The sequence below is a fragment of the Erwinia mallotivora genome (genome assembly GCF_000590885.1).
Taxonomy (GTDB): domain Bacteria; phylum Pseudomonadota; class Gammaproteobacteria; order Enterobacterales; family Enterobacteriaceae; genus Erwinia; species Erwinia mallotivora.
In genome coordinates this window covers 346,029-403,699 of sequence record NZ_JFHN01000045.1, presented here as the reverse complement: position 1 = coordinate 403,699, position 57,671 = coordinate 346,029, and the positions used below count along the sequence as shown (strand labels likewise).

Annotated in this window: 48 protein-coding genes and 2 pseudogenes (2 of these 50 cut by a window edge); 18 read left to right on the top strand and 32 right to left on the bottom strand. The window is 53.3% G+C overall.

The window, feature by feature from the left end; all coding sequences use genetic code 11:
• The 13 genes from lpxA to rpsB form a co-directional block, all read right to left on the bottom strand.
• Positions 1–572, bottom strand: partial view of an acyl-ACP--UDP-N-acetylglucosamine O-acyltransferase gene (gene lpxA / locus BG55_RS10630; RefSeq protein WP_034937312.1) — the 5' portion only. The gene continues 217 nt to the left of window position 1, outside the view; only the first 572 of its 789 coding nucleotides appear in the window; its start codon is at positions 570–572; its stop codon lies off the left edge, out of view.
• A gap of 3 nt (positions 573–575) precedes the next feature.
• Positions 576–1,031: a 3-hydroxyacyl-ACP dehydratase FabZ gene (fabZ, locus tag BG55_RS10625; protein ID WP_034937310.1), complete on the bottom strand. Its 456-nt coding sequence runs from the start codon at positions 1,029–1,031 to the stop codon at positions 576–578.
• A 218-nt stretch (positions 1,032–1,249) separates the two neighbouring features.
• The gene (lpxD, locus tag BG55_RS10620; RefSeq protein ID WP_034937307.1) at positions 1,250–2,272 is read right to left on the bottom strand and encodes a UDP-3-O-(3-hydroxymyristoyl)glucosamine N-acyltransferase; all 1,023 of its coding nucleotides are present in this window, start codon (positions 2,270–2,272) and stop codon (positions 1,250–1,252) included.
• 3 nt (positions 2,273–2,275) lie between these two features.
• On the bottom strand, positions 2,276–2,773 hold the full coding sequence (gene skp / locus BG55_RS10615) for a molecular chaperone Skp (RefSeq protein ID WP_034937304.1): 498 nt from the start codon (positions 2,771–2,773) through the stop codon (positions 2,276–2,278).
• A 161-nt stretch (positions 2,774–2,934) separates the two neighbouring features.
• Complete coding sequence (bamA, locus tag BG55_RS10610) at positions 2,935–5,337, bottom strand: outer membrane protein assembly factor BamA (protein ID WP_034937301.1); 2,403 nt, start codon at positions 5,335–5,337, stop codon at positions 2,935–2,937.
• 55 nt (positions 5,338–5,392) lie between these two features.
• Complete coding sequence (rseP, locus tag BG55_RS10605; protein WP_034937298.1) at positions 5,393–6,742, bottom strand: sigma E protease regulator RseP; 1,350 nt, start codon at positions 6,740–6,742, stop codon at positions 5,393–5,395.
• Between the two features lie 9 nt (positions 6,743–6,751).
• A complete protein-coding gene (gene cdsA, locus BG55_RS10600) occupies positions 6,752–7,609 on the bottom strand; it encodes a phosphatidate cytidylyltransferase (protein WP_034937295.1) in 858 nt (285 codons plus the stop codon).
• 18 nt (positions 7,610–7,627) lie between these two features.
• Complete coding sequence (gene ispU, locus BG55_RS10595) at positions 7,628–8,383, bottom strand: (2E,6E)-farnesyl-diphosphate-specific ditrans,polycis-undecaprenyl-diphosphate synthase (protein ID WP_034937293.1); 756 nt, start codon at positions 8,381–8,383, stop codon at positions 7,628–7,630.
• 178 nt (positions 8,384–8,561) lie between these two features.
• Entirely contained in the window at positions 8,562–9,764 is a 1,203-nt protein-coding gene (gene ispC / locus BG55_RS10590) for a 1-deoxy-D-xylulose-5-phosphate reductoisomerase (protein ID WP_034937291.1), read from the bottom strand.
• A gap of 134 nt (positions 9,765–9,898) precedes the next feature.
• Positions 9,899–10,456, bottom strand: coding sequence for a ribosome recycling factor (gene frr / locus BG55_RS10585; protein WP_034937424.1), 558 nt, complete (start codon positions 10,454–10,456; stop codon positions 9,899–9,901).
• A gap of 135 nt (positions 10,457–10,591) precedes the next feature.
• Complete coding sequence (gene pyrH / locus BG55_RS10580; protein ID WP_034937288.1) at positions 10,592–11,317, bottom strand: UMP kinase; 726 nt, start codon at positions 11,315–11,317, stop codon at positions 10,592–10,594.
• Positions 11,318–11,468: 151 nt separating this feature from the next.
• Positions 11,469–12,320 (bottom strand): translation elongation factor Ts, encoded by an 852-nt coding sequence (tsf, locus tag BG55_RS10575; RefSeq protein ID WP_034937286.1) that lies wholly within the window; start codon positions 12,318–12,320, stop codon positions 11,469–11,471.
• Between the two features lie 316 nt (positions 12,321–12,636).
• Positions 12,637–13,362, bottom strand: coding sequence for a 30S ribosomal protein S2 (rpsB, locus tag BG55_RS10570; protein WP_034937284.1), 726 nt, complete (start codon positions 13,360–13,362; stop codon positions 12,637–12,639).
• Positions 13,363–13,681: 319 nt separating this feature from the next.
• Between rpsB and map the strand changes: the two genes are divergently transcribed.
• The 4 genes from map to BG55_RS10550 all read left to right on the top strand — a co-directional run bounded on the left by map (position 13,682) and on the right by BG55_RS10550 (position 18,979).
• Positions 13,682–14,476 (top strand): type I methionyl aminopeptidase, encoded by a 795-nt coding sequence (gene map, locus BG55_RS10565; RefSeq protein WP_034937282.1) that lies wholly within the window; start codon positions 13,682–13,684, stop codon positions 14,474–14,476.
• 209 nt (positions 14,477–14,685) lie between these two features.
• Complete coding sequence (gene glnD, locus BG55_RS10560) at positions 14,686–17,331, top strand: bifunctional uridylyltransferase/uridylyl-removing protein GlnD (RefSeq protein WP_034937280.1); 2,646 nt, start codon at positions 14,686–14,688, stop codon at positions 17,329–17,331.
• Positions 17,332–17,444: 113 nt separating this feature from the next.
• Positions 17,445–18,269 (top strand): 2,3,4,5-tetrahydropyridine-2,6-dicarboxylate N-succinyltransferase, encoded by an 825-nt coding sequence (gene dapD, locus BG55_RS10555; RefSeq protein WP_034937278.1) that lies wholly within the window; start codon positions 17,445–17,447, stop codon positions 18,267–18,269.
• A gap of 317 nt (positions 18,270–18,586) precedes the next feature.
• Positions 18,587–18,979, top strand: a complete 393-nt coding sequence (locus BG55_RS10550; RefSeq protein ID WP_034937276.1) for a DUF3461 family protein — start codon at positions 18,587–18,589, stop codon at positions 18,977–18,979.
• Between the two features lie 345 nt (positions 18,980–19,324).
• Here the strand turns inward: BG55_RS10550 and BG55_RS10545 are convergent, their stop codons facing one another.
• The 3 genes from BG55_RS10545 to dgt all read right to left on the bottom strand — a co-directional run bounded on the left by BG55_RS10545 (position 19,325) and on the right by dgt (position 23,815).
• Positions 19,325–20,482 carry a CdaR family transcriptional regulator gene (locus BG55_RS10545; protein WP_034937274.1) on the bottom strand — a complete coding sequence of 386 codons (1,158 nt, stop codon included), beginning with the start codon at positions 20,480–20,482 and terminating at the stop codon, positions 19,325–19,327.
• Positions 20,483–20,720: 238 nt separating this feature from the next.
• Positions 20,721–22,154, bottom strand: coding sequence for a serine endoprotease DegP (gene degP / locus BG55_RS10540; RefSeq protein WP_034937272.1), 1,434 nt, complete (start codon positions 22,152–22,154; stop codon positions 20,721–20,723).
• Between the two features lie 146 nt (positions 22,155–22,300).
• Positions 22,301–23,815, bottom strand: coding sequence for a dGTPase (gene dgt / locus BG55_RS10535; RefSeq protein WP_034937271.1), 1,515 nt, complete (start codon positions 23,813–23,815; stop codon positions 22,301–22,303).
• A gap of 176 nt (positions 23,816–23,991) precedes the next feature.
• Between dgt and mtnN the strand changes: the two genes are divergently transcribed.
• Both mtnN and btuF read left to right on the top strand, forming a co-directional pair.
• Positions 23,992–24,690, top strand: a complete 699-nt coding sequence (mtnN, locus tag BG55_RS10530; protein ID WP_034937269.1) for a 5'-methylthioadenosine/S-adenosylhomocysteine nucleosidase — start codon at positions 23,992–23,994, stop codon at positions 24,688–24,690.
• Positions 24,674–25,477 (top strand): vitamin B12 ABC transporter substrate-binding protein BtuF, encoded by an 804-nt coding sequence (gene btuF, locus BG55_RS10525; protein ID WP_034937422.1) that lies wholly within the window; start codon positions 24,674–24,676, stop codon positions 25,475–25,477. The genes mtnN and btuF overlap by 17 nt, the downstream gene beginning before the upstream one ends.
• 130 nt (positions 25,478–25,607) lie before the next feature.
• Here btuF and erpA read toward each other — a convergent pair whose 3' ends face one another.
• From erpA to BG55_RS10510, 3 genes are all read right to left on the bottom strand, one after another.
• A complete protein-coding gene (erpA, locus tag BG55_RS10520) occupies positions 25,608–25,952 on the bottom strand; it encodes an iron-sulfur cluster insertion protein ErpA (protein WP_034937268.1) in 345 nt (114 codons plus the stop codon).
• 88 nt (positions 25,953–26,040) lie between these two features.
• Positions 26,041–27,474 (bottom strand): H(+)/Cl(-) exchange transporter ClcA, encoded by a 1,434-nt coding sequence (gene clcA / locus BG55_RS10515; protein WP_034937265.1) that lies wholly within the window; start codon positions 27,472–27,474, stop codon positions 26,041–26,043.
• 201 nt (positions 27,475–27,675) lie between these two features.
• Complete coding sequence (locus tag BG55_RS10510; protein ID WP_034937263.1) at positions 27,676–28,125, bottom strand: cupin domain-containing protein; 450 nt, start codon at positions 28,123–28,125, stop codon at positions 27,676–27,678.
• Positions 28,126–28,544: 419 nt separating this feature from the next.
• Between BG55_RS10510 and hemL the strand changes: the two genes are divergently transcribed.
• Positions 28,545–29,828, top strand: a complete 1,284-nt coding sequence (gene hemL, locus BG55_RS10505) for a glutamate-1-semialdehyde 2,1-aminomutase (protein ID WP_034937261.1) — start codon at positions 28,545–28,547, stop codon at positions 29,826–29,828.
• Between the two features lie 69 nt (positions 29,829–29,897).
• Here hemL and fhuB read toward each other — a convergent pair whose 3' ends face one another.
• From fhuB to hrpB, 5 genes are all read right to left on the bottom strand, one after another.
• The gene (fhuB, locus tag BG55_RS10500) at positions 29,898–31,877 is read right to left on the bottom strand and encodes a Fe(3+)-hydroxamate ABC transporter permease FhuB (RefSeq protein WP_034937258.1); all 1,980 of its coding nucleotides are present in this window, start codon (positions 31,875–31,877) and stop codon (positions 29,898–29,900) included.
• Positions 31,874–32,755 (bottom strand): Fe(3+)-hydroxamate ABC transporter substrate-binding protein FhuD, encoded by an 882-nt coding sequence (gene fhuD, locus BG55_RS10495; RefSeq protein WP_034937255.1) that lies wholly within the window; start codon positions 32,753–32,755, stop codon positions 31,874–31,876. Before fhuD ends, fhuB begins: the two co-directional genes overlap by 4 nt.
• Positions 32,756–32,770: 15 nt before the next feature.
• The gene (fhuC, locus tag BG55_RS10490) at positions 32,771–33,565 is read right to left on the bottom strand and encodes a Fe3+-hydroxamate ABC transporter ATP-binding protein FhuC (RefSeq protein WP_034937253.1); all 795 of its coding nucleotides are present in this window, start codon (positions 33,563–33,565) and stop codon (positions 32,771–32,773) included.
• Between the two features lie 329 nt (positions 33,566–33,894).
• Positions 33,895–36,408 (bottom strand): bifunctional glycosyl transferase/transpeptidase, encoded by a 2,514-nt coding sequence (gene mrcB / locus BG55_RS10485; protein WP_034937251.1) that lies wholly within the window; start codon positions 36,406–36,408, stop codon positions 33,895–33,897.
• Positions 36,409–36,507: 99 nt separating this feature from the next.
• On the bottom strand, positions 36,508–38,949 hold the full coding sequence (gene hrpB / locus BG55_RS10480) for an ATP-dependent helicase HrpB (RefSeq protein ID WP_034937420.1): 2,442 nt from the start codon (positions 38,947–38,949) through the stop codon (positions 36,508–36,510).
• Between the two features lie 76 nt (positions 38,950–39,025).
• Between hrpB and thpR the strand changes: the two genes are divergently transcribed.
• From thpR to panD, 9 genes are all read left to right on the top strand, one after another.
• A complete protein-coding gene (thpR, locus tag BG55_RS10475; RefSeq protein ID WP_034937248.1) occupies positions 39,026–39,562 on the top strand; it encodes an RNA 2',3'-cyclic phosphodiesterase in 537 nt (178 codons plus the stop codon).
• Positions 39,562–40,260, top strand: coding sequence for a DNA/RNA nuclease SfsA (gene sfsA / locus BG55_RS10470; RefSeq protein WP_034937245.1), 699 nt, complete (start codon positions 39,562–39,564; stop codon positions 40,258–40,260). Before thpR ends, sfsA begins: the two co-directional genes overlap by 1 nt.
• 180 nt (positions 40,261–40,440) lie before the next feature.
• Positions 40,441–40,896: an RNA polymerase-binding protein DksA gene (gene dksA / locus BG55_RS10465; RefSeq protein WP_034937242.1), complete on the top strand. Its 456-nt coding sequence runs from the start codon at positions 40,441–40,443 to the stop codon at positions 40,894–40,896.
• Between the two features lie 183 nt (positions 40,897–41,079).
• Positions 41,080–42,009, top strand: a complete 930-nt coding sequence (gene gluQRS, locus BG55_RS10460; RefSeq protein ID WP_052018783.1) for a tRNA glutamyl-Q(34) synthetase GluQRS — start codon at positions 41,080–41,082, stop codon at positions 42,007–42,009.
• Between the two features lie 82 nt (positions 42,010–42,091).
• Entirely contained in the window at positions 42,092–43,507 is a 1,416-nt protein-coding gene (pcnB, locus tag BG55_RS10455; protein ID WP_235192747.1) for a polynucleotide adenylyltransferase PcnB, read from the top strand.
• On the top strand, positions 43,504–43,983 hold the full coding sequence (folK, locus tag BG55_RS10450; RefSeq protein ID WP_034937237.1) for a 2-amino-4-hydroxy-6-hydroxymethyldihydropteridine diphosphokinase: 480 nt from the start codon (positions 43,504–43,506) through the stop codon (positions 43,981–43,983). The genes pcnB and folK overlap by 4 nt, the downstream gene beginning before the upstream one ends.
• A gap of 60 nt (positions 43,984–44,043) precedes the next feature.
• Positions 44,044–44,838: a 3-methyl-2-oxobutanoate hydroxymethyltransferase gene (gene panB, locus BG55_RS10445; protein WP_034937235.1), complete on the top strand. Its 795-nt coding sequence runs from the start codon at positions 44,044–44,046 to the stop codon at positions 44,836–44,838.
• A 15-nt stretch (positions 44,839–44,853) separates the two neighbouring features.
• Entirely contained in the window at positions 44,854–45,708 is an 855-nt protein-coding gene (gene panC, locus BG55_RS10440; protein ID WP_034937233.1) for a pantoate--beta-alanine ligase, read from the top strand.
• A 78-nt stretch (positions 45,709–45,786) separates the two neighbouring features.
• Positions 45,787–46,167 carry an aspartate 1-decarboxylase gene (panD, locus tag BG55_RS10435; RefSeq protein ID WP_034937231.1) on the top strand — a complete coding sequence of 127 codons (381 nt, stop codon included), beginning with the start codon at positions 45,787–45,789 and terminating at the stop codon, positions 46,165–46,167.
• A gap of 65 nt (positions 46,168–46,232) precedes the next feature.
• Here the strand turns inward: panD and BG55_RS10430 are convergent.
• Positions 46,233–47,003: pseudogene (locus tag BG55_RS10430) on the bottom strand (ABC transporter permease).
• Complete coding sequence (locus BG55_RS10425; protein ID WP_034937229.1) at positions 47,000–47,926, bottom strand: ABC transporter ATP-binding protein; 927 nt, start codon at positions 47,924–47,926, stop codon at positions 47,000–47,002. Before BG55_RS10425 ends, BG55_RS10430 begins: the two are co-directional and overlap by 4 nt.
• A 106-nt stretch (positions 47,927–48,032) precedes the next feature.
• On the opposite strand from BG55_RS10425, the gene can reads away from it, so the two are divergent.
• Entirely contained in the window at positions 48,033–48,683 is a 651-nt protein-coding gene (gene can / locus BG55_RS10420) for a carbonate dehydratase (protein WP_034937226.1), read from the top strand.
• A 95-nt stretch (positions 48,684–48,778) separates the two neighbouring features.
• Here the strand turns inward: can and hpt are convergent, their stop codons facing one another.
• A complete protein-coding gene (hpt, locus tag BG55_RS10415; protein WP_034937223.1) occupies positions 48,779–49,315 on the bottom strand; it encodes a hypoxanthine phosphoribosyltransferase in 537 nt (178 codons plus the stop codon).
• A gap of 801 nt (positions 49,316–50,116) precedes the next feature.
• Here hpt and BG55_RS10410 point away from each other — a divergent pair.
• Positions 50,117–53,923: a S6 family peptidase gene (locus tag BG55_RS10410; protein WP_235192744.1), complete on the top strand. Its 3,807-nt coding sequence runs from the start codon at positions 50,117–50,119 to the stop codon at positions 53,921–53,923.
• A gap of 458 nt (positions 53,924–54,381) precedes the next feature.
• On the opposite strand, the gene BG55_RS10405 is transcribed toward BG55_RS10410, so the two are convergent.
• The 5 genes and pseudogenes from BG55_RS10405 to cueO form a co-directional block, all read right to left on the bottom strand.
• On the bottom strand, positions 54,382–54,564 hold the full coding sequence (locus BG55_RS10405) for a hypothetical protein (protein WP_034937218.1): 183 nt from the start codon (positions 54,562–54,564) through the stop codon (positions 54,382–54,384).
• Positions 54,561–55,139: a hypothetical protein gene (locus tag BG55_RS10400; protein ID WP_235192743.1), complete on the bottom strand. Its 579-nt coding sequence runs from the start codon at positions 55,137–55,139 to the stop codon at positions 54,561–54,563. The genes BG55_RS10405 and BG55_RS10400 overlap by 4 nt, the downstream gene beginning before the upstream one ends.
• Before the next feature lie 460 nt (positions 55,140–55,599).
• Positions 55,600–55,680 (bottom strand): annotated as a pseudogene (locus BG55_RS23235) (IS6 family transposase); the annotation flags it as partial.
• Positions 55,681–55,824: 144 nt separating this feature from the next.
• Positions 55,825–56,241, bottom strand: a complete 417-nt coding sequence (locus BG55_RS23230) for a hypothetical protein (RefSeq protein WP_235192742.1) — start codon at positions 56,239–56,241, stop codon at positions 55,825–55,827.
• A gap of 1,227 nt (positions 56,242–57,468) precedes the next feature.
• Positions 57,469–57,671, bottom strand: the end of a protein-coding gene (cueO, locus tag BG55_RS10390) for a multicopper oxidase CueO (RefSeq protein WP_034937214.1). Its footprint extends 1,453 nt past the window's final position; 203 of the gene's 1,656 nt are visible here — the last part of the coding sequence; its start codon lies beyond the right edge, outside the window; the stop codon is at positions 57,469–57,471.

Here is a 57,671-nt window from a genome sequence, read left to right as displayed (position 1 = left end):
TGGTTGCCCTGAGCAATAACATAAGGCGGCACATCCTGAGCGACGCCGGAACAACCGCCCACCATGACGTGCGCACCAATGGTGCAGAACTGATGAATGGCTGTCATGCCACCAATGATGGCGAAATCATCCACGGTTACGTGTCCGGCCAGCGTCGCGTTGTTGGCAAGAATGCAGTGATCGCCAATCACACAGTCGTGGGCAACGTGTGCATTCACCATCAGCAGGTTATCACTGCCGACTCTGGTGATCCCGTCCGCCTGTGCCGTACCACGGTGAATGGTAACACTCTCACGAATGCTGTTGCGATCGCCAACTTCAACCCGCGTCGGTTCACCGGCATATTTCAAGTCCTGGTTCGCTTCGCCAATGGTGGCAAACTGGTAAATGGTATTTTCTTTACCAATCCGCGTATGCCCATTGATGACCACGTGAGATTTCAGCACAGTGCCTTCACCAATCTCAACGTTTGCGCCAATGAAACAAAAAGGACCAATCTGAACGTGGGCGCCAATGATGGCACCCTCTTCAATCACGGAACTTGCGTGAATAACAGCAGATTCATCAATCACAGATTATGTCTCCCGGCTGCGGGCACACATCATTGTTGCTTCGCAGACAATTTTACCGTCAACGGTTGCCACACCTTTAAAGCGGGTCAGGCCACGCCGTGTTTTCTCAAAGGTTACTTCCATGATCATCTGGTCGCCAGGCACCACCGGGCGTTTAAAGCGAGCCTCATCAATTCCGGCAAAGTAGTACAGCTCTCCCGGCTCCAGTTTGCCAACGCTTTTAAACGCCAGAATACCGGTTGCCTGCGCCATAGCTTCTAAGATCAACACGCCTGGAAAAATCGGTTTGCCGGGGAAGTGCCCCTGGAAAAACGGTTCATTTACCGATACGTTTTTCACTGCGCGCAGAAATTTATGCTCTTCAAACTCCAGCACACGATCAACCAGCAGAAACGGATAGCGGTGCGGCAATAATTCAATAATCTCTTCAATTTTCAGAGTATGAGTTTCAGTAGTCAAAATACTCTTCCTGTCCTAAAAATTCTGATGGCATCAATAACACGGCCTGCAAAGGTCCCAGGACTCTTCGCAGGCCGCAAATCAGTTTCCGTGCGCAAACTTCCATGCAGTTTGTCCCCACCGATACAGGGAACGCTGTTAACAATAATTGTTATATTGTCACATGCTTAACATTGTAATTATGAAAGCGGGTTTTCAGGCTGGTAACTGACGCAAGATCAGTCTTTGCCGACTTTGCGCTCGATGTTCTTTAAGCGCTTGCTCATTTCATCAATGTTCATTACCAGCGCGGCCGTTTTGCGCCAGGTTTTGTTGGCTTGCAGCGGAATCCCGGAAGAGTATACCCCAGGTTCGGTAATTGGTCGCATCACCATTCCCATTCCGGTGACGGTAACTTTGTCACAAATCTCCATGTGACCGTTAATTACGCTTGCACCGCCAATCATACAGTACCGCCCGATTTTCAGGCTGCCTGCCATGATGACACCGCCAGCAACCGCCGTATTGTCACCAATCACCACGTTGTGCGCAATCTGGCACTGGTTATCGATGATAACACCATTGCCAATGTGAGTGTTATCCAGCGCACCGCGATCGATTGTGGTACAGGCACCGATTTCCACACCGTCGCCAATCACTACCGTGCCCAACTGTGGAATTTTCACCCAGTTACCACGGTCATTAGCATAGCCAAATCCATCGGCACCGATTACCGTGCCGGACTGGATCAGACAACGCTCACCAATCCGCACTTCATGATAAACGGTAACATTAGCCCAAAGGCGACTACCGCTGCCGATGCAGGCCTTTTTACCGACAAAGCAGCCTGCGCCAATCACGACGTTGTCACCCAGTGTCACATCAGACTCGATGACAGCATTGGCCCCTACAGAGACATTTTTTCCAAGCGTGGCGCTGGGATCAATGACTGCGCTGGGCGCGATATCGCTGGCCGGTTGCGGAGTACTGTCGAGGATCTGAGCCATGCGGGCATAGGTCAGATAAGGATTATTCACCACCAGTACGGCACCCTGGAAACAGTCGCGGTCCGCTTCCGTCAGCACAACGGCTGACGCCTTGCAATCTGCAAGCTGTTCACGATGGCGGCTGTTAGAGAGAAAGGTGATTTGTCCTGCCTGGGCGGATTGCACAGAAGCAATGCCGGAGATGACCAGATCGCCATCTCCGTGCAATTCTGCATCCAACTGCTGGGCTAAATCAGCCAGTCGAATTGAAGGCATCAATTATTTAACCTGTTTCAGTACATCAGCAGTGATGTCTTTGGATTTACCTGCGTAAGCTACGGCGTTAGCATCGATAACCACGTCATAACCTTCATCATCAGCCACTTTCTGAACGGCATCCTGAATACGGCTCAGGATTTTGTTACGCTCTTCAGCCTGACGACGGCGATTATCCTGCTCAAAAGCCTGCGCTTTAGTCTGGAAGGTTTCACGCTGAGCCATCAGATCTTTTTCCATACGGCTGCGCTCGCTGGCCTTCATGGTCGAGCCGTCACGCTGTAATTTCTGCATTTTGGTTTGCAGATCGCGCTCCATTCCCTGCAATTCAGTTGCACGGCCTTTAAACTCATTTTCAAGCTGTTTCGCAACGGTCGCACGCGCTGGTAACTGTTGGAAAATGCTGGAAACGTTCACCACTGCAATTTTATCAGCAGCCTGAGCACCGGCGGAAACTGCCAGAGCAAGAGAAAGGCCTGCGGCACACAACAACTTTTTCACTATAAAACTCCTTACCATCAACGTTTGTGTCTTTAACACAGGTGTTGCGCGTTAAGGCAGCCTGAAGCTGCCAGTGAACGGCGCGAGACTTACGGATTAAGGCCGTAAGTGATGAGAAAGAAGATCACGCTTCTTTCTCTCAGCTTCCTTGCTGAACCGGCTTACCAGGTTTTACCAATGTTAAACTGGAACTGCTCGGCTTTATCTCCATCATACTTTTTAAACGGCTGGGCGTATGAGAACACTAACGGTCCCAGTGGAGACATCCACTGTAACGCCAGACCTGCCGACATACGGATATTACCTGGATCGCTGTAATCCGGAATACCCGCAGCACGGGTTTCGGCAGTGTTTTCCCAGTTGGTATCCCACACTGTACCCGCATCAACAAACAGCGAGGTGCGCACTGAGTTGGCGTATTTCTCACTCAGGAATGGCGTTGGGGTAATCAACTCAGCGCTGGCTGTTGCCATGGCATTGCCGCCCACTGCATCACTGGAATCGCAATAGGTACCCGTTGAACAGGTGCTGGAACCATTATTGTAGTAAGCCGCTTTCGGACCGATGGTATTCGAGCGGAATCCACGTACGGTACTGGAACCACCGGCATAAAAGTTCTCATAGAACGGCAATTCTTTACCACTTAAACCTGCACCGTAACCCACTTTACCCCGGCCCAACAGCACCCAGGTCCGGTCCTGGTTTAACGGCATATATTGTTGCGTATCCAGCGTCGCCTTGTAGAAGGCGTTATCTGAGCCTGGAATCGTCACTTTTCCGTTCAGATTGGTGCGGTTACCTGAGGTTGGGAAGAAGCCCCGGTCAAGATTGTTGTAGGTCCAGCCATAGTTAAACGTGAAGTCATCGGCAGAATATTCCGCACGACCGGAGAGGTCCGGATTCTGACCTACGGAGCGCAGATAGCGGAACATCGCAATCTGTGGCTGCATGTTGGAGAGGTCGTTATGAACGTAACCCAGCCCCACGCGCAGGGTGTTATTCTCATTAACCGGGAAGCCAAGCGTGCCATCCAGACCATAACTTTTATTGGTATAGTCAGACAGGTCAGCGTCGTCAGCTTTAAAGTCGTTATAGAAAACACGACCGCCCAGACTGACGCCATCCACCGTAAAGTACGGATCGGTCAGTGAGAATTCAGCATAGGTCTGGTAGTCATTCTTGGTACCACTGATTCCTACGGTATTTCCGGTACCCAGCCAGTTATCCTGGGTAACGCCGACCTGGAAACTGACGCCGCTTTCTGTACCGTAACCGACGCCGAAGTTAAAGGTGCCGGTGTTGCGCTCCTTCACCTTATAGACCACATCGACCTGATCCGGTGAACCCGGCACACGCTGGGTGTCCGTTTCGACCGTTTCAAAGTAGCCGGTACGGTTCAGGCGCTCTTTACCCTGTTCGACCAGATCGCTACCCAACCACGCGCCTTCCATCTGGCGCATTTCGCGACGCAGTACGGAATCTTTTGAGGTGTCATTACCTTCGAAACGCACCTTGCGCACGTAATAGCGATTTCCGGCATCCACATTAACGTGCAGCTTAACGGTTTTATCCGCATCGTTGATTTCTGGCTGCGTCATCACACGCGGGTAGGCATAGCCATAGCGACCAAACATCTTCTTGATGTCATCTTCCATTTTGGTGACTTTAGCACCATTGTAGAGTTCGCCTGGCTTCACTTTGGTCAGGCTTTCCACTTCCGCAGAGTGCCCTGCCATGCTGCCATTCACCACCACGCCAGAAAGCTTGTATTGATCGCCTTCAGTAATGTTGATGGTGATATAAATCCCCTTCTTGTCCGGCGTCAGGCTGACCTGAGTAGAATCGATGTTAAAGCGGGCATAACCACGATCAAGATAGAAGCTGCGCAGGGTTTCAAGATCGCCCGCCAGTTTTTGCTTCTGATATTTGCGATCGCCCACCACATTCCACCAGGGCACTTCATCTCGCAGCTGGAAACGGGAGATCAGTTCGTCAGAGCTGAAGGCTTTGTTACCCACCACGTTGATCTGCTGAATTTTGGCAGAGACGCCTTCGGTAAATACCAGCTTCAGGTCAACACGGTTACGCGGCAGCGGCGTAACCACCGCCTTAACGCTGGCACTGTATTTACCCACGCTGTAGTAAAAGTCTTCCAGCCCCTTTTCGATTGAGGTGATGGTAGTCCGGTCAAGGGCTTCACCCACGCGAACGCCTGATGCCTCAAGGTTCTGCTTAAGCATGTCATCTTTCACCGCTTTATTACCGGAGAAAGTAATGCTGGCAATAGTTGGACGCTCCTTAACCTGAACGATCAGCGTGTTGCCATCGCGCAACACCTGAACATCTTCGAAGTTCCCGGTCGCAAACAGCGCACGGATGGTGTTACTGATATCGTCATCAGAAACGGTATCTCCCACGCGGACAGGCATGCTGAGCAATGCCGCCCCGACGGCGACCCGTTGCAGGCCTTCAAAATGAATATCCTTCACCACGAAGCCGTCTGCCGCGTATACGGTAGCGCTGCTAAACAGCAGCGATGCTATGAGCAACTTTTTCATCGCCATCGTTGTTATGCATTCTTCCTAACTGGTTCCCACGCCGTTGCTGCTATTAAGCAGACTAAAGACGCGAGAAATCATTGAATAGTGCAAGCCCCATTAACAACACCAGCAATATTGAGCCAATGCGATAACTGAAGTCCTGAACTCGCTCAGACACCGGCCCACCCTTGATCTTTTCGATCGCAAGGAACAGCAAATGCCCACCATCTAATACCGGCAAGGGGAACAGATTGATAATACCGAGGTTCACGCTAATCAGAGCCAGGAACATCAGGTAGTAAATCAAGCCATATTCCGCCGACATCCCAGCACCCTGGGCGATAGAAATCGGCCCACTGAGATTGTTTAACTTCACTTCACCGGTAATCAGTTTGCCCAGCATGTTTACCGTTAACTTCATCAGTTGCCAGGTTTTGGCGCCCGCCTCGCCCACTGCCGCAAACGGTCCATACTGACGTACCGTTTTATATTCATCCGGCAAAGGAATAATACGCGGGACGACGCCGGCAAACCCTTCTGGCTTACTGCCAGGTTTCACGTCAGGCGTGAGCGTCAGCGCAACCGGGTTGCCCTGTCGTTCCACCTCTATCGCCAGCGCTTTACCGGGATTATCCCGGACAAGGGTAACGAAACGCGCCCAACTTTCTAAAGGCTGACCATCGACTTTAACGATCCTGTCACCTGCTTGCAAACCCGCCTTGCTGGCCGCTGATTTGGCCTGCACTTCCGCGAGCACAGTTTCAATCTGTGGCCCCCGGGGACGGATGCCAAGCGAAGTAACCGGGTCCTGCTTACCGGGGTCAAATTGCCAGTGACGCAAATCGACCCGTTTTTCACTGAGCTGGCTGGACCCAAAAGGCACCACGCTGAGGACAGTTTGCTGGTCGCCAATCTTCGACACCAGAGCCATACGCACAGCATCCCAGTCAGGCGTTTCGATACCATCAATCGCCTTAAGTTCCATACCAGGAGTAATTTGCGCCACGGCTGCGGGCGAGTCGCTCACTATTTCGCCAACAACCGGACGAATACCAGGGACACCAATGATAAAAACCAGCCACCAGGCGAAAACGGCGAAAATGAAATTAGCAAGAGGGCCGGCAGCAATGATTGCCGCGCGCTGTGATACGGTTTTGTTATTGAAAGCCTGATGTCGCAGTTCCGGCGCAACGGTTTCCACCCGCTCATCCAGCATTTTGACATAGCCGCCAAGCGGGATCAGCGCGATGACATATTCTGTTCCATGCTGGTCACGGCGCCGCCACAAGGCTTTACCGAATCCAACTGAGAAGCGCTCAACTTTAACGCCACACCTGCGGGCCACCCAGAAGTGGCCGAATTCGTGAACGGTGATCAGTACGCCCAGCGCGACGATAAATGCGCCAAAGCTCCAGAGTATGCTCAGCATAGCAGTCCCTTATCGCATCCCGAAAACCAGCAGTAACAGGCAGGAGAATACCGGTACAGCGGCGGTCAGGCTGTCGATACGATCCATGATACCGCCGTGACCAGGAATAAGATTGCCGCTGTCTTTGATTCCGGCCTCACGCTTGAACATACTTTCACTCAGGTCGCCGAGTACCGAAGCCAGTGCCGCGCCCACTGAACAGACTAATAATGTACTGGTCGGCACCATCAACGGTGCCCACAGGCTGAACAGCCAGGCGATAAGTGCAGAGGCCGCCAGTCCGCCAAAGAATCCCTCCCACGTCTTACCTGGAGAGACTTTAGGCGCCAGCTTGTGCCTGCCAAACAAACGACCAAAGAGATAAGCGCCTGAATCAGCGCCCCAGACCAGAAACATGACGTATAACAGCCACCAGGCACCGGCAAAATGGTCCGCTTCATAGTTGTACTGGCGCAGCGTCAGCATGCTCCAGAAAAATGGCACAATGGTCAGAATGCCAAAGACCAGCCGTAGTATCCGGGAAGCTCGCCACCACCGGGCGGAAGAAGGGTAAAACAGCACCAGTAACAGCGCAATTATCCACCAGCACAAAGCGGCCCAGAGTGAGCCGGCAACCTGCGGTTGATGAACAGAATGATGGTAAGCAGGAAGGGTAAACATCATGAAGGCCAGTAGTAATCCGCAGAGCACTGCCAGCCAGATGCGTTGTGAACGTGAAGCCAGACCAGCAAACTGCCCCCATTCCCAGGCAGCAAGCATACAGACGGCCATAACAACGATTGCAAAACCCGGAGGCGGCAGCAAAAACAGTGCTGCAATCACAACAGGAATGAGTATAAATGCGGTAATCAGGCGAGACTTCAGCAAAGATTACCCCCAGTGCGTTCAGACGCTACCGGGTGCTGCACCGCCAAAGCGGCGCTCTCGTTGTGCAAACGCATTCAGTGCACCTTCAAAAACTTGTTCATCAAAATCAGGCCAGAGGATATCGGTGAAAAAGAACTCCGCGTAGGCAACCTGCCATAACAAGAAATTACTGATTCGATGTTCCCCGCCCGTCCTTATTACCAGATCCACCGGCACCAGTTCATTAAGACACAGCTGCTGATTAAGGGTTTCCTCCTCAATCTGCTCCGGACGAATCAGGCCTTCCTGTACTTGCTCAGCTATTTTTCTGACGCCATGAATGATATCCCAACGTCCGCCATAATTCGCGGCAATGTTCAGGGTAAGTCCATTATTTTGTTGAGTCAGTTCCTCTGAACGACGAATGCGTTCCTGCAAACGGGCATTGAAGCGACTGATATCGCCAATAATTCGCAACCGGACATTATGCTTGTGCAGACTTTTAACTTCATTGTCGAGTGCCCAGGCAAAAAGCTCCATCAGCGCCATGACTTCCTGTGGCGGACGATTCCAGTTTTCACTACTGAACGCATAGAGAGTCAGCGCTTCCAGTTTATTGCTGACAGCAAAACTGATTGCACGACGAACCGATTTTACGCCAGCTTTGTGGCCAGTAATGCGCAGTTTTCCCTGGTTTTTAGCCCAACGACCATTGCCATCCATAATGATGGCCACATGGCGGGGATAATCCTCCCCAGGGAGGTCATCGGCTTTTAATTGATTTTCGGACGACATAACGCGTAATTATTTCCTTTAATCAGAAATACGACGGTTTCTGAAATATCTACCCGCTCTACGCAAAAAAGCCGTGATTCACACGGCCAGCGATACCGCTTAATACAACAGCATTCTCATTCAGCGGGCGGTGACTATACCATCTCCGCCACGAGGTCACAAATGGCGGCAGGCTGCATCAGCACTTCAGGCTGGAAAGAGAAAGACGCATCATTGCAGCTTCACGCGCCTGACGATCAATCTCCAGCACGGCTTCAACGCTTTCTGGCTCTGCACAGTTCAACCCTTCCATAACGGCGGCATTAACAGCAGCAATGTCTGTAAAGCGTATCCGGTTAGCCAGAAATGCCGCAACAGCCACTTCATTAGCTGCATTTAACGCGGTGGTCGCCGCCTGCCCGGCCTTGCAGGCATCGATTGCCAGTTTCAGACAGGGATAGCGCGCATAATCTGGCTCGGCAAAGGTCATCGCGCCCATCCGGGCAAAATCCAGCGGTTTTGCACCGGAATCCACACGCTGCGGCCAGGCCATCACATGCGCAATGGGTGTACGCATATCAGGTGAACCGAGCTGTGCCAGCACACTGCCATCACGATAACGGACCATTGAATGGATGACCGACTGAGGATGCAAAATGACTTCCATTTGCGCATCTGTTGCATTAAACAGCCAGCGGGCTTCAATGTATTCCAGCCCTTTATTCATCATGGTGGCCGAGTCGACAGAAATTTTACGACCCATTGACCAGTTCGGATGGGCACAAGCCTGATCCGGTGTCATATGCACCAGATCGCTCAGTTGTGCGTCACGAAAAGGCCCACCTGACCCTGTAAGGATAATGCTGTCTATGCCGTTATCCTCAAGAGAAGCGTATCCTAACTGCTGCTGGAGGGAAGCAGGCAAACTCTGAAAAATAGCGTTGTGTTCACTGTCAACCGGCAGCAGTTGGGCTTTTGAGCTGCTTACCGCCTGCATAAAAAGCCGTCCGCAGGTGACCAGCGACTCTTTGTTGGCCAGAAGGACCTGTTTTCCGGCACGGATGGCCGCAAGCGTAGGCATTAACCCCGCCGCGCCGACAATTGCCGCCATCACCTGATCCACGTCATCCAGCGCAGCCAGGTCACAGGCTGCCTGTTCACCACTCAGGACTTCTGTTGCCACATTCAGGCTCTTCAGCCGCGTTCGCAGGGCGCTGGCAGCACGCTCATCCGCCATAGCAGCCCAGGCTGGCCTGAAAGCTAAACATTGCTCTGCCATCAGCTCAACGTTGTGGCCTGCCACCAGTGCCTTAACGGCAAACAGATGCGGATTTGCCCCAATTACCGACAGCGTACTGGTGCCAATTGATCCGGTAGAGCCGAGGATGGTTAATTGCTTCATGAAATTGCTCTGTGTGGTGACGCATAAAACGATCTGACCAGTTGGACAGCCAGGCAAACAAATGCAAAACGCCGTAAGACTGGCCCGCGCAAGAACGGCAATCTGTACGGCGTTTCAACACAGCTGACAGAAAATCAGAATTCCATCAGTTCTGCTTCTTTTTCAGCCAGTGCCGCATCCACCTTTTTAATGCAGATATCGGTCATCTTCTGAATATCGTCCTGAGAACGGCGCTCTTCATCTTCGCTAATTTCTTTGTCTTTCAGCAGTGCCTTAACTTTATCGTTGGCGTCACGACGCACGTTACGCACCGATACACGGCCCTGCTCTGCTTCACCACGCACGATTTTGATCAAATCCTTACGACGCTCTTCCGTCAGTGCAGGCAATGGGACGCGAATATCGCTACCGGCAGAGCTGGGATTCAGACCCAGATCGGAGGTCATGATCGCCTTTTCAACAGCAGCACTGATGGAGCGATCAAAAACGTTTACCTTCAGCGTGCGCGAGTCTTCTACCGTTACGCTGGCCAGCTGGCGCAGCGGGGTGGCTGCACCGTAGTACTCGACCATGATACCGTCAAGAATACTTGGTGACGCACGACCGGTGCGAATTTTGCTGATGTTGTTTTTGAATGCTTCCACGCATTTATCCATGCGCGTTTCTGCATCTTTTTTGATTTCGTTAATCACGTTGAAACCCTTGAATTCTGGTTGACCTGCCAGGCTTTCAACGAAAGCCTGCTGCAACATAGTGATCGTTATGATTCTGTAGTGCGCAAGGCACCCCGAAAGCAGAATATACCTTATTTTATCCGCTGACTGATATTATTGCGTAATCAGGGTACCTTCTTTTTCACCCATTACCACCCGACGCAGAGCGCCTGGCTTGTTCATATTGAATACGCGAATTGGCAGCTTGTGGTCACGGGCAAGCGTAAAGGCAGCCAGGTCCATCACTTTCAGTTCTTTTTCCAGCACGTCAGCATAGCTGATACGCTCAAACAGCGTTGCCTCAGGATTTTTAACCGGATCGGCAGAATAAACACCATCTACTTTGGTGGCTTTCAGCACCACATCCGCTTCAATCTCAATGCCGCGCAGGCAGGCCGCTGAATCGGTGGTGAAAAAGGGGTTACCCGTTCCGGCTGAGAAGATCACTACGCGGTTATTGCGCAGCAGGCTGATAGCCTCCGCCCAACTGTAGTTGTCGCATACGCCATTCAGCGGAATAGCAGACATCAGACGGGCATTAACATAGGCACGATGCAGCGCATCACGCATCGCCAGACCATTCATCACCGTTGCCAGCATCCCCATATGGTCGCCGACTACGCGATTCATACCGGCCTGCGCCAGCCCCGCGCCACGGAACAGATTTCCGCCGCCAATGACCACACCTACCTGAATACCCAGTTCCACCAGCTCTTTCACTTCCTGAGCCATACGATCCAGCACGCTGGCATCAATACCAAAGCCTTCAGCACCTTGCAGGGCTTCGCCACTCAGTTTCAGCAGGATACGTTGATAAACAGGTTTTGCATTGGTCGCCATGGTCTTTTTCCTGGAAGATATTTATCGGAGTGAGGAGTTAATTCTTGTCAATCATCCCAATAACATCAAAGAAATGCTATTGGGATGAGACTGAAAAGCGCCGCGAAAACGGGCAAAAAAGAACCGCCGGTTGGCGGTTCTTTTCAGGCAATTAAGACTGTTTAGACATCGCTGCGACTTCAGCAGCGAAATCGGTTTCAGCTTTTTCGATACCTTCGCCAACTTCGAAACGGATGAAGTTAACAACGTCAGCACTCTTCTCTTTCAGAACCTGACCAACTGTTTTAGATGGGTCGATAACGAAAGGCTGGCCCGTCAGGGAAACTTCGCCGGTGAATTTCTTCATGCGGCCTTCAACCATTTTCTCTGCGATCTCTTTTGGCTTACCAGACTGCATAGCGATGTCCAGCTGAACCTGGTACTCTTTCTCAACCACATCAGCAGAAACATCTTCTGGCTTAACGAATTCTGGTTTGCTGGCCGCAACGTGCATGGCGATCTGCTTAACCAGCTCTTCATCCGCGTTTTTCGCAGAAATCAGCACACCGATGCGCGCGCCGTGCAGGTAGCTGCCCAGCACATCGCCTTCCAGAGAAGAAACGCGACGGATATTGATGTTCTCACCAATTTTGGCCACCAGCGCCACACGCTCTTCTTCGAACTGCGCTTTCAGTACTTCAACATCGGTAATCTTGCCAGCAACCGCAGCGTTCAGCACTTTGTCAGCGAAAGCCTGGAAACCACCATCTTTAGCAACGAAGTCAGTCTGGCAGTTTACTTCCAGAATCACACCGTAGTTGCCTTCGATTTTAGTTTTGATCACGCCATCAGCAGCCACGTTGCCCGCTTTCTTGGCAGCTTTGATTGCGCCGGACTTACGCATGTTTTCAATTGCCAGCTCGATGTCGCCGTTCGCTTCAGTCAGCGCTTTTTTACAATCCATCATGCCAGCGCCGGTACGCTCGCGCAGCTCTTTTACCAGAGCAGCAGTAATATCAGCCATTCTCTAATCCTCGGTTAGCTCGCATCTGCCCACGGCCTCTTCAGACGGCGCGACAGATGCCTGGTCTCGGGAGAAACATTCTGCCTCGCCGATGATCGTTAACGGCAAAGCAAAGTCGAAAAAATAAAGGGGCCATGCCGGCCCCTTACAGATTTTAAATCTGTTCTTACCCTGAATCATTGACGCTGTAGTAAGGCGGCAAGTGCATAAACCCCCGGGAGCTTATTGAATAAGTGACCGGGGTAAGTGCACGCAGACAACGCAGCTACAGCTTCAAGGATGACGGGTATAAGGGCTCTCTGGGGAGCAGTCCTTATTACTCAGCTTCAGCGAAGCTTTCTTCTGCCTGCTGAGCCAGGTCCTGAGAGCGACCTTCACGCACGGTGGTCGCTACTGCGGCCAGGTACAGGGTTACTGCACGGATTGCATCGTCATTACCAGGGATAATGAAATCAACACCGTCTGGATCAGAGTTAGTATCGACAACGGCGAAAACCGGGATACCCAGGTTGTTAGCTTCTTTGATCGCGATATGTTCGTGATCGGCATCGATAACAAACAGTGCGTCAGGCAGGCCGCCCATGTCTTTGATACCACCCAGGCTGTTTTCCAGCTTGGCCAGCTCACGATCACGCATCAGCGCTTCTTTTTTAGTCAGCTTATCGAAGGTGCCGTCCTGAGACTGAGTTTCCAGATCTTTCAGACGCTTGATGGACTGACGAACGGTTTTCCAGTTGGTCAGCATACCGCCCAACCAGCGATGGTTAACGAAGAACTGATCGCAGCTCAGAGCATGCTCTTTTACCGCTTCGCTTGCAGCGCGCTTAGTACCAACGAACAGAATTTTACCTTTACGGGATGCGATTTTGTTCAGTTCAGCCAGAGCGTCGTTGAACATTGGTACAGTTTGCTCAAGGTTGATGATGTGAACTTTGTTACGTGCGCCGAAGATGAATGGCTTCATTTTCGGGTTCCAGTAACGGGTCTGGTGACCGAAGTGTACACCGGCCTTGAGCATGTCGCGCATGGAAACAGTTGCCATGATTACCTCTATAGAATGATTTGGGGTTAAGCCTCCATGTATCCCATACAACCGACCTCTCACTACGTTCAAGGCACCCCGGCGTATGTGTCGATACATGTGTGTTATATACACGGGAGAATTATGCGCTCCCCTGTGAAACTATCTGCACAGAGAATCGTCGGCGCGCTTTATATCACAAAGCGCCATACGACGCCAATTTTTGTTCACCACGCGACCAGCGCAATAAAGGATAATTGGCAGCGGCAAAGTGGGCTGCTAACATTGCAGCACTTCCTTTATTATTGCTGAAAATATCAGCAGCTGCGGACTAAGTTGAATGGCAATTACAATCAAAACTCCTGAAGAAATACAGAAAATGCGCGTCGCGGGCCGTCTGGCTGCCGAAGTGCTGGAAATGATCGAAGATCACGTGAAACCCGGCGTCAGCACGGGTGAACTGGATCGCCTGTGTCATGATTACATCGTGAATACTCAGAAGGCGATTTCGGCAAGCCTGGGTTACCACGGCTTCCCGAAATCAGTCTGTATTTCGGTTAACGAGGTGGTGTGCCACGGCATTCCCAGCGACGACAAAATCCTGAAAGATGGCGATATTGTCAATATTGATGTGACCGTCATCAAAGATGAATACCACGGTGATACGTCTAAAATGTATCTGGTCGGTAAAGCCACTATCCAGGGCGAACGTCTGTGTCGTGTTACCCAGGAGAGCCTCTATCTGGCACTGCGAATGGTCAGACCAGGCATTCGCTTGCGCAGCCTTGGTCGTGAGATCCAAAAATTTGTTGAGGCTCAGGATTTCTCTGTCGTACGTGAATACTGCGGGCATGGCATTGGCAAAGGATTCCATGAAGAGCCTCAGGTACTGCATTACGATGCAGACGATGGCGGTGTGGTATTGCAGGCCGGGATGGCTTTTACCATTGAGCCGATGGTCAATGCCGGAGATTATCGTATTCGCAGTATGAAAGATGGTTGGACGGTGAAAACCAAAGACCGCAGCCTGTCGGCACAGTATGAACACACCATTGTGGTGACGGAAAATGGATGTGAAATCATGACATTACGTAAAGATGATACCATTCCGGCTATCCTGACACATTCAATGTAATATTCGTGCTCCCTACAGGAACGTGCTGCGCAGGTGCCCGTTCCTGTATTCATTTCAGTTCTCCACTCGCTACCGCCCCTGATTTCACAACACCCTCCCTTTCTTACTGTCCCCTGTCCGCCCAATTTTTTTGATCTCGACCGCATTCTGGCGCTATTGTCCTGTGCACCATCCGATATTCCCTGGCTAAGCAACACTGGAGCACTGGCGTGACTGAGAGACTAAAAAAATACGGGCTGGCGGACTCTGCGGCAAAGTGGGATGACAGCGAACTGACGCGTGAGGCGCTCAGGCAACATCTGGAGCATTTCCAACTGCAACTGGCAAAGGCTTTTGACCAGGGCGTGGAAGTGGAAAAACTGATCGGTGCCCGCACCCTGTTTATCGATCGCCTGCTACGTCGTCTCTGGCGCTTTTTTGGTTTTCCGAAGCAGGATGATATTGCTCTGGTTGCCGTCGGAGGCTACGGCCGGGGGGAGCTGCATCCCCTGTCCGATATTGATGTACTCATCCTCAGCCGCCCCCCTCTCTCTGCGGAAGACGCCCGACGTGCCAGCGAACTGCTGACGTTGATGTGGGATTTAAAACTGGAAGTAGGCCACAGCGTCAGGACGCTGGAAGAGTGCCTGCTGGAGGGGCTGTCAGACCTGACCGTCGCCACCAATCTGATTGAATCCCGTATGCTTACCGGGGATGTCGCGCTGTTCCTGGAATTGCAGAAAAACGTTTTCAGCGACGGCTTCTGGCCTTCCGATCGTTTCTTTGCCGCCAAAATTACCGAGCAGCAGGAGCGTCATCTGCGCTATCACGGTACCAGTTATAACCTGGAACCCGACATCAAAAGCAGCCCGGGTGGGCTGCGTGATATTCACACGCTGATGTGGGTCGCACGCCGTCATTTTGGTGCCACCTCGCTGGAGGAGATGGTGGGTTTTGGTTTTCTGACTCAGGCCGAACGTAATGAGCTTAATGAGTGCCAGATGTTTCTCTGGCGCATCCGTTTTGCCCTGCACCTTTCGTTACCACGCTACGATAACCGCCTGCTGTTCGATCGCCAGTTGAACGTGGCCCAGCGCCTGAATTATCAGGGTGAAGGCAACCAGTCTGTCGAACGGATGATGAAAGATTTCTACCGCGTGACCGGCCGCGTCAGCGAACTGAATCAGATGCTGCTGCAACTTTTTGACGAAGCCATCCTCGCACTGGGCGAAGATGAAAAGCCGCGCGCTATTGATGAAGAATTCCAGTTGCGCGGTCCGCTAATCGACCTGATTGATGAGACGCTGTTTGCCCGCCAGCCAGAAGCGATTATGCGCATGTTCTACACCATGGTGCGCACGCCAAATATTAAAGGCATTTACTCCACCACCCTGCGCCAGCTGCGCCACGCCCGCCGCCATCTGCAACAGCCGCTCTGCCATATCCCCGAAGCTCGCCAGCTGTTCCTGGCCATTTTGCGTCATCCCGGTGCGGTCAGTCGGGCGCTGGTGCCAATGCATCGCCACAGCGTGTTATGGGCCTATATGCCGCAGTGGGGCAACATTGTCGGACAGATGCAGTTCGATCTGTTTCATGCTTACACCGTTGATGAACATACTATCCGCGTACTGCAAAAACTGGAGAGTTTTGCCGACGAGGCAACCCGCCCACGCCATCCGCTCTGCGTGGAAATCTGGCCAAGATTACCGCAACCTGAACTCCTGCTGATGGCGGCGTTGTTCCACGACATCGCCAAAGGTCGGGGCGGGGATCACTCCATTCTCGGCGCAGAGGATGCACTGGAATTTGCCGGGCTACACGGTCTGAACTCCCGCGAGACGCAGCTGGTCGCCTGGCTGGTGCGCCATCATTTACTGATGTCAGTAACGGCACAACGACGCGATATTCAGGACCCGACGGAGATCCAGCAATTTGCTGAAGTCATGCAAAACGAGAACCGTCTGCGTTATCTGGTCTGCCTGACGGTGGCCGACATCTGTGCCACCAATGAAACGTTGTGGAACAGCTGGAAGCAGAGTCTGCTGCGTGAACTGTTCTTTGCCACCGAAAAACAGCTCCGCCGCGGCATGGAAAACAGCCCGGACCTGCGTGAACGTGTTCGCCATCATCGCCTTCAGGCACTGGCACTGCTGCGTATGGACAATATTGACGAACGGGCGCTACACAACATCTGGCGACGCTGCCGGGCAGACTATTTCCTGCGTCACACGCCAAATCAGCTGGCCTGGCACGCCCGCCATCTGATGAACCATAACCTGAGCGCCCCCCTGGTGCTGGTCAGCCCGCAGGCGACACGCGGCGGTACAGAGATTTTTATCTGGAGCCGTGACCGGCCTTATCTCTTTGCCACCGTGGCCGGTGAGCTGGACAGGCGTAATCTGAGCGTGCATGACGCCCAGATTTTTACCAGCCGGGATGGCATGGCGATGGATACCTTTATTGTACTGGAGCCGGATGGCAGCCCGCTGGCACCCGATCGTCACAAAATGATCAGTGAAGCGCTGAAGCAGGCTATCGGCCAGACTGACTGGCAGCCCCCCAGAACCCGACGTCAGTCGGCCAGGTTAAAACATTTTAATGTGGAAACTGAAACCAAGTTTTTGCCCACACACACGGATAACCGGACCTACATGGAACTGATCGCACTGGATCAACCCGGTCTGCTGGCACGAGTCGGCGAAGTTTTCGCTGATTTGGGCGTGTCATTGCATGGTGCGCGTATCAGCACCATTGGTGAACGGGTAGAAGATCTCTTTATTCTTGCCGACAGCGAGCGTCATGCGCTCAGTGCGGAATTATGTGACCTGATACGAGAACGGTTGACAGCGGCCCTTAATCCAAACGATAAAGTGTGACCCGGATTTATTTTTTACCCCGCCTTCCAGGGCTGGCATGGCAGATAGCGTGGTGATATGCCCCTGAATCAGGCCAGTCCGGGAATGATGTTTTGATACAGGAAATCAGATTAATGCAACAATTACAGAATGTTATTGAAAGCGCCTTTGAACGTCGCGCCGAGCTGACGCCAACTAACGCTGACACGGTCACCCGTGAAGCGGTCAGCCAGGTTATCAGCCTGCTGGACAGTGGTGCCCTGCGCGTGGCCGAAAAAATTGATGGTCAGTGGGTCACCCATCAGTGGCTGAAAAAAGCCGTGCTGCTGTCGTTCCGCCTCAATGACAATCAGGTGATTGACGGCGCAGAAAGCCGCTTTTACGACAAAGTGCCAATGAAATTCGCAGACTACGACGATGCCCGTTTCAAAAAAGAGGGTTTCCGCGTGGTTCCACCTGCCGCCGTTCGTCAGGGGGCCTACATTGCACGTAATACGGTGTTGATGCCTTCCTACGTTAATATCGGCGCGTGGGTGGATGAAGGCTCAATGGTGGATACCTGGGCAACCGTTGGTTCCTGCGCCCAGATTGGTAAAAACGTTCACCTGTCCGGCGGCGTAGGCATTGGTGGCGTTCTGGAACCGTTGCAGGCCAATCCGACCATTATTGAAGACAACTGCTTTATCGGTGCGCGTTCAGAAATTGTTGAGGGCGTTATTGTTGAAGAAGGCGCGGTCATTTCAATGGGCGTTTACATCGGTCAGAGCACCAAAATCTACGATCGTGAAACCGGCGAAGTACATTATGGCCGCGTGCCGGCAGGCTCGGTGGTGGTGTCTGGCAATCTGCCATCTAAAGACGGTAGCTACAGCCTCTACTGTGCGGTTATCGTGAAAAAAGTGGATGCGAAAACCCGCGGTAAAGTGGGTATCAACGAACTGCTGCGTACCATTGATTAACTGATTCTGCGGGCCACCTTCGTGGCCCGTAATCTTAACTTTACACTTCTGACCGTAAAAAACCGGGTTCGCGTAGCAAAACAACTGATGCTATTGGGTAATAACCAGGCGATAATCCGCGCCGTCAGGCGCACAGACGCTCCCCGATCGCTTTTCAGATTTTTATTCAGAGTCACAAGTACGGGATGAGCGGACTAAGCAAACTCGAGGTATCTCTCAGCCGTCGGTGCGGCAGATTTCATCTTCAGCACCATAACGAGCACAGGGTTTGCCAGGCGCATCCAAAACAACACTCTCCCGTTAAGGAATAAAAAACTATGTACGACAATCTGAAAGGCCTCGGCATCTCTAATCCCGATGATATTGACCGTTACAGTCTGCGTCAGGAAGCCAACAACGATATTCTGAAAATCTACTTCCGCAAAGATAAAGGCGAATTTTTTGCCAAAAGCGTTAAGTTCAAATATCCACGTCAACGCAAAACCGTGGTGGCAGATAATGTCAGCCAGGGTTATAAAGAAATTCAGGAAATCAGCCCGAACCTGCGTTACGTTATTGATGAGCTGGACCAGATTTGCCAACGCGATCAGGCCGAAGTGGACTTAAAACGTAAGATCCTTGACGATCTGCGTCACCTCGAAAGCGTGGTGACCAACAAGATCAAAGAAATTGAGTCTGACCTGGAAAAACTCACCAACGGCAGTCGTTAACCACTTCTTTGATGGCTCCATTAGCAGATAATTAACCTGCAAGCTTATGGAGCCTTTCTTCTGTTGTTGTGATAACTCTTCCCTCTCCTTTAAAGCACACCCGATGCCTGGTTATATATCCTTCACCGTCAGACTCCCTGTCAAAAAAGATTTCATTCGGATGAAAAAGCCAAAGAAAATTGAAAGCCAAAATTATTTTCTTAATTAAAATTTGATACGTGCTTTATCACTTTGATAATAAGCAAAACGATGCTGACTCAGTGCTGCCTGCCACCTCTGCATCTTGAGGTGTTGCCGTCGCAGTCATAATCTTTTATCTGCACATATTTATCGGGATGCCAGGCCTCAGGCTTCTTCGTCAAGCTGCAAAGCGACATAGAGCAACAGCCGATCGTCAAAATTGCTCAGATTAAGGCCCGTCAGTTCTGAAATGCGATTAAGGCGGTATTCAAGGGTATTACGGTGGATGTACAGCGCCTTTGCCGTTGCAGAAGGCTGCACATTATGACTAAACCATGCGATCAGGGTGCGTTTGAGCAGGCCGTTGTTGTCCATCGATTTCAGTCTGGCCAGCGGGCGAGATAACTCACCGGCCTGCCAGCCACCGCGCAAACTGTCCAGCAGTACCGCCAACACTAAATCCTGGTAAAAATAGCTGCGTAATTCCGGCATTCTCTGCTTGCCAACCAGCATGGTGGTTCGGGCTGTTCGGTAAGAACGGGCAATACTGCCCGGCCCGGTGAAAAAATTGCCCAGCGCGATGCGCATACGTAAATGGCCGCTCTCTTTCATCCGCGCCTGTAAAAGCTCAACCCGCTTGCGATGATCTTCCGCATCAAAGCGACCATAAGCGTTGAAGGCCGGTTTCAGCACCACCATTTCAGTGAGCGAGACGATAGCAATCAGGTTATCCCGTTGCGGTGTGGTCAACAGGGTTTGCAACTGTTGTAACTCGGACATGGCGCTGTCCACTCCCAACTGACCACTGTCAACCTCCACCACCGCTACCACACGCGGCTGATTCAGATCGATCCGCAGTCGCTGTGCCCACTCCGTCAACGCCGGAGACAGCGTATCGCTACGGATCAGGTTCAGCACCAGCTCTTCCCTCAGGCGACTGTCCTGCGCCAGCAAATGCAACAGTCGCGCCTGCTCCAGCATCATTTCGGCAGTCATACACACCAGCTCGCCATAATGCCGCAGTGCAACAGGTTCCCCGGTCAGGCCGATTACGCCAACAATTTCTCCGTCGATGCGCAGCGGCAGATTGATACCCGGCCTTACCCCATGCAGGTGCCTCGCCACAGCGTCGTCAATATCCACCACCCGCGCCTGAGACAGTGCCAGTAACGCTCCTTCGTGCATTTCACCAATTCGCTCTGGATCGCCACTGCCGATGATGCGACCTCGCGCGTCCATCACATTGACATTACTGTCAATAATTTTCATGGTCCGGGCAACAATGTCCTGGGCAAGGCGGGCATCGAGATGATAAGTCGCCATCCATTAACTCCTGAAAAGCATCATTCCGCCAGCATACCCGCTGGAAGATAGCGAAACATTGTGCATATGCATCAAGCGTGATCCAGACCGAAAAATTATGGCCAACAGCAGAAAAGATAGTCAGGGGAAATGTCAGCAGGCGGAAAGCAATAGCGGGAAATTTAATACGGAGTAACAGGGGCACGAGGGCCAGTGCGCTGAGCGGTAAGATTACAGCGCCCTGGCCATCGACGAACGGTTATTGCATCAACAGATAAATAGTGCTGTCGCCACGTTGAATATTCAGCGCCAGTACCGATGGTTTGGTATCAAGGATCTTACGCAGTTCACCCAGGTTGGCGATGGCCTGTTGGTTAACCCCCAGAATCACATCATCCTTCTTCAGCCCGATACGTTCAGCAGCAGAACCCGGCTTGACGCTGTCAACTTTGACGCCCTTGATGCCTTTGGCATCATAGTTGCTGAAGTCCGCCCCTTCGATGCCGGTATAAATCGTGCCGGAATCGACTTTGGTCTGGGTGCTTTGCTGCAACTCTACGTTAACCGTAACGGGTTTACCGTCGCGGATCAGACCCAGCGCCAGTTTACTCCCCACAGGCAACGTCCCTACCTGAGCACGTAAGGCAGCAAAGCTGGCAATCGCCTTGCCGTTGATGGAAACCACCACGTCCCCGGCTTTAATTCCCGCTTTCGCGGCGGAGGAGTTTGGCAGAACCTGGCTGACAAAAGCACCGCGTTGCGCATCGACTTTCATCGCTTTCGCCAGTTCAGAGTTCAGTTCAGTGCCCATGATACCCAGCTCACCGCGTTTGACCTGGCCATACTCAACCATCTGTGCGGTAAGGTTTTTAACCATATTACTGGGGATGGCGAAACCAATACCGATGTTGCCACCGTCAGGTGCAAGGATCGCCGTATTAATACCGATCAGCTCACCATTAAGGTCGACCAGCGCACCACCAGAGTTGCCCCGGTTAATTGCCGCATCGGTCTGAATAAAGTTTTCGTAATTTTCAACGTTCAGGCCACTGCGTCCCAGCGCCGAGACAATACCGGAGGTAACCGTTTCACCTAAACCGTAAGGGTTACCGATAGCCACGGTGTAATCCCCCACCCGCAGGTTGTCGGAATCCGCAATCTTAATCGCTGTCAGGTTTTTCGCCTCTTCCAGCTGGATCAGAGCGATATCCGAACGAGGATCTTTACCAATGACTTTCGCATCGTATTTCCGCCCGTCACTCAGTTGAACCTGAATTTTGGTGGCGTTATTGACCACATGGTTATTGGTGACGACATAGCCTTTTGCGGCATCAATCACCACACCGGAACCCAGAGCACGAAATTTCTCCTGCTGAGTATTGCCCTCACCCTGTCCCTGATCGCTTCCCCCCTGGCACATTGGCGACCTCTGGAAAGGCGAACCGTCCTGGCAGAATGGCGAGTTGCCACCAAAGAACTGCTGGAACTGCTGGGGTAAACGAGGTGTGCGTACTGTTGTGCTCCCTTCAACATTAATACTCACTACTGAAGGCATCACTTTTTCTAACATAGGTGCCAGGCTTGGCAGTTGCTGGCTGGAGGAAGAAGCGGTTTCTGCGGCCAAAACAGTGATTGGGTTCATGGCCATTCCCAGGCTCAGAACCAATGCGCTAGCTAAAAGTGTTTTTTTCATGCGTCTGTTTCTCAAAGTGTCCAATTATTCAACCATGCAGTGGTTGTCCGGATAAGATTCAATTTTTAGCGCTAAGTTCATGAGTAAGTCTCAGCTAAAGGTAAAAAAATATTCTGCATCTTTACAAAATTCTGGTCAGGTGAAAATTACTCGACCGCCATCAGACGACGATATTCATCCCACGCATACAAATCGGTCATGCCACTGACATAATCCTGTAACAGGCGTGCCCGATAATACTTTTCCCACAGAAATCGCTCGAAAGGATAACTCACTTTCAAACTACGCATATGTACGGAGTAGGCTTTTCTGTGTTTTCCTGAGAGTTTATGAAATAAACGTGTTTCAATAGGGTAATCTTTATGAAAGTCTTCATTAATCAGAATGTTAAAATCAGAATATGACATCGCCCACAACGGCTGATAAATATTCAGAAGGCCTCTTATAACCTGATAACCCTGTAATTCAAGCTGTTCAACTTCAGCATGATTAAATACATGTTTCCTTGCCACCACTTTAAATAAGGCCAGTAGCTGGCTTTCATTACTTTCATCTTCCAGCAGCGAATGGTTGAAATCTCCCTGATATATTGCGGCAATATTATCAATAAAACGTCTGACCGCATGTTCAACCAATACGGATTGTACGCCCACCCTGAGCTTCATAAAAAAGGTGTCACTACGGCTACGGTAACGCTCTTTGCTTTGCGCTTCACTGTAAGCAAAGTCGATTATCTTTACAAACAGCGCATCCGAATTGACTTTTTTCTTCGTTTTCAGCAATTGCCACTCAGCCTGGAGATAGCCATAAAGCTGATCAACGCTAAAAATAGCTTTTTCGACAGCATCATCAAGATCGGCAATACAATAGGAAATATCATCTGCGGCTTCCATAATATAGGTCAGAGGGAAACGATGATATTGTTCTGTCGACGTGGCCCGAAGCAATTCTGAGACAAACTTCTCTTCCGAAAGATAATAACCCGGCTTTTTCATCAGGGTAGCAAAGCGTTCGGGTTTTTCGCCGCTGTACCAGGCTGGCGCAGTATATTTCAGAATACAGGCGACCTGCACATAAGAGAGATTGAGCTGTAAAAGCGTGTGAACCAACCGGATAGCCTGAGCATTGCCTTCAAAATGGCAGAGATCCTGGCGTAGCTTTGCATTCATCGCCAGAAATGCTTCATTTTGTTCACTGTTTTTCACCCCCGCGTCTGACGGTTCAATCAGTAATCCGGGCAGATTCAATTTAAACCAGTCATTAATAGCCGCTTCGCCAAAATGACCAAAGGGGGGATTACCCACGTCATGCAGCAGGCACGACATTTCAACCAGACTTTCAAATGCGCCGGCAAAATCGGCAAGACCAAATTGCTCCAGACCGCCAGGCTGGGCTTTTAACTGCTGAATAATTTCTTTGGCAATGTAGCGACCGGTCTGCTGAACTTCCAGCGAATGTGTCAGGCGGGAGCGGACGGCAGCATTTCTTTCCAGCGGAAAAACCTGGGTTTTCTGTTGCAGGCGGCGGATGGCCGCAGAGTTAATGATCCTGCCGCGATCGCTTTCAAAATGCCGGGTGATGCGATATTCACCCTGGGGCTGCTCGCGGTTATTAAACGGTCTTTCAAAACTGAATTTCTTCCTGAAATCGACAACGGGCATAGTCGTCCCCCCGAACAGGCTGCCTGGGTGAGTTGAGTAACGTCTTAACCGCAGATAATCAGGCCAACTCTGCTACTGACTGGCTCACACCGCCAGTGAGGAGTCAGCCCTGGTTAATCATGGTAAACTATGCACCATATCTGACGAGTTGTTCCACAACATTAGCGAGTATCCCTATGAAAGCAGGCATTATTGGTGCGATGGAGCAGGAAGTTGTGCTGCTGCGTGACAAAATAGAAAATCGCCAGACCATTACGCGGGCAGGCTGCGAAATTTATACAGGCACACTTAATGGCGTGGAGGTGGCGCTGTTAAAGTCGGGTATCGGTAAAGTGTCCGCTGCGCTGGGAACCACACTGCTGCTGGAAATGTGCAAACCAGATGTGATTATCAATACCGGCTCTGCCGGCGGTCTTGCCGCAACCCTGAAAGTGGGTGATATCGTGGTTTCTGACGAAGTACGTTATCACGATGCCGATGTTACCGCCTTTGGTTATCAGCCGGGCCAGATGGCAGGTTGTCCGGCGGCTTTTGCAGCGGATGCGGAACTCATCGCTGCCACTGAGCGCTGCATTCAGCAGCTTGGCCTGCATGCCGTGCGTGGCCTGGTGGTCAGTGGCGATGCTTTTATCAATGGCGCAGAACCTCTGGCCCGCATTCGTGCCACCTTCCCACAGGCAGTTGGGGTAGAGATGGAAGCGACGGCGATTGCCCACGTCTGTCACCAGTTTGGTACACCTTTTGTTGTGGTCCGTGCGATCTCTGATGTCGCCGACCAGTCCTCCCATCTGAGCTTCGAAGAGTTCCTTACCGTCGCGGCTGCTCAGTCCTCACTGCTGGTTGAAACGCTGCTGGCACATCTCAAAGGTGATTAACGCCCTCTGGCTGCTGCTGCTCTGTTGCACGGCGGCAGCCAACTCCGCTCCACGGGTAATAACACTCTCCCCGGCCCTGACCGAGCTGGCCTTTGCAGCCGGGATCACCCCGGTCGGGGTTAGCAGCTATTCAGACTACCCGCCGGAGGCTGGCGGCATTCAGCAGGTTGCCAGCTGGCAGGGGATCAACACGGAACGGATTATCGGGCTTAAACCTGATGTGGTTCTGGCATGGCGAGGGGGTAATCCGCAGCGCCAGGTGGATCAACTGAAAGCTTTTGGCATCCGGGTGGAATGGATCGATGCAACAACGTTCAGCGAGATGATCGCCAGCTTGCTCAGTTTAAAAAAGTGGAGCCTGCAACCTGAAAAAGCGGAACAGGAAGCCCACAGACTGCAACAATACCGTGATCTTTTACAGCAACGTTACGCCGGACTGGCAAAAAAAACCGTGTTTCTGCAATTCAGTCAGCAGCCTTTATTCACCGCTTCGCGTCACACCCTGCAAAATGAAATCCTGCAACTTTGTGGAGGCGAGAACATTTTTGCCAACAGTCGCATCCCCTGGCCACAGGTCAGCCGCGAACAGGTACTGATACGCCATCCGCAGGTGATCGTATTCGTCGGTGAGCCACAACACGTTTCATCGGTGGAAGCCTTCTGGCAACCGCAGCTTAACGTCACGGCGATAGCACTAAAAGATGACTGGTTCAGTCGGCCCGGCCCGCGCATCCTGCTTGCCGCGCAACAGTTATGTCATGCACTGCATCCTGAGACAGCAAAGTAATTTGTGGCTGGACAAACCAGACAATGCGACCGGATGAGGTGCGGTATCGATATCTGAACAGAGTTTACGAAGAGGGATATTACGGCGGAAACAACAAAACCCCGCAGCGAATGCTTTGGGGCGAGGTTATTCAGATACTGAAGGACGATCCACAACCGCAGGTGGTTTTGGCGTTAGGGTTGGTCACCACAAAACGCGAACCTTCAAGACCTTCGGTGTAATCGACCGAACCACCCACAAGATATTGCAGGCTCATCGGATCAACCACCAGCGCAACACCGGCTTTCTCGATAGTCATATCGCCGTCGTTGACCTTATCATCAAAGGTAAAGCCATACTGGAAACCGCTACAGCCACCACCGGTAATATAAACGCGCAGTTTCAAATCGGGATTGTCTTCGTCTGAAATCAGATTTTTGACTTTACTGGCCGCGGCTTCGGTAAATTGCAGAGGCAGAGCTGGATTGTCACTCATGTATTACTCCGGTTACATACGGGCCTTCGCCCGGCAGGTCATATTTCGACCATTAATGGCGTTATTATCTTACAGCGTAGTGCAGCAATCAAGTATCAGCCTGCACAGGGTGAGGATGCACAGCTTTCTGTGCGGCGGCATCATCTGCCCGTTGCTGTTTTGCCAGCAGGCGGGCAAGGAGGGAAGAGTAAAGCGGCTTGCCACCGAGAAACTGAGCCAGCAGGGTGGCACCCAGACAGGTAATAATCATCGGCAAAATCAGCTGATAATTGTCGGTCATCTCCAGCACCAGCACGATACCCGTCAGCGGAGCCCTGACGGATGCGGCAAACAACGCCCCCATCCCGGCAATGGCAAAGGTTCCTGCCTCAAGGTGATAAGCCGGGAACAGCGACGCGCTGGCCATGCCAAACGCCGTCCCCAGCAGGGTTCCCAGCGCCAGCATGGGGGCAAAAATCCCACCAGGTGCGCCCGACCCGAAGCACAGCAAGGTGGTTATGACCCTGGCAATAAAAATAAACAGCAGCATCCCCACGGTATAATGGCCCGCAACGGCAATCGGAATCAGATTGAAGCCGCCCCCGGCCGCTTCAGGCTCGATCATCCCCAGCACGCCACATATTCCGCCGAGCAACCCGCCCATAATCAGTATCTTACGCAGGTTGCCACCATGCAGATGCTGAAACATATCCTGAGCCTTAAAAATCAGTGCATTAAACGCCACGCCTACCACACCAAAAATCATGCCCAGCAACAGATACAGCCACAGCGTGTTGACCGGCGAGTCAGCCAGTTTGCCCACGGCGATCACCGCATGTTCGCCATTGAAATAGCGAAACACAATGCTGGACATGATGACGCCAATAAATACTGCCTTAATTGAGATCAGGCTGTAGCGAAATTGCAGGCGCATCTCTTCAATAATGAACAGGATGCCGGCCAGCGGCGCATTGAACGCAGCGGAAAGGCCAGCAGCAGCCCCGGTCGCCAGCAGGGAATGGCGAGCCTCAGCCCCTTTCATGCGGAAAATATCCAGCACCATACGCCCGACGTTTCCGCCCAGTTGAACCGTCGGCCCTTCACGCCCCAGCACCATCCCTGCGCCCAGCGTTCCCATCCCACCAATAAATTTTACCGGAATGACACGCCACCAGCGCACTGGCCGCAGCTCTTCCAGCGCCCCTTCAATCTCAGGAATTCCTGAACCGGATGCCTCAGGCGCAAAACGACGCACCAGGTAATAGCCGATAAGCGCCAGTGCGGCAGAGAGAATGAACGCCAGAGGAAAAGCCAGCAGCCAGTGATTTTGCACATGGGAGAGAATTGCCAGTCGCCAGGTGCTCACCGCGGTAACGGCTTTTTCAAAGGCAACACCTGTCAGCCCCGCCAGGATACCCACGATACCTGCCATCACCAGCACCATTGCCGGGGTTTTATCACGTCGCAGTAGCAGACGGAGAAAATCACTGCGTCTTGCCGGGACGACATTTAACGTATCAGTCGAAGAGGTTGGCTCAGTCATATGCCGGAATTATTCTTTTGGGAAAGGTGGGTATCTTACGCCACTGAGCGCAGAAGTCCCGCAGGAAAATAACCTCTTTTCCTGACACGGGTATCAGCGCACCTGCATGCGTACCAGCCATTTCTGTAAAACAGCCTGATAACTTAGCGTGGAATGCCCCCGGCTCTGATGACCGGGGTTTTGATATGCGAAAACGTCTGTTTATCTGTCGGCAATAAAATGGTCGTTATCCCCGACCGGAATATAAACACGCATCCATTCCTCACCATCAAGAATATCCCAACTGTGCCCTTCTCCCTGCGTATCCGCCGCCAGCAGCACCGTGCCCGGCTGGATAATAAAGGTCGAGCCATCGCTGACCCTGAATCTGAGTTTCCCTTTAAGGGTGACCACATACTGCTTTTTCGGCGCGGGATGTACCCCTTTTTGCCATTGTTCAAAAGTATTGCTGAAGTAGAGCCCGTCTGAAGATAACTTCGCCAGAGAAGGAATTGAGCCCTTAATAAAAGCGGAGTGATTGCCCGCCGTGTTGATCAGCTTTATTGCGGGAATACGATGCTGGTCGGCTGTGGTTTTAAGGGTTTGTGCATCTGCGGTCACAGAAACATACAAACTCGCTGTAGCCAGAAATAAATGTATCAATTTTTTCAAGATGTTATCCGAAGTTGATTATAAAGTGTCTTTTTTGATTAAAAATCAGGCAATACACTAAATCACTTCAACGGAAACCTTCAGAAAAAAATAGTTACATAATTATTGTCCACGGCATTGGCGTGGAGATCCCCTTGTTCGTACCACCCTTCACGGCATCCCGGCGCGAAAGTAATCTCTTCCCTTTTTTTCGTTTCGGGGTGAAGTCGAGTTTTCGGGCTTTCTTCTCTGAGAAAAGAGGTCATCGGAGATGAAAAAGACGCGCTATATCGAAGAGCAGCTTGCTTTTGCCCTTAAGCAGGCCGAAACCGGCACCCGGGAGAGGGAGGATTTCAGTTTACTGGACACGAACATTTAACCTGCCACCATGTTCCCTTAGAATGGCACGTTTTTCTTTATGCATCCTCAGGAGCCAAACCATGAGTAAGTCTGAAAATCTGTATGCTCAGGCGCAACAAGTTATTCCCGGCGGCGTTAACTCGCCGGTACGCGCCTTCACCGGCGTAGGCGGTGTGCCACTGTTTATTGAACGTGCTGACGGAGCCTGTCTGTACGACGCAGATGGCAAGGCTTATATCGACTACGTGGGTTCCTGGGGACCGATGGTGCTGGGCCATAATCACCCCGCTATCCGTAATGCGGTGATTGACGCGGCGCAACGGGGATTAAGCTTTGGCGCGCCCACCGAGATGGAAGTCAAAATGGCGGAGCTGGTCACCACGCTGGTGCCCACCATGGATATGGTGCGGATGGTCAACTCGGGCACCGAAGCCACCATGAGCGCCATACGTCTGGCACGCGGTTTCACCCACCGTGACAAAATCATCAAATTTGAGGGCTGCTATCACGGACATGCCGACTGCCTGCTGGTGAAAGCCGGTTCCGGCGCGCTGACGCTCGGTCAGCCAAACTCACCAGGGGTCCCGGCAGATTTTGCGAAGCATACCCTGACCTGCACTTATAACGATCTCAATTCTGTACGAGCCGCTTTTGAGCAGTATCCGCAGGACGTCGCCTGCATTATCGTCGAACCGGTGGCGGGCAATATGAATTGCATCCCACCTCAGCCGGATTTCCTGCCCGGTCTGCGAGCGCTCTGTGATGAATTCGGCGCGCTGTTGATTATCGACGAAGTGATGACCGGCTTTCGCGTTGCTCTGGCGGGCGCGCAGGACTACTACAACGTGGTGCCAGACCTGACCTGTCTTGGCAAAATTATTGGTGGCGGGATGCCGGTTGGTGCATTTGGTGGCCGTCGTGACGTGATGGAAGCGCTGGCCCCTGGCGGTCCGGTTTACCAGGCAGGCACCCTGTCCGGTAATCCGGTGGCGATGGCTGCCGGGTTCGCCTGCCTGAACGAAATAGCCAAACCGGGCGTACACAGCACGCTGGCCGCGCTGACCACCCGGCTGGCTGAGGGCCTGCTGGCCGCAGCACAGGCAGAAAATATTCCGCTGGTGGTGAATCACGTTGGCGGCATGTTTGGCCTGTTCTTTACCGATGCCCCTGCGGTGACCTGTTACGCTGACGTGACCCGCTGTGACACGGAACGCTTTAAACAGTTCTTTCATCTGATGCTTAAAGAGGGCGTGTATCTGGCACCTTCCGCATTCGAAGCAGGCTTTATGTCGCTGGCACACGGTCAGGAAGAGATTCAACGCACCATTGATGCTGCCCGCCGCTGTTTTGCTCAGCTGAACTGATTACCGCTGATGCCGGGCGGCGCCTGCAAGGGGCAGCCCGGCAGACAATCCCCCTGAGGCGGCCAGGCGCTACGCTCTGCGCAACAGCCAGACAAAGTAAGGCGCGCCGATAAAGGTCGCCAGCAGTCCGGCCGGCACCTGGGCCGGAAAAGCAACCATTCGGCCACACCAGTCAGCCACCGCCATCAGACCACCGCCCAGCAACGTGGCAATCATCAACTGTGGCAGCGCCCGGCGGAAACCCAGCATCCGGGCGATATGCGGTGCCATCAGGCCAATAAAACTCAGGGGGCCAATGGTCAGCGTGGCGGCGGCGGTCAGTGCTGCCGCCAGCAGCAGCAAGGTCATGCGCGCGGGTTTCAACGCCAGCCCGACAGAACGGGCCGTTTCACCCCCCAGCGGCAGCAGAGTCAGGGCGCGATGACAAAGCGGTGCCAGCGCCAGCAGCACGGCGGCCACCACCACCGTCCGCCAGGCCTGGGCGGCGTCAACGTGATAGGTGGAACCGGCAATCCACGTCATCAGCTCTGCCATCCGGGGATCGCCACTGGCCATCAGCAACAGCAACAGCGTGGCAAACGCGGTGCTGAGCGCCATCCCCGCCAGCAGCATTCTTTCCGGCGAAAACCCACCCCGGCCACCGACAAAAGTGATAATCATCAGCGTCAGCGTAGCGCCGATACAACCGGCAGGCAGCAGCCAGCCAAAGGCATCACCGGGTACGATAAATAACATCACCACCACGCCAAAGGCCGCCCCGGAGCTGATCCCCAACACCTCCGGACTGGCCATCGGGTTACCGGTAAGACGCTGTACAATGCAGCCCGCCACGCCCAGCATCATCCCGGTCGCAACGGCGGCGGCCAGACGTGGTAAACGCCACGGCAGCAGCTGCTGCCAGAGTTCGCCCGTCGCCCACTGCCAGCCGTGCGCATCACGACCGAAACTCAGGGCGACAACACTCAGTATCAGCAGCAGCAACAGGGCCAGACTTCCCCACATCAGCAGTTGATGGCGCTCGGTCGGTACGTTATCTCCCTGATCCATTGGTGGCATCACCGCAGTGGTTTTCAGTCGCGGTAACAGCCACAGCAACAGAGGTGCGCCAATAATCGCCGTCGCCGTCCCGGTTGACACTTCACGCCAGTTAGCCGTCAGCCAGATCACGCACTGGTCGGCCAGCCACAGCAACAGCATTCCGATAAGCGGAGCCAGCAGCAGCCGACTGAGCAATCGTCTGGCCCCAAGCATCTTCGCCAGCAGCGGGGCAAACAGACCGATGAAACTGATGATCCCGGCGGCGTTTACCAGCTGTGCGCTGAGCACGATAGCCAGTAACAGCACCGCCAGTCGCGTCAGCGACAGCGCCAGACCGAGGTTTTTTGCCACGCCGTCATCCAGCCCCATTAAGGTCATCGGACGCAGCAAAAACAGAGACAAGACCAGCCCTGTCAACAGTTTCGGCCAGAGAAAGCTGACGTTACTCCAGTCCATCTGGTTCAGCGTGCCGGTGCTCCAGAGAAAGATGTTTTGCAGACGGTCGTGGTTAAACAGGCCAATCAGTTGATTGACCGCCCCGCAGTAGAGCGACATCACCAGCCCCGCGAGGATCAGGGTCACCGGTGACAAACGTTTACCCCAGGCAATGCCAAAGACAATCAGCCCGACCAGTATCGCCCCCGTCATCGCCGCCATCTGCTGGGTTACCAGCCCGCCAGGCAGGCTCCACAGCGTGGCAACGGTCAGCCCCAGCTGTGCCCCTGTCGCCACCCCCAGCGTGGTCGGTTCGGCCAGCGGATTACGCAGCACCTGCTGAAACAGCACTCCCACCAGTCCCAGCCCTGCCCCCACCAGTAAGGAGAGCGCCAGCCGGGGCAGCAGACTGTAATGAAATACCATCTGATCCACCTGCTCCGGGCTGGCAGTATGCAGCACCGCGAGCCATTGCGACGGCGGCAACGCCTGGCTGAAGTTGTAGCCTGTCAGGCTGACCGCCGCTGCCAGCAGCAGCGTCAGCAGGGCAAGCGGAAAACGCAGGGCTGTTTTCATGCTGCCCCCAACGCGCCGTCAAGTTCACGGCAAAAACGCATCGCAGAGAGCGTCGCGCCATAGAACCAGACCTGTGGCACGCGCCTGAAGCGGTTCTGACGGACGAAAGGCAATGAGCGCCAGAGCGGTGTGGCGGTAACCTGGGCCACCAGCGCGTCATCACCGTGGTCGAAACAGACCGCATCCACATCCTGCATTGCGGCCAGCCGCTCCAGCCCAACAATCGCACTTCCCCAGAAGTTGGTTTCCCCCTGCCAGGCATTTTCAATACCCAACAAGGTCATGACTTCGAGGAACAGACTGCCTTTACCAAACACCAGTGCGTGGCGCGGATCGAGAATCGACATCAGCAACAGGGGCCGCTGCACCCTGGCGGCAATACGTGCTCTGGATGCAGCGATAAAGGCGTCAAAAGAGGCAAGGTGGTGTTGCGCCTGCGGGACGCGATCCAGACGTTCAGCCAGCTGCATCAGCGATTTACGCGCCATCGTCAGCGGTTTGCCACTGGCATCGCTGAAGGGAAAGCCTATGCCCGGTGCAATCTGTGCGATTTTTTCCGCAGACGGGCCATAGCCGGAAGAGTAAAGAATCAGAGACGGTTTCATCTGGATCAGCAGCTCCAGATTGGGCTCCGTACGCAGTCCCACATCCACCGTGGAGGCGGGCAATGCCGGTTCTCCCACCCACAGTTTGTACTGGTACATCTCCGCCGCGCCCATCGGCGTCACCCCAAGCGCCATCAGCAGCTCAACAGGGAGCCACTCCAGCGCAATAATGCGTTGTGTATCAATCGGGGAAGCCGCGCGCGCAGCCAGCCCCGGTAGCAGCGGAGAAAGCGCCAGCGCCATCAGCAGGCGGCGACGGTAATAATCAGGCATCAATACCCCACTCCATCAGTAAACAAAACTCACCGGCGTTCCGCCGTCAGGGTGAGGCAGGGTCCCCATCGGGATCCCGTAAATATGCTGGAGCACATCGGGCTGCATAATCGCTGCGGCATCGCCCTGGGCAATCATCCCGCCATCACGCAGTGCCACCAGGGTATCGCAGTAACGGGCAGCCATGTTGATATCATGCAGGACCGCAATAACCGTCAGGCCACGCTGACGGCTCAGACGCTGGATTAACGCCAGCACCTCAACCTGATGGGCAATATCCAGCGCCGAGGTAGGTTCATCCAGCAGCAGGCAGCGGCTGTTTTGCGCCACCAGCATCGCTATCCACGCCCGCTGACGCTCCCCCCCAGAGAGACTGTCCACCAGGCGCAGGGCAAACGGCTCCAGGCCCACCAGCGCTATCGCTTCTTCTACGCGCTGGCGGTCTTCAGCGGCAAAACGTCCCAGCGCACCGTGCCACGGATAGCGCCCCATTGACACCAGCTCGCGCACCGTCATCCCTTCCGCAGGCGGTAACTGCTGAGGAAGATAAGCCACTTCACGGGCGAAGAGCCTGCCGGACCACTCTGCGACCGCTTTGCCATTGAGTCGCACCTCACCTGCCGTCGCAGCGTGGTGCCTGCCCAGTATTTTCAACAGCGTAGATTTACCGGAGCCGTTATGGCCGATCAGGCCACAGACCTTACCGGCAGGAAAAGTCAGCGACAGCGGTTGCAGCAGGGTCCTGCCGGGCACGGCAAAGGTCGCCTGCTGAAGAGAAAAGGTGCTTTCGGTTACCTGCAAAGAGTGCATAACGTTCTTCTGATTGGGGGCATGATTGCAACGTGCCCGATACAGGAAGTAGCAGAGCGCGAATGTAAATATAAACGAGAATTATTATCACAATTAAATGATATGCGAATCGTCGAAGGGTCTGCAAGCAGAAATCAGGCCTCAGCGACGCTGACTGCGCCGGATTAACCTGATAAAAAGTATGGGGAAATAGTGTATTGCAGTGGGGGAGAAGTAACGGAGAGGGCTTCACGCTTAATGCCCCCTCCTGCTCTCAACGGGCTATTCCTTTGGCTACAGGCCTGAAGCCCGATAGCGCCACGGGCCACGGTTAACAGTGGCCCGCCCGGTTATTTACTGCCAAACATATCCCTTATCCAACCGGCCACGCCGTTACTGTCTTTCTGTTCGCCAGCGGGCTGTTGCGACTGCTGCTGTTGCTGTTGCAGTAACTGCTGCTGTTGCTGCACCTGCTGTTGCTGTTGTTGACACAGGGCATTCGCATCGGTGGTCCACACCGGCAACGTCCGCCAGCTGCTGCTGCTGCCACCGCAAACGAAATTACCGGCAGAGTCGATATTCATCGGCGCAATGTCCTCCGGTGGAGTCGGTAACAGCGGCATCGGCGCCTGATTATCCAGATAGCGACGATAGATCTGCATCGCACCGCTGGCACCATAGAGTTTGGTCGGCTGGTTGTTGTCCCGACCAATCCAGGTGATCGCCACTTCCTTACCATCGACACCCGCGAACCAGCTGTCTACCTGGTTATTGGTGGTACCGGTTTTACCTGCCAGATGCGCTTTCGCATAGCGGGCACCCAACGCACGGGCAGTTCCCTCTTCCGCCACCTGCTGCATGGCATAAAGCGTCAGATACGCGGCCTGAGCCGGAACGGCCCGTTCAGCCTGCGGGAAGCTCTGATACAGCACGGTGCCATCTTCAGCGATGACCGAGCGCACCGCAGAAAGCGGAGCGCGATTACCGCCGCTGGCGATAGTCTGGAAGGCCTGCGCCACTTCGACCGGCGTCAGGTTCAGTGCTCCCAGCAGCATCGCCGGAACCGGCTGCAACTGCTCTTTTGCCACACCCAGTCGTGTCCAGGTATCGACCACCTGCGGCAGGCCCAGCGTCATCCCCAGGTTAACCGTTGGCACATTCATCGAGTGCGCCAGTGCATCCACCAGCATCACCTGGCCGCTAAAGCGACGGTCGTCGTTCTGAGGTTTCCAGACCTGGCCATTGGGCTGCTTCAGCGCAATCGGATTGTCAGCAATCCAGGTGTTCAGACGGTATTTATCCGGCTGGCTGAGGGCGGTCAGATAGGTAGCCGGTTTCGCCAGTGAACCGATGGAGCGACGCGCCTGCAACGCACGGTTGTAACCGGCGAACTGCGGGTCTGCGCCGCCGACCATTCCACGGACTTCACCGCTGAAGCGGTCGACGATCACCATCGCCGTTTCCAGATCGTTCAGGCCACGCTGCTTACGCAGCGCCGGGACGCCCTCTTCAACCGCTTTTTCTGCCGCATCCTGGGAGAGTGGATCCAGGGTGGTGAAGATCTTCACCCCCGACAGGTCTTTCACCTTATCGCCCAGTTTCGCCTGCAACTCGTTGCGCACCATCTGCATAAAGGCTGGCTGCGGGGTGATCACCCCACCTTTAGGCTGCACGCCCAAAGGACGGGCGCTGAGCATATCGTACAGCTCCTGATCGATCACTTTTTGCTGTTGCAGCAGACGCAGCACCAGGTTGCGACGTTCCAGCGCCAGCTTCGGATTACGCCACGGATTGTACAGTGAAGCGCCTTTTACCATCCCCACCAGCAGCGCCTGCTGGTCGAGACTCAGCTCATCCACCGGACGCCCAAAGTAATAGAGGCTGGCCAGCGGGAAGCCACGGATCTGATCGTTACCGGCCTGGCCCAAATAGACTTCGTTAAGATACAGCTCAAGGATGCGATCTTTGCTGTAGCGGGCATCCATAATCAGCGCCATGTAGGCTTCATTGGCCTTACGCCACAGCGAACGCTCGTTGGTCAGGAACAGGTTTTTCACCAGCTGCTGAGTCAGCGTACTGCCACCCTGCACCGCCCGACCGGCGGTAATATTCGCCAGAAAAGCGCGGCCGATGGAAAAAAAGCTGATGCCATCGTGCTGATAGAAGTGCCGGTCTTCGGTCGCCACCAGCGTATCCACCAGCAGGTCAGGGAAACCGCTGCGGGGGACAAACAGGCGCTGCTCGCCATTAGGCGACTGCAACATGGTGATCAGACGCGGGTCCAGACGGAAGAAGCCAAAGTCACGCCCGCTGTCGAGGTTTTTGATCTCACTCAGGGTGTCGCCACTGAAGCTCAACCGGGCGCGGATTTGTCCTTCTTTACTGTCAGGGAAATCAAACGGCCGGCGCAGCATCTCAATGCTGTTACCCTGCACGGTGAATTCGCCGGGACGTGTCATGCGGGTTACCTGGCGATACTGGGTTCCCTCCAGCAGCGCCACCATTTCGCTTTTGCTGTATGACATCCCTGGCTCAAGATTCACCATCCGGCCATAGACGGCCGCGGGAAGTTGCCAGACTTTGCCGTCGATACGGCTGCGGATCTGGGCGTCAAGATAAAATCCATACGCGATCATCACCACAATAAAGATCAGCAACAGCTTGATAAATAAACCCAACCAGCCTCTTTTCCTGCGCGGTGAGCGCCCTTTTCCTTTACGTGGCACTGGCTTTTTCTCCTCATGGTCATAGCCATCATCCTGAAAATCATCGTCATCGTCCCTGCGCTCACGCCGACCCGCCACCTTACGTGGAGGGTTGGGCTGTTTACCTTTGCGCCCAATAGGTTCGCGATCGTCAGACATTCTTCTCTTTTCTCCGCAAGCGACCATTTACGATGGCCGACCACTTTGTTCTTACTCAATTTAATCCGGAACGGGAACCTTCCGAAATCAGGGTTGCGCTCAGGAGGGCGCAGAAAACTTTTTGCTGCGGCGCGTGGGCTGTGCCGTTGCCGGATCGTCCGGCCAGAGATGTTTGGGATAGCGTCCTTTCATTTCCTTCTGCACCTCACGCCAGGCTCCCTGCCAGAATGCGGCGAGGTCGCGGGTAATCTGCAAAGGTCGCTGTGCCGGGGAGAGCAGTTCCAGCACCAGCGCTATCCGTCCATCGGCCACGGTGGGATTCTGCGCTTCGCCAAACATCTCCTGCAAACGCACGGCCAGCGCGGGCGGCTTCTCTTCATCATAACGAATCGGCACCCGGTTTCCGGTGGGCACAGTGTAATGAGTTGGCAGCAGAGTATCCAGTTGCTGGCGGCGCGGCCATGTGAGCAATTGTAATAAAGCCCCCGCCACATCAATCTGCTTCAGCCCTCTGGCGTCACGCACGCCGCTCATCGCCGGCAACAACCAGCTTTCCAGCGAGGCCAGCAAATCCGCTTCTCTGGCGGCAGGCCAGTTCTCCTCCGGCAACCATTGTGCCGCACAGAGCATACGCAGGCGCAACTGCTCTGCCTGCGGCGTCCAGTTCAGTACCGATAATCCCCGCAGCCGCACCCAGCGCAGCATCGCCGGATGCAGCTCCTCTTCATCTGGCTGGCTTAATGGCTGTGAAGCGAGCACCAGCTTACCAATCTGTTGGCGACGCCAGGCACGGAGCGTTCCCCGCGCGTCATCCCACTCCACCTCGGTGTGGAGGGTTACCAGCTCAGGGCGCTGGCGAATCAGGGCATCGATATCCAGCGGAATCGCCTGCAAAATATGGGCATCCGGCTGGCTGTTCCCCTGCAACAGAGCAGGCGCGATCAGCCATTCGTAACGGGTCATCGCCTCATCGCTGTGAAGGCTGGCCCCGGTGCCATTAGCCAGTTGATAGCGCCCTTCTGCGCCACGACGTCGGGCGATACGATCGGCAAAAGCCCCGGCCAGCAACGGCGCAATCAGGCTGCTGTCAACCTCGCCATCCCTCACCTTAAGACGCCGCAACAACTGCCTCGCCCGCTGTTGCCAGTTATTCTGTCGACGGTGAAAACTGTCGCGTAAATCGACGCTGCCGCGCGCGGGTTCCTCCAGCATCGCCACCAGTAACGCCGCCGTGCCTGCCTGGTCGTTATCGTCAGCCGCATCGGCCAGCATGGCAGCGTAACGCGGTTCACTACCCAGCGATGCCATACGCCTGCCTTTGCTGGTCAGTTTGCCGCTGGCATCGGTGGCACCCAGTTGCATTAACAGCTGCTGCGCCTGCTGGAGGTGGCGCTCCGGAGGAATATCCAGCCAGTTCAGCTGGTTGACGTCGTGACAGCCCCACTGCAACAGATCCAGCCACAGCGCCGCCAGACAGCTGTTAAGGATCTCTGCGTCGGCGTGACTGGCCGCGCGCTCCGCCTGCTCCCTGGCAATCAGATGCAGACAAAGGCCTGCTTCAAGGCGTCCGGCTCGCCCGGCACGCTGCGTCATTGAGGCCTGGCTGATGCGCTGCGTTTGCAGGCGCGTCAGCCCGCTAAGGGGATCAAACAGCGCTACGCGCTCCAGTGCGCTGTCCACCACCAGCCGGATGCCCTCGATAGTCAGGCTGGTTTCCGCAATATTGGTCGCCAGCACCACTTTCCGTCGGCCAGGCGGAGAGGCAAGAATCGCTTTACGCTGCGCCGCCAGCGGCAAGGCACCGTACAGAGGGCAGAGGTCGGTATCGGCGGCAACCAGGCCGTCCAGCTCGGTTTGTACCCGCTGGATTTCGATGACGCCAGGCAGAAACAGCAGCAATGAGCCCGGCTCCTCATGCAGTAACTGGCTGACCTGGCGGGCAACCGCCTGTTCGAAACGAACGCCGGAAGAGAGTGAGGTGTAACGTCGTTCAACGGCAAAAGAACGGCCCTCAGAGCGGACCACCGGCGCGTCAGGCAGCAGCGTCTGTAAACGCTGATTATCCAGGGTGGCAGACATTAACAACACTTTCAGATCGTCACGCAGCCCTTGCTGAACGTCCAGTAACAGCGCCAGCGCCAGATCGGCTTGCAGACTGCGCTCGTGGAACTCATCCAGCATCACCAGCGCCACGCCTTCGAGCATCGGGTCCTGCTGCAACATGCGGGTCAGAATCCCTTCGGTAACCACCTCCAGACGGGTTGCTGGCCCGCTGCGACTTTCTGCGCGCATACGATAGCCGATGGTTTCGCCTGGCTGCTCGCCCAGCTGTTCCGCCAGCCGCTCCGCCACATTACGTGCCGCCAGCCGCCGGGGTTCCAGCAGCAAAATTTTACCGTTCAGCCCCGCATCCCGCAGTAGCTGTAATGGCAGCCAGGTGGATTTGCCCGCGCCAGTGGGGGCCACTAACAGCACCTGCGGCGAAGTGCGCAGGTGCTGTATCAGCTCAGGTAAAATCTCACTGACCGGTAATGAACTCACGCTTTGCTCCATAACGTCATGGCCTGAATTTGCCGGGCATTGTAGCATTCCTCCATCAGGAATACCGGAGAGCGCCATGAGTGAGCAGAAAAGGCTGTTTTTTGGCATCAGCCTGCCGCAAGAGGTTGGGCAAAGCATTGTAAAGTGGCGGGCAGACAACTTTGCCGCTGAAGCGGGTCGTCCATCAGAAGCAGCCAGACTGACGCTGACGCTGGCCTGGCCTGGCGAGGTCAGCAGCGAGAAATCCATCGTGCTGCAACAGCAGGCCGCCAGGATCAGGCAACCCGGTTTCACCCTTACGCTGGATGATGCCGGGCACTGGCCGGGCGTCGGTTTAGTGTGGCTGGGACCCAAACGCGCGCCACGCGGCCTGCTGCAACTGGCTGAAATGCTGCGTTCGCAGGCTGCCCGCTGCGGCTGCTATCAAAGTCCACAACCTTTTCATCCCCATATCACGCTGCTACGCAACGCGGTCAGGCCGGTGGCCTTACCGCCGCGCAATTTTCAGTGGTCGTTTCGCGTTGAGCGTTTTGCCTTATTTGAATCCATTTATTCCCGTGGCCGTACCCGCTATAAGCAGGTGGCTGACTGGGCGCTGCATCAGGAAGAGTGATGATTTTCGATCCACCTTTGCGACCAGCCACGCTGGTTTTACGTTACAAACGTTTTCTTGCCGATGTCATCACGCCTGAGGGTGAAAAACTGACGCTGCACTGCGCCAATACCGGTGCGATGACCGGCTGCGCCACGCCGGGAGATACGGTCTGGTACTCCACCTCTGACAGTCTGACGCGAAAATATCCGCACAGTTGGGAGCTGACAGAGACGCAGCTGGGAGAGTGGATTTGCGTCAATACCCTGCGCGCCAACAGCCTGGTGAAAGAGGCACTGAACCAGCAGATCATCCCGGAATTATCCGGTTACAGCCAGCTGCGTGCTGAGGTGAAATATGGCGAAAGCCGCATTGATTTTTTGTTGCAGGCAGAGGGCCGCACCAACTGCTATATTGAAGTCAAATCCGTAACGCTTTGCCAGAATGGCAAAGGCTATTTTCCGGATGCGGTAACCGTGCGGGGTCAGAAGCATCTGCGGGAACTCGGCAGAATGGCTGAAAATGATCAACGTGCGGTTCTGTTTTTTGCCGTTTTGCACTCGGGGATTGAGGACGTTACCCCGGCGCGTCATATCGATGCGCACTATGCAGAACTACTGGCACAGGCGCAGCGAAGTGGGGTTGAAGTGCTTTGCTATAAAGCACAGTTATCACCTGAAGGACTCTCGCTAAAAAAGGCACTGGCTGTGAAGTTGTAAAGTTTGACGCAATTTGCTGATATCAAAATGATCTCAGTACTGTGCCGATATGCTTTTCCTCACATGCTTGTCAAGGGATGTTCAGGAATAATTGCCAACCTTGATCGCTTCTGCTATTTATAGCGACCTGTTTTTATCCCCTGTGGGGATCGATAGTGCGTGTTATCCAGGAGAAACAACATGCAAGAAGGGCAAACCCGTAAAACCTCGTCCCTGAGTATTCTCGCCATCGCTGGGGTGGAGCCTTACCAGGAGAAGCCGGGCGAAGAGTACATGAATGAAGCCCAGCTGGAGCATTTCAAGAAAATCCTGGAAGCCTGGCGTAATCAGCTTCGCGATGAAGTTGACCGAACGGTTTCTCATATGCAGGATGAAGCTGCCAACTTCCCTGATCCGGTTGACCGTGCGGCACAGGAAGAGGAATTCAGTCTTGAACTGCGTAACAGGGACCGTGAACGCAAACTGATTAAAAAGATCGAAAAGACGCTGAAGAAAGTAGAAGACGACGATTTTGGCTACTGTGAATCCTGTGGTGTTGAAATCGGCATCCGTCGCCTTGAAGCACGTCCTACCGCCGATCTTTGCATCGACTGTAAAACTCTGGCGGAAATCCGCGAGAAACAGATGGCCGGTTAACGGCTTTAAAGAGGGTGCGGTGAGGCAGCTTTATTGCTGGCCTGACCGCCCTTCTTCCCACTTACAGCCTTTATTATCGGGCGTCGCCGTCATGGCACATATCGCCATCCGCACCGGGCAAGAATTTCAAACGCAGACTGGTCTGGCATCGTCAGTAAATCAGCCTGACTTAACAGGTTATTGATGTTTTCTTCTTATATCGGGCGTTTTGCCCCCTCCCCTTCAGGCGTTTTACATTTTGGCTCCCTCGTTGCCGCATTAGGGAGTTACTTACAGGCACGTGCACAGCATGGACAATGGCTGGTGCGTATCGAAGATATCGATCCTCCCCGTGAGATTCCCGGTGCCGCTGCGGGTATTCTTCAGCAACTTGAACATTACGGCCTGTTGTGGGATGGCGCGGTATTGTGGCAGTCGCAGCGCCACCAGGCCTACAGGGAAGTCCTCGCCTGGCTGCAACAGCAGCAGCACAGCTATTACTGCACCTGTACACGCCGTCGTATCCAGCAATGCGGCGGCATTTATGACGGTTACTGTCGTACCCGGCATCGCGATGCACAAAACGCGGCAATCAGATTGCGAAACGAAAATCCCGTCGACCGCTTTAACGATGCTGTACGGGGTAACATCGTTGCTGATGCCGGTCTGGCGGGCGAAGATTTTATTATTCATCGACGTGACGGGCTGTTTGCCTACAATCTGGCGGTGGTGGTGGACGACCACTTCCAGGGCGTGACGGAAGTGGTCAGAGGGGCGGATCTGATCCTGCCTACGGTGAGACAGATAGCACTTTTTCAACAGTGTGGCTGGTCCGTTCCCGGCTATCTGCATCTGCCGCTGGCTGTAAATCGTGACGGCATTAAGCTGTCAAAGCAGAACCACGCGCCAGCGTTACCCGCCGGGGATCCGCGTCCCACATTGGTTGAGGCGTTGCAATTTCTCGGCCAGCCCGTCAGCAGGGAGTGGGCAGATCTTTCCGTCGAGGCGCTGCTTAAGCAGGCAGTACAATGCTGGAGCATCGCCGCCCTTCCCCGCGAAGATGTGCTTTATCAACACAAGGTTATTTCTTCTGTTTCAGGCGATGAACGGAAACAGAATGAGGATAACAGATGAGCATTCTCAAACGGGCCGCGCTGAGCTATGATTAGCCGCTGTTTTTATTGCCCAGCTTTAATTGTCACTATCGAGGTGTCCTATTTTTACCCGCGTTGCTAATTTTTGCCGAAAAGTTCTGAGTCGCGAAGACAAAACGCCTGCCGAAACGGTTGAAGCGCATCAGATGGCCGTTATTCCTCGCGACGGTCATACTATCTCGCGTAAAGATATCAGTGAAAATGCCCTCAAGGTGCTGTACCGCCTGAACAAAGCCGGTTATGAAGCCTACCTGGTCGGCGGTGGCGTTCGTGACTTACTGCTGGGAAAAAAACCGAAAGATTTTGATGTCACCACCAATGCCACGCCGGAACAAATGCGTAAGCTGTTCCGCAACTGTCGGCTGGTGGGACGTCGCTTCCGTCTGGCGCACGTCATGTTTGGCCCGGAAATTATTGAGGTCGCCACTTTCCGCGGACATCACGAAGCACAGCAGGTTAATGAAGATCGCAACAATTCCCAGCGCGGTCAAAACGGAATGCTGCTGCGCGATAATATTTTTGGCTCCATTGAAGACGATGCCCAACGCCGCGACCTCACTATCAACAGCCTCTATTACAGCGTTGCCGACTTTACCGTGCGCGACTACGTGGGCGGCATCAGCGATCTGCAACAGGGTATTATCCGCCTGATTGGCGATCCGGAAACCCGCTACCGCGAAGATCCGGTCAGGATGCTGCGGGTTATTCGTTTCGCCGCCAGACTGGATATGTCCATCGCACCAGGCACGGCTGAGCCCATTCCCCGTCTCGCCACGCTGTTAAATGATATTCCGCCAGCGCGCCTGTTCGAGGAGACGCTGAAACTGTTGCAGACCGGTTTTGGTCACAATACTTATCTGCAACTGCGCGAATATCAGCTGTTTCAGCCGCTGTTTCCTGTCCTTACCCGTTACTTTACCGAAGCGGGTGACAGTAACATGGAGCGGATGATCGTTCAGGTGCTGAAAAATACCGACAACCGCATTCACAATCAGATGCGCGTGAACCCGGCCTTTCTGTTCTCCGCCATGTTCTGGTATCCCCAGCTGGAGGCGGCACAGAAAATTGCGCAGGAGAGCGGCCTTGCTTACTACGATGCCTTTGCTCTGGCGATGAATGACCTGCTGGATGAAGCCTGTCGTTCACTGGCGATCCCGAAGCGCATTACCACCCTGGTTCGCGATATCTGGCAGCTGCAACTGCGCCTGCCACGCCGCCACGGCAGACGTGCATGGAAACTGATGGAGCATCCCAAGTTCCGTGCCGCTTATGACTTGCTGGCACTGCGTGCGGAAGTGGAAAACAATCAGGAGCTGTTACGTCTTTCCGCCTGGTGGGGAGAGTTCCAGGTGGCGGCGCCGCCCCAGCAAAAAACCATGCTCAACACGCTGGGGGACGATCCGGTGCCTCGTCGCCGCACCCGCCGTCCACGTAAGCGTATTTCTGATTCGCGCCGTGAGGGTAACCACAACGCATGAACCGCGTCTGGCTGGCATTAGGCAGTAATCTTGCCGACCCGCTGCATCAGGTGCAGGCAGCACTGGATGCGCTGGCCGCCCTGCCGCAAACGCGGCTGATCACCGCTTCCTCTTTCTGGCGCACGCCCCCTTACGGACCCGCCGATCAACCCGATTATCTCAATGCGGCGGTGGCGCTGGACAGCGAACTGACGCCGGAAGCCCTGCTGGACCATACTCAGCGTATTGAGCTGGAGCAGGGACGTGTGCGCAAGGAACACCGCTTTGGACCGCGCACGCTGGACCTGGATATTATGCTGTTCGGATCGCTCACCCTGAACACACCACGGCTGATCGTCCCGCATTACGATATGCACAACCGCGCCTTTATGCTGGTCCCGCTGGTGGAAATTGCGCCGGATATTACTTTCCCTGACGGCACCCGCGCGGCAGATATTCTCGCCGGACTGGACAGCAGCGCCATTCAGCCCTGGTAGTGCAAACCCCCGTTTCATCCTTTAAGATACGCCCTCCAGAAAACATCTTGAGAGGTTGCGATGAAACCGACGACGGTATCTACCCTTCGCCAGTGGAAAAAGAGCGGACGCAAATTTGCCTCCATGACCGCCTACGACTACAGCTTCGCCCGCCTGTTTGCCGATGAAGGCATCCAGGTATTGCTGGTGGGCGACTCGCTGGGGATGGTGGTGCAGGGCCATGATTCCACCCTGCCCGTTACGCTGGCAGACATTGTTTATCACACCCAGGCAGTGCGCCGTGGTGCGCCCCATGCCCTGCTGCTCGCCGACCTGCCGTTTATGACCTATGCCACAGCGGAACAGACCTTCGACAGCGCCGCTCAGCTGATGCGCGCCGGCGCCAATATGGTCAAACTTGAAGGCGGCCAGTGGCTGGCTGACACCGTCAGGCAGTTAACCGAACGTGCCGTGCCGGTATGTGGCCATCTTGGTCTGACGCCGCAATCCGTTAATATTTTCGGTGGCTACAAAGTACAGGGCCGCGAAAGCGCAGCGGCAGAAACGCTGCTGAACGACGCGCTGGCGCTGGAAGCCGCCGGCGCGCAAATGGTGGTGCTGGAGTGCGTGCCCGTGGCGCTGGCAGCGCGGATCACCACTGCGCTGAGCATTCCGGTTATCGGTATCGGTGCAGGGAATATGACCGATGGGCAGATTCTGGTGATGCATGATGCTTTTGGCATTACCGGTGGACATATTCCAAAATTCGCCAAAAATTTCCTTAGCGAGGCTGGCGATATGCGCGCCGCCGTCAGACAGTATGTTGCAGAAGTCGAAGCGGGCACTTATCCCGACGAAGAACACAGCTTTTCTTAATCCAGGAGAAACATCGTGCTGATTATTGAAACACTGCCGATGCTGCGCCGCGAGATCCGGCGCTGGCGGCAGGACGGTAAACGTATCGCGCTGGTTCCTACAATGGGTAATCTGCACGATGGGCATATGACGCTGGTCGATGTGGCACGCGAACAGGCCGATATTGTTATCGTCTCGATTTTTGTCAATCCCATGCAGTTTGACCGCGCCGACGATCTCGCCAGCTATCCACGCACCCTCCAGCAAGATTGTGAAAAGCTCAATCGTCGCAAGGTGGACCTGGTATTTGCTCCCGCGCCCGCCGATGTCTATCCCGCCGGGCTGAGTGAGCAGACCTTCGTTGAAGTTCCCGCGCTTTCCACATTACTGGAAGGTGCCAGCCGCCCCGGACATTTTCGTGGCGTTTCCACCATCGTCAGCAAACTGTTTAACCTGGTACAGCCGGACCTGGCCTGCTTTGGTGAGAAGGACTATCAGCAGCTGGCACTGATCCGCAGGATGGTTGCGGATATGGGGTACGATATCGAGATTACTGGTGTGCCAACCGTCCGGGCCAGAGATGGCCTGGCGCTCAGTTCACGTAACGGTTATCTCAGCGCCGATGAGCGTAAAATCGCCCCTGAACTGAGTAAAGTGATGAACAGCCTCGCGGACCAGTTGTCCAACGGGGAACGACACATTGAGCAGATGCTCAGCGATGCTGAAGCCGCGCTGGCGATCAAAGGTTTGCGCGCCGACGGGCTGGCCATCTGTGACGCTGACACCCTGCAACCCCTGACCGTTGACAGTCAGCGGGCGGTGATCCTGATGGCGGCATGGCTGGGCACCGCACGGCTGATTGATAACCAGCAGGTTGATCTCCGCGCCTGATTATCCGCAGGGTATTGTGGCCCCGTCCATCAGGCTGTCTGGCGTTCTTTTTTGATTATCGGCGAAAGGTAAAAGGTTATGAACCGTACTATGTTGCAGGGCAAACTGCATCGGGTCAAAGTGACCCAGGCAGATCTTAATTACGAAGGCTCCTGTGCCATTGACCAGGATTTTCTTGACGCTTCCGGCATCCTGCAATACGAAGCTGTCGATATTTATAACGTGACCAACGGTCAGCGTTTTTCCACCTACGCCATCGCGGCGGAGCGGGGATCGAAGATTATCTCCGTCAACGGTGCGGCTGCACGTTGCGCCTGTGAAGGCGATATTTTGATTATCTGCTCCTATGTTGATATGCCTGACGAACAGGCGCGACAGTGGCAACCGAAAGTGGCCTATTTCGAAGGTGATAATCTGATGAAACGGCTGGCTAAAGCCGTACCGGTTCAGGTTGCCTGATGCGACGTTCAGCTCAGCCGCTTGTCTGAAAACTCAGGGCCGGATAACCGGCCCTTTTTTCTGCCTCAGGTGCGCAGCCCCCTGCCGCGCTCAATCAATGCCCAGACAAGGATGTAGAATCCCAAAATAAAGGCCAGTAAAACCGCAAGGGTAAAGGCCAGCGGCACGTCAGCAATCCCCAAAAAGCCATAGCGGAAACCGCTAATCATGTAGACGATGGGGTTCAGCTTTGACACCACCTGCCAGAACGGCGGCAGCAGGGTAAGGGAGTAGAACACGCCTCCCAGATAGGTCAGCGGCGTCAGCACAAACGTTGGGATCAGACTGATATCATCAAAGGTGCGGGCAAATACCGCATTCAGCAGGCCAGCCAGCGAAAACAGGATCGCGGTCAGCAGCAGCGTGACCGCTACCATCAGCCACGAATGCACCTATAACGGGACGAAGAACAGCGAGACGGCGGTTACCAGCACCCCGACGCAAACGCCACGCGCCACGCCGCCGCCCACATAGCCGGCGATGATCACATGCGTTGGCACGGGCGCTACCAGCAGCTCCTCAATGTTGCGCTGGAACTTCGCGCTGAAGAAAGACGATGCCACATTGGCATAGGCGTTGGTGATCACCGCCATCATAATCAGCCCCGGCACGATAAACTGCATGTAGCTGAAACCGTGCATGTCACCAATGCGCGCGCCAATCAAATTGCCGAAGATAATAAAATAGAGCGTCATGGTGATCACCGGCGGCACCAGCGTCTGGATCCAGATGCGGGCAAATCGGGTGATCTCTTTTTCCCAGATGCTCTTCAGGGCAACCCAGTACAAATGTGTCATGCTCTCTCTCCTCTGCGACCATTCACCAGGTCGACAAACAGCTCCTCAAGGCGGTTCGCTTTGTTCCGCATACTCAACACCTGTACCCCCTGCTGACTCAGCTGGCTGAACACGCTGTTCAGTCCCTGTTCGCGCAGCACTTCCACCTCCAGCGTCGAGGTATCCACCAGCCGGTACTGAAAGCCTTCGAGTTGGGGCAACGGACTTTTTGCTGCCAGATCGAGAATGAACGTTTCCGATTTCAGCTTCGCCAGCAGGCCTTTCATCGTGGTGTTTTCTACCAGTTCACCGCGCTGGATAATGCCGATATGACGGCACAGCATCTCAGCCTCTTCCAGATAGTGAGTGGTCAGGATAATGGTGGTGCCTCTTGCATTCAGATCCTGCAAAAACGTCCACATTGAGCGGCGCAGTTCGATATCCACGCCCGCAGTCGGTTCATCGAGGATCAGCAATTTAGGTTCATGCATCAGCGCGCGGGCAATCATCAGCCGGCGTTTCATGCCGCCGGAGAGCATCCGCGCCCGTTCATTGCGCTTATCCCACAGGTCGAGTTGCCGCAGATATTTTTCCGCCCGGCTCAGGGCATCTTTTTTTTCCACGCCGTAATACCCGGCCTGGCTGACCACAATTTGCAGGACAGTTTCAAACTGATTGAAGTTGAATTCCTGCGGGACCAGTCCCAGCTGGCGCTTGGCGTTGACCACATCCTGCTGTAAGTCATAGCCAAAGACGCGAACCTTACCGGCGGTTTTGTTCACCAGCGAGCTGATAATGCCAATGGTGGTGGATTTACCCGCGCCGTTAGGCCCAAGCAGTGCATAGAAGTCACCGGCTTCCACGTTAAGATCAATCCCCTTGAGGGCCTGAACGCCGCCCGCATAGGTTTTGGTCAGTTTTTCAAGTTCCAGTGCATAAGTCATAGGTTAAAGAGTGCCCTGTTCTGAGTGGTTTTTTTATTTACCGTTTTAAATCACGTTTCGTTGACCTATATTACAGCAACGCATGTAAAGTCCTGGTCGAGTAAAAATGAAAGATATCGATACCCTGATTAGTAATAACCGCGAGTGGTCCAAGCTGCTGAAAGAAGAAGATCCGGGCTTTTTTGAGCGTCTCTCGCTGGCGCAAAAACCCCGTTTTCTGTGGATTGGCTGCTCTGACAGCCGGGTTCCCGCTGAACGTCTGACCGGCCTGGAGCCGGGCGAACTTTTTGTTCACCGCAATGTGGCCAATCTGGTTATTCACACCGATTTAAACTGCCTTTCAGTCGTGCAGTACGCCGTTGAAGTGCTGGAAGTGGAACACATCATTATTTGTGGTCACTACGGCTGTGGCGGCGTGCAGGCGGCGGTGGAAAACCCCGAGCTGGGCCTGATCAACAACTGGCTGCTGCACATTCGCGACCTGTGGTACAAGCATAGCTCCCTGCTGGGTGACCTGCCGCCGGAAAAACGCTTTGATAAATTGTGCGAGATCAACGTCATTGAGCAGGTGTACAACCTGGGCCACTCCACCATCATGCAGTCAGCATGGAAGCGCGGTCAGAAAGTGACCATTCACGGTTGGGTTTACGGTATCCAGGACGGTCATCTGCGCGATCTGGAAGTCGCCGCCACTAACCGTGAAATCCTTGAGCAACGCTACCGTCACGGTATTGCTAACCTGCGAAATGACCTGTAAACACAGGCGATTAACAGGGCGGGTATGATATAACAGGCCGGAAATTCCGGCCTTAATCGATTGTGCGGTGGCAGGGTTTTCTGAAAGATAAAAAACTACTCTTCCAACATCACCACTTTACCCACGTAGGGCAAATTACGATAACGTTGAGCGTAATCAATACCATATCCCACCACAAATTCATCCGGAATGGTAAAGCCGACATACTCAACCGCGACCTCGACTTCGCGGCGATCGGGTTTATCCAGCAGCGTGCAAATGGCCAGTGATTTTGGCTGGCGCAGACGCAGGATCTCACTGACCTTGCTCAGCGTATTGCCGGAATCAATGATATCTTCAACGATCAGCACATCCTTACCGCGAATATCCTCATCCAGATCTTTAAGAATTTTAACATCCCTGGTACTGGACATGCCGCTGCCATAGCTGGAGGCGGTCATAAAATCGACTTCGTGCGGCACCTCAATTTTGCGGCAAAGATCGGCCATAAACATAAAAGAACCGCGTAGCAGGCCAACCAGCACCATATCACTGCCGCTATGGCGATAGTGTTCGGTGATCTGCCGACCCATTTCAGCGATACGTGTGGCGATCGCTTCTTTAGAAATCATGATATCTACGGTATGTTTCATAAATCACATATCTCGATGATTTTATTAAGTTAAAAATCCAGACCTTGCTGAAAATCAGCGATTCACACCCCGATTTTGCACTCACTCCTGCCAGAGAATCAGCGCCTGCGATGACAGGGAGGCCTTTTGCAGCGGGGGAGTATATCAGGGACGGGAGCAAAATCGTGCTCATTTTCGAATGACGAATGGATGTCAGCGTGCCGTTGAGCGGCCTGGCCGTATAACGCAACAGATCCTGACATCATTTTATTTGGATTAATTTATATTGGAGGATTTTGCCATTAATTGTTAATTTTTCTCTGCGCTAATAATGCAATCCACATTGAGATGATCACCGAGATTCTTTATATCTCCGTTGTAAAAAATCACTAAAACCCGGAAAACGAATTTATTACCACCGTTTGCGCAAATAAATTAACCGGCCAGCACCAGTACAGGATTGCAATTCGTTTTAATTATGATTAAATTCCAAACGTTACCGGAAATATTATGCTTATCCCTATACGGGATAATGCCGGATTATTATTAAATTCAATAGCACACCACAACCGACAGAGGAGAGCCAGAACAACGTTTATTTTATAAACAGAATACTACTCAGATGCCAGGATGATGGTTTACAAATATTTCATCAAAATACCACCTCGCCTCTTTGTTGTATTTATAAAATTCACAGCGCAGAAAAAATAACAACATCAATATTTTTATTTCAAATGAATGTTAAGGATAACAACATTGAAAAACAAACATTTTATATACTACTGTTCTTTTTTTATTTCTATGACTTCCGCCGCAGGCATAATGCTGCCAGATGTTGACGTTCAGGAGTATCGTGACTTTGCTGAAAACCTCGGAAAATACACGACTGACGCAAGCTCCGTTCCTGTCTTTAAAACAGATGGTTCACTCTCTGACTATTTAAAATTTTCCATGCCAGATTTTGGATCTGTTATTTCAGCGGGATACTCAACGTTAATTTCCCCCTCCTATATTGTCAGCGTTAAGCACAATAGTGGTTATAAAAACGTGACGTTTGGTAATGGCGCCCGTTTCGCAGAGACTTATCAGCTGATTAGTCGTAATAATCACAGCAGCCTCGATTTTCATATTCCACGGCTTAATAAGGTGGTGACAGACGCCGCACCTGTTGCCATCGTTGGCCAGTCAGATTTCCTCAGCAATTATAAATCTCGTTACATGTGGTATACCCGCGTCGGTGCAGGTACCCAGACCCAGGTTAATGAAGAAGAAACAGAGCGTGTTTCTCTTGCATCAGCTTACAAATGGAAAAGTGGTGGAACCATCAGCACAGAGAGTGTGCGCAACCTTTCCTCAAATACCTACCTGAAATATTACAATCTCGGCCCTGATGATGCATTTACCACGCCTCTTTCCATAGGGACCGAAGGTGGAGACAGCGGTAGTCCCGTCTTTGCCTGGGACGAGGTCGAGGGACAATGGAAACTGGTCGCGGTGCACCGTGGTTACGATCAGGATAAAGGCGTCTATCAGAGGCGTGCGGTGGCGGTCTATATTCCGCAGGATTTTGTGGCATCAACACAGGCATCGCATACTTCTGCGGACGTCACCGACAGCAGTAAAGATGGCACACTTTACTGGGGAGAAAGCACCGTCAGCCAGGGCAATACCAGCTGGTCATGGCAGGGGCTGGACGAAAAATACAGGCATCTTGCCCCCTCAGAAGCGAGCAACGATGAACTCGATGCCAGCAAGGATCTTCGGTTTAATGGCGATGGGGGCGTGATCGCCTTGCAGGATGCGGTCAATCTCGGTGCCGGAAAACTCCAGTTTTCCGCTGACTATACGCTGACTTCAGCTGAGGGCGCGGATGCAACCTGGGTTGGTGGTGGTGTCGAGGTCGATGCCGGAAAGGACGTGCTGTGGCAGGTGAATGGCCTGGCCGGGGATGCGCTACATAAAATTGGTGAAGGCACGTTGCATATCAATGCCACGGGCGTTAATGCAGGCAGCCTCAATACCGGCGCGGGAACGGTCATTCTCGATCAGCAGGCTGACAGCGCAGGACAGAAACAGGCCTTTTCATCGGTGACGCTGGTCAGTGGCCGTCCGACAGTGATACTGGCCGACGCAGACCAGGTGAGCAGTGAGAACATTCGCTTTGGTTATCGCGGCGGCACGCTGGATCTGAATGGCAACGCACTGCGCTTTAAAAAAATCAACCATACCGACAGTGGTGCCACGCTGGTTAATCATCATGCTCAATCCGCCGCCACGCTGACGTTGACAGGCTATTCCAGCGAGGACGTTCCCTTTAATAAATGGAGTTCCTCGGGCAAAGGCACCATCGGTAACCTCTATCAGTACAGTAATCCCTACTCAAAACAGACTGAATACTTTCAGTTAAACTCCACCTCTTACGGCTACTTTCCAACCAGTCAGTCCAGTACAGCCACCTGGACCTGGCTCGGCACAAATGCTTCTGAAGCGGTCAACTACCGGCTTTCTCAGCTGAATAATGATGTATTCAGAGGTTTTTTGGGTGAGAGGGACAGCAATAAAACCAACGGTGAGCTGAACGTTACCGTCAACCAGCAAGGTGACTCGTCGAAGATGACACTGAGCGGGGGCTTTAATCTTAACGGCAGCCTGAATGTCTCTCAGGGCACGGTGATCCTGTCCGGGCAACCCGTGGCCCATGCAGGTGGCGTGGTGGTGGATGACGACTGGTCCACTTCGTTGTTTAAAGCTCATCAGGTGGTGGTCAACAGTGGCGCCACATTTCAGGTAGGAGAGTATGCGGACGTCACTGCCGATGTCGTCGCAGGCGAATCATCGAAGCTGATGTTTGGCTATAACAACAGTGAAGTGCAACAGGATAGAATCTGGCGCTGTTACGCGGTGATTAACACTGACAGCGTAAACTGTAGTCAGCCCGCTCGCACCCGTCAGGAACAGTCAGCGCTGTCATACAGTGCGGTCACCGGCGATGTTTCTCTGGCCGACAACGCCAGCCTGTATCTGGGGAAAGTCGATTATCAGGGGCGTATCACCTCATCAGGCACCACCGCGCTGACGCTCGATCCAGCGGCTTACTGGCGATTGACCGGCAGCAGTTCGGTCACCACCCTGAATGCCCTCAGCGGCTCGCGGTTATCCCTGCTTTCCAGCGGAAAATGGTCAGCAAAACACCTTGAAGTGGATACATTGAACGCTACCGACATGACTCTCAGCCTGGGGGTCATGCCCTCCACGGCAGAAAACGACAAGCTGACCATCAGGCGTGCCGCAACCGGTGCCAGTAACATTCTTGATGTTTCTTTGATGCTGGATGCGTCCCAACCGGTTTCCCTGCTGAAAGATCTGGTGATGGTGGATGCCCCGGCAGGCACCTCACACAGTTACTTCACCCTGCCGGATATCGCTTTGGGCTTCAGCCTGTATTCGCCAAACTATCAGGTACAGGAAAATGATGGGCGGGTATTATGGGTATTGCAGCATAACAGTGATCCCACCCCCGTCCCTCCAGATGATGACAGCGCATCTGATACGGACAACACGCCAGCGGCAGATGATGACAGCGCATCCGATACGGACAACACACCAGCGGCGGATGATGACAGCGCATCTGATAAGGACAGCACACCAGCGACAGATGATGCAGCCGCCGGGGACAACCCCGCTTCAGCACCTCCGGAACAGGGCGGATTTTCGCCACAGGACTGGTTCACCATTAACGATAATCAGCCGCTTATTGACAAAACTCGCGGCCTGATGGCCTCTCGTCAGTATCTGTTAAACGAAATGTTCAGCACTATGCATCAGCGTTCCTCGCTGTTGCGAGACCTGCCGGAAAAAAGGGGTGAATGGGCCACACTGGAGCATCATCTGGGTAGCTGGCAGGACTTCACGCTGACCCAGCAGACGCTCAGCCTGGGCTGGGATACGGTATTTAATCAACAAACAGTGGGTATGAGCGCCAGTCACAGCCGGGGAAAAACCAAAGGTAATGGTCGGGCGACTCATTATATGTCCGGTGTGGGCATCAGCTATTCCTGGTCTTCACCGGTCGGCTGGTTTATCGACAGCGCCAGTCGCTACACCTGGCTCAAACAAGAGTTCAGTTTCGACCCGCTGCCTGGCATCAACGAGGCCTCCCCGTCCTCTCACATCATCGCAGCCAGTATCAAAAGCGGATATGAATTTACTGCCTGGCAGAACAGCCTTTCAGTTTCGCCCTACATTGGCCTGAGTGGTGCTTATCTTTCCGGCTACAGTCTGAGGGGAGAAAATGCCGACATTGCGCTCAGTTCCTCCACGCCGTGGCAGATGACCAGTGGCGTCGAGCTGAAAAAGCGTGGACTGTGGTCCGGCATTCCCCATCTGGTGCTGAGCGCGGGGATAGAATATCAGTATGCACCCGCCCGGGCGGGTTCAACGCTGAATTTATCTGACAGCCACTCGCACCGGCAATATGATGCCCTGTCCGATAACCGATACCGGCTTCATGCAGGTATTGAAGGTAAACCGGGCAAGCATCTGTCGGTTGTTGTACAGGGCAAAACCAGCTTTGCTGGTAACTTCAGGACCGATTACAGCGGTCTGGCTGGACTGACCTACTCTTTCTGATTTTGCGGCTGGCAGGGTGTATTTAATGCAAGGGGGGAGATCCGCAATAAGCTTTATTTTCGCGCGGACTCCCACCGGAGAAATATCCCGCCCTGCACGACTTCTGGCTTTGCCATATTTGTGCGGGGAACACACGTACTGGTCGCTGATTCACTCCCACTGGAGCGGTTTATCCCCGCTCGCGCGGGGAATACAGCAGTGCAGCGGGCGTGGGTATGAGCGCATTCGTTTCGCGGGGAACGCACCTGCTATTTCTGGCGTCCGTAAGTGGGTGGCTTATCGGGCAGAACGACCCCCTCGAAAAGCGGGCTGAAAGCCTGCCCCCGCTGTATCATTTGAATAGTACGGATTGATTACCCCCTTTACGCTACAGCTCTCAGTTCTGAGAAGGGAAGCTCAGGCATCAGAAGCCGACATGATCAAGCGGAGAGCCTCACCAGTTAAGGCATCACCACCGATTAAACCAGCCAGAAGGCAACGGCGATCACGACAAGCGCAAATATTGCCGTCGAACCCCAGGCAAAAGTCGGCCAGAAGTTTACCGCCAGCATCCCGAATCCGAGAATGAGCATTATCGGGATAAGAGTGCTCGCAAAGTATCTGAGCTGGGTCCGCAGCCATCTTCTCAAAAAATCATTCATCTAATCATCCGCATAATGACGTCAGCAATGTCCCTGTCTGACGAAGGGGGAGAAAATCGAAGCGCGTTTCGGCTGATAACCGGCTCAACAATGAAATAGAGCATCTCCAGTTTTTCAACATACAATGCATAATAATAACGGGGATTTCGCGCTCTGAGGCGGTTTGCCGCGTCAGCGGACTCCTGAACGTAGCCGTAATAACTGACGATAGTTACTGCTGCGGCGCTTATTTTTGCCAGTTTTGTATTTATGCTCATTCTTGCCCCCAGACTGTAACTGACGGCAGCTACGATGGCGTAGGCCAGCGTCTGGTTTGTCATTGAGCCTGATGCAATCGTGGCACCTTTGCCAACCAGCAGTTTCTTGATGCGGCTAATGCGATCCTGCGTCAGCCCATGTAGCAACTGATTCACGTATATCTCCAGCATACTGGTGACAACATTGTGCAGTTTCACCAACTGGACAAGCCCTGCGAGAAATCGTACATCTTCGTTTTTCTTACCGGTACATACGGCCTGATAATTGTCTGTAAAACAGGAGGTGTAGTATGCCAGGCGTCTTGCACCGAGCTGCATACGGTTTGCCTGGTTGACGCATCCAGCTATGCTGGATTTATCCAATACTTCGAATGTTAACAGGCAAGTTGTTAACCCTCTCATAATTCTGATCTAACTACTCCAGGCTTAGTGCCGGGAATTATTTCCGAGGCGCTTGCACTGCTGTTGTCAGCGAAAGTCGAAATGTCAAAAAACAGCCTTAACGTACGATAATCTTAGATATCCAAACTAATTTCGGTACTGGGATGTTTGCCTGCCGTTTACCTCCCGCTCGCGCGGGGAACACTAACCTGCATAAAACGGGACATAGCAAACTTCTGGATTGAAGGAAGCCCCTCTGGGCCGCGACCTTCAAAAGTAAGCGCGGAAAGCGAAGAGAAAAGGGCGACCCTCAGGCCGCAGCGCATAGCTTTTGCTGATTGAATGCTCGTTAAGGACTGCGAACGAGTAGGCCCTGCTACATGAGGGCACGGCACTCCCCGCTCGCTGCCAGCATTTCCTGTAGCCTTTGATAGCTAACTGCATAATTGCTGTACCAACGTATCACCCGGAGGATGATATCTCGCTGAAAATGCCAGCCTTAAAATACGTTCCTGGATAGTGTTACTGGAGAAAATGGCAGCAAAGTTTATCAGCGCGGCGCGCTTTGCAAAATTGCCCGAATATCAGCCACCAGAGATATAATTCTGGTGGCTGATACTTATTAATAAGACAAAGTTTTCATTATCGAAATGATACGCTCTTCTCCACGTAAGCCAGCAGAGTCCACTAATGCTTTGTTTATTTTAGCACCAACCAGAAAATAAAGCATTTCCATATTATTCATATATAAGGCGTTATATAAATGGGAAGAAATTGATCTCAATTTTCTTGCTGCAAACGCAGCCATTTGAACTTTCCCGTAAAGGGATGCAGCCGTAACTATTACGAAGCTATATCTGTTAAGCTTAATCATAACTTCATTTTTGAAACTGAATGAGTTGACGATAATAATTGACAGGGTGTTTGCTATCGCCATCTTTGTCAACCGACTGCTTCGGTAATTAGCCAAACATTTTGTTAGTTTAATATCAAGAGATCGTATCTGGCTGTCGCTTACGTACTTCAGTTCATCATCCATGTACATTCTCATCATATCAGCGATGATATTTTTTCTCTTATAGACTTCATATATGCACTTTATGAATCTTCGATCTTCAGTTGATAGTTCCGTGCACACATCCTTATATTTATCGAAAAGGCATCAGCTGTACCACGAAGCCCTTTCTATCCCTGCGCGCAAATCTTCCAGTACGTTACTGCTGTTTTGGTTAACACCATTAACCGCACGCTCAAGCGCTAACGCTGCACTCCTGTCTGTTTGCAATTTGAATTTTACTATTGAAGATACAGACATTGTCGGTTTTCCTTTTCCGTGATAAAAATTGCATTAAATGTACTATATCATGAGGATTTAACCTTGAAAAAATGGATTTTCTCTATAATTTCATTTGTTCTTTCTTTTGTTATACTGGTCGTTTTGGTTTTTGAATTTGCATTCAGGTTCTTGACAGCTGACAATGCTATTGATTTTATGAGCAGGTTGAGTTTTTTAGGCTTCAGAGCTTCATTTGATTCCTGGATTGTATTTTTGGTTTTATTGTCAGGTTTAGTGGCTTTGGTTTTATCTGGGTGTGTTTTCTACAAGTTTAACAAGGTAGAGCGATGAGTTTCTTATCCGCATTTTTCAAGGAAATATTAGAGGACTTGATTGCTTACGCTATAGTTATATTTCTTTTTGTTTTTTACTATTTTGTTGTTCCAGATTATTGGTTTTTATCTGGTTTAATGACAATTCTTGTTGTCGGTGCGGTCAGATTTTTTCGCGTGTATAAAAAATAACCATAACACTATTGTAAAGCGCGCCGCGCTGATAAACTTTGCTGTCATTTTCACCAGAACAGAACTGCAAGAATCTTGAAATATTTAACCCGCGTGGCATTGCTGATGGCCTGGTAAAGAGGCCGTCGGTCAGGCGGCTTCAACAGGCGTCAAAGGTGGGCCTCCACGCCAGTTATCGCAGGCATCGCTAATAACCGACGCATCTGTTCGGTTTACCCCCGCTTACGCGGGGAACACGAAATATCATCACCAGGTTTGCGATCCCACGCCGGTTTACCCCCGCTTACGCGGGGAACACTCTAAAATTAACCTGTTGTTTTATAGACACAATCAGAGCAGCGAAAAATCTACCCGAATTTTCAGCCGGTTCAGCCTGCCGATTACCGAACGTCCGGTTATGGAAAATTCATCCCCCCTTGCCGGCCTTGCTGACAAACATGCAAATGCACCCAGCCCCACAACCCCGTTAACGACTCACCGTAAAACCAAGCATCATGCCCGTATCTTCATGTTCCAGCAGATGGCAGTGGGCCATGTAAGCCTGATCCTGACCGGCAGAGTGATTGAAACTCACCAGCACTTCGCTGCGGCCCCCTTCAACCCGCACCATATCTTTCCAGCCACGACGATGTGGCGCTGGCGGTTTGCCATTTTCCGAAAGAATACGAA

Excerpts from the sequence above, each read along its gene's own strand:
- clcA (WP_034937265.1), bottom strand. The coding sequence starts at position 27,474 with ATGACTGAGCCAACCTCTTCGACTGATACGTTAAATGTCGTCCCGGCA.
- BG55_RS23230 (WP_235192742.1), bottom strand. The coding sequence starts at position 56,241 with ATGGATGATGAACTGAAGTACGTAAGCGACAGCCAGATACGATCTCTT.
- BG55_RS10425 (WP_034937229.1), bottom strand. The coding sequence starts at position 47,926 with ATGACTTATGCACTGGAACTTGAAAAACTGACCAAAACCTATGCGGGC.
- map (WP_034937282.1), top strand. The coding sequence starts at position 13,682 with ATGGCAATTACAATCAAAACTCCTGAAGAAATACAGAAAATGCGCGTC.
- ispC (WP_034937291.1), bottom strand. The coding sequence starts at position 9,764 with ATGAAGCAATTAACCATCCTCGGCTCTACCGGATCAATTGGCACCAGT.
- panD (WP_034937231.1), top strand. The coding sequence starts at position 45,787 with ATGAACCGTACTATGTTGCAGGGCAAACTGCATCGGGTCAAAGTGACC.
- gluQRS (WP_052018783.1), top strand. The coding sequence starts at position 41,080 with ATGTTTTCTTCTTATATCGGGCGTTTTGCCCCCTCCCCTTCAGGCGTT.
- panB (WP_034937235.1), top strand. The coding sequence starts at position 44,044 with ATGAAACCGACGACGGTATCTACCCTTCGCCAGTGGAAAAAGAGCGGA.
- ispU (WP_034937293.1), bottom strand. The coding sequence starts at position 8,383 with ATGTCGTCCGAAAATCAATTAAAAGCCGATGACCTCCCTGGGGAGGAT.
- dapD (WP_034937278.1), top strand. The coding sequence starts at position 17,445 with ATGCAACAATTACAGAATGTTATTGAAAGCGCCTTTGAACGTCGCGCC.
- fhuB (WP_034937258.1), bottom strand. The coding sequence starts at position 31,877 with ATGAAAACAGCCCTGCGTTTTCCGCTTGCCCTGCTGACGCTGCTGCTG.
- hemL (WP_034937261.1), top strand. The coding sequence starts at position 28,545 with ATGAGTAAGTCTGAAAATCTGTATGCTCAGGCGCAACAAGTTATTCCC.
- BG55_RS10410 (WP_235192744.1), top strand. The coding sequence starts at position 50,117 with ATGCTGCCAGATGTTGACGTTCAGGAGTATCGTGACTTTGCTGAAAAC.
- erpA (WP_034937268.1), bottom strand. The coding sequence starts at position 25,952 with ATGAGTGACAATCCAGCTCTGCCTCTGCAATTTACCGAAGCCGCGGCC.
- BG55_RS10545 (WP_034937274.1), bottom strand. The coding sequence starts at position 20,482 with ATGGCGACTTATCATCTCGATGCCCGCCTTGCCCAGGACATTGTTGCC.
- fhuD (WP_034937255.1), bottom strand. The coding sequence starts at position 32,755 with ATGCCTGATTATTACCGTCGCCGCCTGCTGATGGCGCTGGCGCTTTCT.
- hpt (WP_034937223.1), bottom strand. The coding sequence starts at position 49,315 with ATGAAACATACCGTAGATATCATGATTTCTAAAGAAGCGATCGCCACA.
- BG55_RS10400 (WP_235192743.1), bottom strand. The coding sequence starts at position 55,139 with ATGCAGCTCGGTGCAAGACGCCTGGCATACTACACCTCCTGTTTTACA.
- thpR (WP_034937248.1), top strand. The coding sequence starts at position 39,026 with ATGAGTGAGCAGAAAAGGCTGTTTTTTGGCATCAGCCTGCCGCAAGAG.
- rpsB (WP_034937284.1), bottom strand. The coding sequence starts at position 13,362 with ATGGCAACTGTTTCCATGCGCGACATGCTCAAGGCCGGTGTACACTTC.
- dksA (WP_034937242.1), top strand. The coding sequence starts at position 40,441 with ATGCAAGAAGGGCAAACCCGTAAAACCTCGTCCCTGAGTATTCTCGCC.
- degP (WP_034937272.1), bottom strand. The coding sequence starts at position 22,154 with ATGAAAAAAACACTTTTAGCTAGCGCATTGGTTCTGAGCCTGGGAATG.
- BG55_RS10550 (WP_034937276.1), top strand. The coding sequence starts at position 18,587 with ATGTACGACAATCTGAAAGGCCTCGGCATCTCTAATCCCGATGATATT.
- lpxD (WP_034937307.1), bottom strand. The coding sequence starts at position 2,272 with ATGCCTTCAATTCGACTGGCTGATTTAGCCCAGCAGTTGGATGCAGAA.
- folK (WP_034937237.1), top strand. The coding sequence starts at position 43,504 with ATGAACCGCGTCTGGCTGGCATTAGGCAGTAATCTTGCCGACCCGCTG.
- tsf (WP_034937286.1), bottom strand. The coding sequence starts at position 12,320 with ATGGCTGATATTACTGCTGCTCTGGTAAAAGAGCTGCGCGAGCGTACC.
- dgt (WP_034937271.1), bottom strand. The coding sequence starts at position 23,815 with ATGCCCGTTGTCGATTTCAGGAAGAAATTCAGTTTTGAAAGACCGTTT.
- mrcB (WP_034937251.1), bottom strand. The coding sequence starts at position 36,408 with ATGTCTGACGATCGCGAACCTATTGGGCGCAAAGGTAAACAGCCCAAC.
- rseP (WP_034937298.1), bottom strand. The coding sequence starts at position 6,742 with ATGCTGAGCATACTCTGGAGCTTTGGCGCATTTATCGTCGCGCTGGGC.
- can (WP_034937226.1), top strand. The coding sequence starts at position 48,033 with ATGAAAGATATCGATACCCTGATTAGTAATAACCGCGAGTGGTCCAAG.
- pyrH (WP_034937288.1), bottom strand. The coding sequence starts at position 11,317 with ATGGCGACCAATGCAAAACCTGTTTATCAACGTATCCTGCTGAAACTG.
- BG55_RS10405 (WP_034937218.1), bottom strand. The coding sequence starts at position 54,564 with ATGAATGATTTTTTGAGAAGATGGCTGCGGACCCAGCTCAGATACTTT.
- mtnN (WP_034937269.1), top strand. The coding sequence starts at position 23,992 with ATGAAAGCAGGCATTATTGGTGCGATGGAGCAGGAAGTTGTGCTGCTG.
- bamA (WP_034937301.1), bottom strand. The coding sequence starts at position 5,337 with ATGGCGATGAAAAAGTTGCTCATAGCATCGCTGCTGTTTAGCAGCGCT.
- fhuC (WP_034937253.1), bottom strand. The coding sequence starts at position 33,565 with ATGCACTCTTTGCAGGTAACCGAAAGCACCTTTTCTCTTCAGCAGGCG.
- sfsA (WP_034937245.1), top strand. The coding sequence starts at position 39,562 with ATGATTTTCGATCCACCTTTGCGACCAGCCACGCTGGTTTTACGTTAC.